The organism is Acinetobacter sp. WCHA55 (assembly GCF_002165305.2).
Taxonomy (GTDB): domain Bacteria; phylum Pseudomonadota; class Gammaproteobacteria; order Pseudomonadales; family Moraxellaceae; genus Acinetobacter.
The window spans coordinates 2,537,549-2,595,219 of the sequence record NZ_CP032286.1 but is presented as its reverse complement, the minus strand read 5'-3'; the positions used below and the strand labels follow the sequence as shown (position 1 = coordinate 2,595,219).

Sequence of the window (57,671 nt, the reverse complement as noted above, 5' to 3'; positions counted from 1 at the left end):
TGCGACAAAAAGATTTGTTTGCACTGTGGCAAGTCTTGGATCGTGGCAATTTGGCCCGTGCACATATTGGCTTCCTGACCGACATGATTTGCTGTCCGGGTGGCGACTTTTGCTCTTTGGCAAATGCCAAATCTATTCCAGTGTATGAAGCGATTGCTCGCCGTTTTGATGATTTGGATGCTTTATATCATTTAGGTAAAGTTGATTTAAATATTTCAGGCTGTATGAATGCATGTGGGCATCACCATGTTGGCAATATTGGTATTTTGGGTGTCGATAAAAAAGGCACTGAATATTACCAAATTAGCTTAGGGGGTAACTCAGATCATGATGCATCCATTGGTGATATTTTAGGCCCTTCATTTCCCGCAGAAGCTATTCCAGATGTGCTCGAAGAAATTTTAAATACTTATTTGGATTTGCGTTTGGAGCAAGAATCCTTTTTGGAAACTTATAAACGTGTCTCCATTCAGCCATTTAAACAACGGGCTTATGCGGACATCGGATGATGTTGGACGTCCAAACTCAGTTGAAGACGCTAAAAACCGCGAGCTACCAAATCATGGCTATTTTGGCCGTTTGGAGCGGTGCTTATGTCTTGCAAAAGCTGTTGAATCTGCCTGTTGCGTCGGGTGTATTGGGCTTCTTTCTACTGTTGTTCTTACTCGAAATGAAGTGGTTGAAATTAGCCCACATTGAACGCGGTGCAGATTTATTACTGGCTGAACTGTTGCTATTTTTCATTCCGCCTGTGGTCGGTGTGATTCAGTATCAGGATTTATTGATCGCCAGTGGTTGGAAAATTCTACTGGTGATTTTGATCAGTACCGCTTTGGTCATGTTGGTTTCGGTATATACCGTCGCTATGTGCTTAAAGCAAGACGACTCAAAACCAGAACAGACGATGCAGGAAAATCAAGATGACTGAGTTTTGGGGTGTTTTTTACTTGGCTTGGACCGTGCTGTGCTATGTCATGGCAAAGAGGCTCTTTGTTCGAACCCAAAAAATCTATTTGTCCCCGATTATTGTTGTGCCCATCTTGAGCATCGTACTGATTCTAATATTTCAGCACCAGTTCCAAGACTATTACCACTATACCCAGTACTTGGTGGCGATGCTTGGTCCAATTACGGTGGCTTTTGCTATACCTGTTTTTCGTTATCGCCGCATGATTCAGCAACATTTTAAAGTATTGCTGTTCAGTTCTAGCCTCGCCATGTTGGTGGGTATTTTCAGCAGTTGGTTTTTGGCGAGTCTATTGGACTTTGATGACATCGTTAAAAATAGCTTGTTGGCGCGTTCCATTTCGATTCCTTTTGCTTTGGTGCTCACCGAAAAAGTGGGGGGATCCATCAGCCTGATTCCACTCTTTACTGTGATTACAGGTTTGGTTGGTATGTTGTTAGGAGATGTTCTGTTGTTATGGATGCGGTGCAAGAACAGAATTGCTTCGGGTACTGCACTGGGTAATGCTGCACATGCTATGGGTATTGCTCGGGCAAGACAGCGCCATGAATTAGAAGGCGTCATTGCCAGCCTTTCCATGATTATTTCAGGAATAATCATGGTGCTTTTTGCTCCCAGCGTGATCGTACTGACGAGATACATCCTTGGCGCTATAGCGTTTTAAATCAAGATAAGGAACCTTAGATGAATCCGATGTCACAGGCAAAGACAACGTTAAGCTCTCAAAGCTATGTTATGGCTTTTCTCTTTATTTTGCTCATGGTGGTAGCTGCTTATGGACTGAATGATCGTGAAATCATTCTGCCTGAAATGGTAGCGATGGCCGTTGGATTGTGGGTTTATCGAGATAAACAGTGGCTGAATCAGCCAGATAAAATTTTTATTTTACCGAGTCTGACTGCTGTAATCGGGTTCTGTATTAATTTGATGCCGATTTCATATCTGCTCAAACTGGTTTTGGTTCTATGTACCATGTTGCTGGTGATGCGGATGTTTAACTATATATTACCGCCCGCACTGGCCACGGGTTTCTTGCCGATTGTGACCCAAGCTTATGAACTATCGTTTTTGATTTCGATTTTTGCTACCAGTTTTATCTTAATGTTGGGTGTTGTGCTCTTTAAACTGAATCAGGGCATAGTGAGGAAAGGCAATTTTGATCGACGAAAAATAGGTGTGTATGCCAGTATTACTTTACTCGGTTTTGCACTAGCCGCTATTTTTAAGGTTGAAGCGATAGCACTGATTCCACCGATTACAGTGGTCGTGTATGAATCATTAAATATGATGATGTATTCGTTGAAAATGTGCCTTAAGCAGATTGCTGTGTTGACCCTGTCGATTTCCATTGCTGTGCTTATGCAGTTGTGGATTTACGATTGGATACTACTCACCCTAATATACATGCCTTTGATGTTTCTTTTGCTCAAGCTCTTTGATATGCGCATTCCTGCGGTATATGCCTTTCCATTTTTGGTTTTTGTGTTTCCTCAAGACAGCGTGATGGCTTTACCTGTTGCCTCCTGTCTGATGGCGAGTTTTTCACTCGGCTGTGTTTATGTCTATCGCCTCTATTTTCAAAATATAGGGGTTAAGCAATCTTATACCTAGCTTGAGAAGAATGACATGATCAAATCTGATCATGTCATATTATCTCGGGGAGGGTGATATTTGCAGTATGGGAGTGGGTTGCTTCAAATAAAATGATGGCTTCAACCCATCTGGATTTAAACCATTCAATTTTTATTCAAAGGCTTTTGGATAAATACATTGAATCAATGCATCTAAGGCTTTTTGAATACGCTCATTGATTTCAAATGAGCAATTGATCCGAATATGATGTGGGACATTGTCGGTTTGATAAAATAATGAACCGGGTGCAATGCTGATATTTTTCTCTAAGAGCTGCTCATAAATCAAATTACCATTGATCTGCTCGGGCAAGGTAATCCATAGAAAATAGCCCGATGGATAATAATGAATTTGATAATCTTCAGACAAATGTTCAGATAAATAAGTGTAATACTGATTTTTTAGACGTTTTAAGGTGTTACGTAAAGTTTTTAAGTGCTTTTCATAGTGGCGATGTGATAAATAATCGACCAAGGCATTTTGAATAAATGAGTTGACGGAAAGTGTGCTCATCAGTTGTAAATGTTGAATATGCTCCGAAAATTTACCCGCATAGACCCAACCAATTCGAAAACCCGCCCCTAACGTTTTTGAAAAAGAAGAGCAATGTAAAACCAAATTTTTCTGATCAAAGTATTTCATCGATAGTGGCTTTTTATGATCAAAATAAAGCTCTTCATAAACATCGTCTTCAATTAAATAAATATCGCGTTCATGCAGAAGCTTTGCCAGTTGGTATTTAATGTCGTCACTGACCGTAAAACCAATGGGGTTGTGACTGTTGAGCATCAGCAAACAGACTTTAATGGGATAACGCTCAATTGCATCTTTAAAAGCTTCAAGGTCAATACCGTGTTCTTCATGTTCAGGAATACTAATGACTTTCAAACCCAAATGTTCAGCCGCTTGCCAAGCACCATAAAATATTGTTTTTTGAAGTAAAATATAGTCACCCGGTTGGGTCATAGCTTGTAAAGAAAGATTTAAAGCATCCAACCCACCTGAGGTAATCACAATATCGGATGGATCTGTTGGAATTCCTTGCATACAGTAGCGCTGTGCAATCAGTTTCCGCAGTTCAAAGTTCCCGGGGGGTAAACTTGGCATCTGTTCATAACTGAGACGGTGTTTAGCACGTTGTCCCAATGTTTGCATCAGCTTGGCAGAGTAGAGCAGTTGGCTGTTGGGGAAGGCGATGCCAAAGGGAACCATTTGTTCAGATTGGATCGATTTTAAGTATCTGAAAATTTTAGAGTTGATTTCAATTTTTTCGTTGAGAATGACACTATTGGAGTTGCTGTCTGAACGTGCATCACCTGTCACAAAGTAACCAAGTTTTTCTTGGGAATAAATCAGCCCTTGCGCTTCAAGCTCTTGATAAGCATTCATCACCGTCATCAGGCTAAAACCTGATGTCTCAGCTTGTTGACGTAGTGAGGGCAGTTTATCGTTGGCTTTCCAAAAACCACTTTCAATCAAATGTTTCAGGCTGAGTGCAAGTTTTTCTGATTTATACATATGGGTTCGCTGCAATTAAAAGGCACAAGACATGCATTGAAAGTCCCGTGCCTAATTTATAAAAATGCTTGGCTGGCTTTAGTAAGCAAAACTCAGCAACAGCTTAAAGAAACCCGCAATCAGTGCGAGAGAGATAAAGCCAAAGCACCACAATAAAATAAACCATAATCGTGGGCTGAGTCGATCAACAAATTTTTTCATGTCTATCTCCTCAATTAATGATAACCCTGATCCCCTATACGTACTTTGTCACGGAACACCCAATAGGACAAGAAGGTATAGGCAATGATGATCGGAATGAGAATTGCAGCTCCAACCAAAGTGAACTTCAAACTTGACTCAGGTGCGGCGGCCTGCCAAATCGTGACCGATGGCGGAATAATATACGGCCATAAGCTGATGACGAAGCCAGTAAAAGCCAAAAAGACTAAAGCCAAAGTATAGATAAACGGTTTTAGTTCATGCTGTTTTTTGCAGGCAGATAAAATCAAGCCAACAAACAGTAAAACTAAAATTGGCACTGGACTAAAATAGTATAGATTCGGCAGAGAGAACCAGCGCTGCGCAATTTCAGGATGAGTCAGTGGCGTATATAAACTCACCGTACCGAAGATGATGAGTAAAGCAATAATCAATCTAGGCATGAGATGATACATTCGTTGCTGTATCTCTTTTTCGGTTTTCCAAATGAGCCAACCACAACCTAAAGTGGCATACATCACCACGACGCCTAGGCCTGTAAAGCATGTAAATGGCGTGAACCAGTCCCATCCGCCACCGCTGTAAATACCATTAGTGGTCTGAATACCTTGGATATAAGCTCCTAAAATCACGCCTTGGAAAAAGCTCGATAAGATAGAGCCCCAGATAAACGCGAGATCCCAGAGGTATTTGGTGCGTGTGGCTTTGAAACGGAATTCGAACGCCACACCGCGGAAAATCAAGGCCACCACCATAAAGATAATGGGTAAATACAGTGCCGATAGAACGGTTGAATAGACCAAAGGAAATGCAGCGAACAATCCAGCACCACCCAGTACCATCCATGTTTCATTGCCGTCCCAAACGGGCGCGACGGTATTCATCATCACATCACGTTCTTGTGTTCCGTTCATGAAGGGAAACAGAATGCCAATGCCTAAGTCGAAACCATCCATAATCACATAGATGAGCACACCGAGTCCGATAATACCGACCCAAACCAAAGCGAGATCAATCATGTGGTTTCTCCTTACTATTTTGAGCAGAAGGATCAGTGTTATCGATAGATTCTTCAACAGCACTGAGTGGACGTAAAGGGGTTTTAAAATGCCCCGGACCAGTATCTTGCACGGCATCTAAAGGCGTAGAAAAAGCAGGGCCTAATTTGATCAAGCGCAGCATGTAGTAAATTCCCGCGCCAAAGACGATGGTATAGACCAGAACAAAAATAATCAGGCTCAAGCCGACTTGATCTGCGGTGACTGTATGCGATAAACCGTCTTTAGTCCGAATCACGCCATACACCACCCATGGCTGGCGACCAACTTCTGTGGTGACCCAACCTGCTAGGAGCGCAATATATCCTGTAGGTCCCATAATGATGGAAAATTTATGAAACCAACTGCTTTCGTATAAAGCCCCTTTTTTACGTAGCCACAATGCTGTTAATGAGAGTAAAACCATCAACATGCCCAAGCCAACCATGACGCGAAAACTCCAAAACACAATCAGTGCATTCGGACGGTCTTCAGGCGCGAAGTCCTTTAAACCAGTGACTTGACCATCAACTGAGTGCGTCAGAATCAAACTACCCAGATTGGGAATACCAAACTCAAGATCATTTGATTCTGTTTCCATATTTGGTAAAGCAAACAGTAATAAAGGCATGCCATGATCATGATTGGTTTCCCAATGGCCTTCAATGGCTGCTAATTTTGCAGGTTGGTGTTTTAGGGTATTTAAACCGTGGTTGTCCCCAATTACAACTTGTAAGCAAGACGTGACCAGTACCATCCATAAGCCCATGGAAAAAGACTTTTTCACCAACTCATCACGACGGCCTTTCAGCAAATGCCACGCTGCGGTGCCAACCACCAAAAGGGATGAGACAAGAAAGGCCGCTGCTGCCATATGGGCAAATCGATAAGGGAAGGAAGGGTTAAACACGATTGCCCACCAGTCTGTGGGTACAATAATGCCATTTTCGATGGCAAAGCCTTGAGGTGTCTGCATCCAACTGTTGGAGGATAAAATCCAGAACATAGAAATACAGGTACCAATGGCAACCATTAAAGTAGCAAAAAAGTGGGCTTTGGGACTGACACGTCCCCAACCAAATAGCATAATGCCCAAGAAACCCGCCTCTAAAAAGAAGGCACTCATGACTTCATAAGTGAGCAATGGCCCTGTGACGCTACCTGCAATACGTGAAAATTCACTCCAGTTGGTCCCAAACTGGTAGGCCATGACAATGCCAGAAACAACCCCCATAGCAAATGCCACAGCAAAAATTTTAATCCAGTACTTAAACAAGTCTTTATAAATTGGATTTTGAGTGCGCAACCACTTCCATTCCAGCATGGCAAGAAAGCAGGCTAAACCAATAGAGGTTGCAGGAAAAATAATATGAAAGGAAACAGTAAAGGCAAATTGAATTCTTGCCAACTCAAGTGCGGTTAATCCGAGGCTCATTGCATCCTCCATGGCTGGCAGGAATATCGACTACTCGATACCCAGTTGCTGTCTAGATCGGAATGATAAAAAAGCATAGATCGTTTCATTTAAAACTACCTACTTAAAATACTGATGATGATCTTGCATCAGGATGTCTAGAAGATGTAGGTACAAAAATTGGAGAGAAAAAATATAACAAAATAGAAAAGCTCGCTAAGGCTGTTATATTTTTTGAACTGTTTTTATGATCTATTCATTCTTATTGCTTAATAAAAATATACAGAAAGTTTGGATGCTGCGTGAGTTAAAAAATGTTATTCACATTCCGTATAACACATTTTTGAAATAGCGCAGTTTGAATAAAATTTTTAATGAAGGAACTTCATGAGGAAGCAGAGCTTCAGTAGTAAAAGCGGAGGTCTAGATACAAGCAATCTAATAGAGTATGTGTGAATGCTTACATCTTCAAAATAATGATATTACGTTATCTGGTGTGATTTAAAAGTAGTTGAATACTTAATATAACTCTAAGAAAGGGAGTCATTGGACTCCCTCAAATATTAGAGGGTTTAACGCACAAGGAAGGTCGCTGCTTCATCAATTAAATCAGCAACAGCTTTGGGTTGAGATGCAAGTGAAGCATGGCTGGCATCTAAAGAAATGACCTTTTGAGCATTTAAACGAGAGGACATATGTGCTTGATTTTCAGGGTGAATCATGCGGTCTTCGGTTGAAATTTGGTACCAAGATGGTTTGGTCTTCCATGCTGGGTTGGAAATAGTATCACCAAAAGTACTCGCAACAGGGGCTTTCTGGGTGATGCCCATGACCATTCCTTCATCATTTGTTAAGTCCTGACAGAAGCTTTCATGGTATTTATCGGCTTTCACCCAAAGGTATCCATCACTGTCGGGTTCTAAGTTGGGTGCTCCTACAGGTAAATGTTGCTGAGTAATGCTAGCTGGGCTTTCACCAGCATCGGGTGCAAAAGCTGCAATATAGACTAGACCCACAACATTTGGTTGATTCCCTACTTCAGTAATGACCGCCCCACCATAGGAGTGGCCAACTAAAAGGGCATTTCCTTGCACTTGTGCAACCATTTTACGAGTTCGTTCGACATCATCAGCTAAAGAGGTAAGTGGCAGTTCAACGGCACGTAGGTCTTCGTAACCTCGGTGAAATAGGTCGGTAATGACTTTTGCCCAATGGGCAGCTCCGCCCCAAAATCCATGTACTAAAATAATTGTAGGCTTCTTATTCATATTCTCATCCCTAGGGTCAAAATATTATCTTATCGTCAAAAATATGGTCGTGCTAGGTTGGGCATGTATACGTAGATAAACGTAGAGTTAAGCTATTGAGATTTCATCAGTAAAAAAAGGCCATTAATCTTATTTGGCGTTTGAGTGGAATTCTTACGGTTTTATGTTGTCCAATGAGTCTTATTTTACTTGGAATTTCGTATGTTTATTTTAGGTATTTATTTTATCACATCATCATTTTGTGGTGTATTCAAGCATCAAAAAATCAAAGCTGAAGTTCCAGAATGTTATCAGAGGAGTCGGTTGTACCGAAAGGTTCAATTAGGGGGAGTTGATCATTTATCAATAGCTAATCTAAGATTTAAGATGAAGCTTTTTTAGTTCTAAAAAATTGAATTTGGCGATGAACCATTACAGCTTATTCTCAAAGAGACATGGGGGACAGGTCTAAAAGCTGATTGGCAGTGACATTTATATGAGTTGAAGCCACTGACCTCATGGGTATTTACAGTTCAAGTTGACGTGAAGAAGCACTTAAGAACTGTGTTGTCTTGGGGCAACCTGTTGAGGCTTATCATAAAAATGTGGTGATTCAAGTTCTCCATTAAGATTTTATTTTTATCTAAGTGGTTATTTATTATCATTAAAAAAACCGATGGCTCTCGCTTGATAGCCATCGGTTTAATTTGGTGTGATATTAGATCAACATCACATTATTTAAAAATCAAAGGTTATTGCTCAAGTCAGCTTGAGTACTCATCGACTTATCTTGAGCATGCTTTCCCCAGTTAAACTTCTGCGCGCAGATGCCTAATCCAACAATAAACAAGGCAAGTAAACTGGTATAAGTCACTTCTTTGAAATAGGTTCCCTCCACAAGCATGGTAATGAGCGCCCCAATGATAAAGAAAATGGCAAGATAAGTGAGCCAAGGGAATAACCACATTTTAAAGTCAATGACTTGGCCTTCAGCTTCTAACTTCTTACGCATACGTAATTGTGAGAAGGCAATGGTCAGATAGACATACAACGCCGCTGTACCTGTTGCTAACATGAAGATGTCATAGACATTCATACTTTCAGTTGCAGTAAGGTACGTTGCCAGTAGAGCAAATAATGACGACACCAGAACGCCCATCCACGGACTACCATTACGGTTGATTGAACCGAAGCTTTTCGGTGCATCGCCACGTTTTGACAGTGAAAATAACATCCGTGAACAGGTATAAAGTGCTGAGTTAAAGCAGCTACATACTGAGGTTAGGACCACGAAGTTTACAATGTGTTTTGCTTCTGGAATGCCAAGTGCTGACAAAGTCACACTATAGGTTCCCCAAGTTGGATCTTTTAACAGCGGATTGTTATGTGGAATTAGGCAGACGGTAATAAACATTGAACCGACATAGAACAACATAATTCGCCACACCACAGAGTTAGATGCTTTACGAATTTCACGGGCTGGATTTTCTGATTCTGCCGCCGCAACCGTAACAATTTCAGCACCGATATAGGCAAACATAACCCCGAGTAGGGCGGTGATGACCGCAGAGAAACCATTTGGCATGAAGCCGTCCGCAGTTAAATGCGTGATTCCTGATGCACTTGCTTGACCCCAAGGCCATAAATGCATGATGGCTAAGCTACCAATCACTAAGAAAATCACAATCGCAATTACTTTGATGAGTGCAAACCAAAATTCAAATTCACCATAGTTTTTGACATTTTGTAAGTTGACCAAAACTAAGGACACAATTACGACCAGCATGTAACCCCAGATTGGGATAAAGGGAAACCAACTGTTGAGAATTTTACCTGCGACATAGGCCTCCCAACCCATCAGCAAAGCCCAAGAACACCAATACAGCCAGCCAATGGTAAAACCAGCCCAACGCCCAATGGCACGATCAGCATAGGTTGAAAACGAACCACTATCTGGATTGAGAACGGCCATTTCACCCAGCATACGCATAATTAACAGAATGAGTAATCCACCAAACGCATAGGCCAAAACTGCAGCAGGGCCTGCCGAATAGATAACATTTCCCGAACCGATGAACAGTGAACCACCAATGACACCCGCAATTGAGATCATGGTGAGATGACGTGACTTAAGTCCATTTTTTAAGCCCTGAGATGCATCCGGCACAGCGCTTTGTTTAGGTGCTTCCATATAATTTTCCTTAATCTTAAGGAGGTAGTTTCAAAATGGGCAAAGCCTTTTTCAGACTACTCATCCTTTAAAACTGTAACCGAATGATCAGAGGCTTTATCATTATTAAGGCAAAAATGAATAAATCTGATATTTCTGCCAAAGCGTGAAAAATCACACTTTGGCTACAAAACGGTTACATGTTGTTTATGTATGCACCTAATCTCTCTTTTTTGTTCTCAGTAAACGAGAGCCATTTTTTAGCATTTGGAAGGAGCCAATTACAGCTAAAACGTGAAAAGCTGGGGAGCCAATGTTTACTCTCATCTCAATAATTTATAGAATGAAGCAGCAAAACTCAGCTTTGTAACTGCGGCTTTAGTCGCAAGTCGAAAGGTTGTAGGAAAACGTAAGTATCTAATTTATAATAATAATCAACTCAGCGTACGAACTCCTACATTTCGTAGACACTTGAGTAACACACCAAATGCCACCAATATTTCTTGTTCACGGACACAGGCAAAGCCCAATAGTAGTCCTTTCTGCCGTGTTGAATAATGCTTGGTATAGTATTGTGACAGCGCTCGAACTTTTACGCCTTGATCAAGTGCATTGCTAGCAATCAACACATCATCCATGTTGCTCGGCAGCTTCAAAATCAAATGTAAACCAGCAGCGGTATTGTATTCATGCAGGAAGTCTGCCCCAAGATGACGTGTAATCAGATCGATTAAAAAGGCGTGACGCTTGCTATAGAGTAAACGCATACGACGAATATGTGCTTCATAATGGCCTTCACGGATAAACTCTGCCAAGACTTTTTGATCCAGTAAATGCCCACCTCGATATAGTTCCGATGCCACAATACGCAGTGGTGAAAACAGCTTTTTAGGAACCACCAAATAGCCAATGCGCAACGCAGGGTAGATGGTTTTACTGAAGGTTCCCATATAAATGACAGGTGCATCTGGTTCTAAGCCTTGCAAAGACGGGAAAGGTTGACCCGAAAAGCGGAATTCACTGTCATAGTCATCTTCTACAATCCAGCTTTTATGCTGTCGCGCGATGGCAATCAATTGTTTACGACGCTCTAAACTTAAGTGAGAGCCTAAAGGGTACTGATGTGAAGGCGTCACAAAAATCAGTTTAGGTGGGGTTTTCGGGGCTAGGTCAGGAATAATCCCTTCTTGATCTACAGGCAAGGAGCGTAGGTTTACGCCATTAATGCGTAAAATATTACGTGCCCCCCAATAAGCAGGATCTTCAATCCAGACTTCATCGCCTGGGTCACTTAAGGTCCGTGAAACCAAATCGATCGCCTGATGTGTCCCTTCGGTAATAATGATTTGGTCTGCATCGCATTGCACCGAACGTGCAATTTTGAGGTATTCCGCCAGTTCTTGGCGCAGCTCTAAACAACCGCCTGCGTTGCTATAAATAAGATTATTAATTTCAGGTTCACGGCTGAGGCGGGTCTGAATACGGCTAAAAATATGGTGCGGAAACTCTGTGACATCGGGGGCACCAGGCACAAAAGCGCCCCATTGGTAAGGCGATGCCGCTGAATAGCCGATGAGATAGGAACCGCGCTGGGACAAATTATAATTCTGCTGGGGCTTTTTTTCTTGAGTTTGGTTATTGGTATTTTCAGCTTTGACCAAAAAGGATTCAGGCAGTTTTTCAGCTACCCAAGTGCCTTGGCCTGTACGTGCTTCAACATAGCCTTGTGCTTGTAATTGTTCATATGCACTAAGTACGGTATTGCGTGAGACTTTAATTTCTTTGGCTAAGTCACGCGATGCAGGTAGGCGAGTTTTGGGTGCGAGTACACTGTCAATAATGGCGTTGCGTAAGCAGCGGAACAACCGTAATTGTAGGGTTCCGTCAATATCTTGCTGTAATCGTTGCAGTAAATAATCTCCAAGCAAGCTACGCAATTGGCTCTCTCCTACAATATTAAAATGGTTTTTCGTGAGCGATTACCATAAATGCAAAATTATCTCGTCAGGCAGCCGTTGTAAAGCATTTCGCTTATAGACCTTGGGAGCAAATGCCCGCGACTAAGGGGCTGGAAATATACACAAGTCGCATCCAAAGCAAAAGTTTTTTTAGATGATATATACAATCGCGGACAACGGCTTGAAAATACAATTAGAAAAAGCCTAAGGCCGAACATAAATGGGTTCTGGCTTGGCACAGTCATCTGCTGAGTTTTGGGTTTCTTTAACTTTTTGGGTGATTCGGTTGAATACTGTAATGGCCCTCTTTAATAAGTATGCCTTTTTCTAATTGATATTTTTTAAGTTATTTATTTTTATAAAATAAATATTTTAGCTAGAAAATAATGATAAACGGATAGGGTAAATTGGCCCCATCTGTCTGATGAAAAGTGGCTCTCGTCTAGTGCCAATAAAAGCGCAAAATGCAATAAACCCCACGTCCTTTGTATATCAGCAAAAAGCATGATTGGGACGCTGAAATTTTATAAATGTATGAATCAAGAATGAGGATATAAAATGGACAGTAAACACTCTGCACTGAACGCACGTAAACTAAAAGCGACTCCTCGTGGTGTTGGTGTCATGTGTCAATGGTATGCGGAGAAAGCAGAAAATTCCACGATTTGGGATGCTGAAGGGAATCAATATACTGACTTCGCGGGTGGTATTGCGGTATTGAACACAGGTCACCGTCATCCTAAAATTATTGCTGCTGTTACTGAACAATTGACTAAATTCACCCATACAGCGTACCAAGTTGTACCGTATGAAAGCTATGTTTCTTTAGCTGAACGTATTAATGCACGTGCGCCAATTGCAGGTGAAGCGAAAACAACTTTCTTCTCGACTGGTGCTGAAGCTGTAGAAAATGCAGTGAAAATTGCACGTTCTTACACAGGTCGTCACGGTATTGTGACTTTTGGTAATGGTTTCCATGGCCGTTCATTTATGACGATGGCAATGACGGGTAAAACTGCACCGTACAAACGTGACTTTGGTGTGATGCCTTCAGGTGTTTTCCATGCGCGCTACCCAGTAGAGTCAAAAGGCATTACTGTAGATGTTGCAATTGAAAGCATTGAAGACATTTTCGCAGAAGATATTGCGGCACATGATGTAGCAGCTATTGTGCTTGAACCTGTTCAAGGTGAAGGCGGTTTCAACGTTGTTCCTGCTGAATTCTTAAAGCGTTTACGTGCTTTGTGTGACCAACATGGTATTTTGATTATTGCAGATGAAGTACAGACAGGCTTTGCCCGTACTGGTAAGTTGTTTGCCATGGATCATTATGAAACCAAAGCCGATTTAATCACGATGGCGAAAAGTCTTGGTGGTGGTTTCCCAATCTCTGGCGTGGTTGGTCGTGCTGAAGTGATGGATGCACCAAACCCAGGTGGTCTAGGTGGTACTTATGCAGGTAACCCAGTGGCTGTGGCTTCTGCACATGCGGTACTGGACGTGATTGAAGAAGAAGGTCTTTGTGAACGTGCAAATGTATTGGGCGCAGAGTTAGTTGAAGTTCTAAACGAACTCAAACAATCTTCTTCTATTGTTCAAGATATTCGTGCTTTAGGCTCAATGGTTGCTGTTGAATTGGAAACGGCGGATCAAGCGAAAGCGATTCAAAACTATGCAATGCAAAATGGCTTGCTTATTTTGACCTGTGGTCGTTATGGTAATGTGATCCGTTTCTTATATCCTTTAACGATTCCTGCAGAACAATTCCGTGCTGGCTTAAACATTTTAAAACAAGGTTTTGCACTTTCTGCAGCAGCATAATTGAAGAGTAATGACTATGCTTCAAGCGCAATATAAAGATTTATTACAGCATCCAGATATTCGTTTTGATATGCCAGAAAATGGTGGTTACATCGAAGTCAAAGATGCCGCAACACATGACACTTTGGCATGGGTGAAATCCCATGACCGCGCGTCAGTTGAGCAGGTGATTGCTCGCTCTCAAAAGGCACAAACAGCATGGAAAGCGCAAACAGCTCTACAACGTGCTGATGTGCTTTGGGCTTGGTTTGATTTGATGCAGGAAAATAAAGAGTCATTGGCTCAGATTTTGACTGCTGAACAAGGTAAACCTTTGGCTGAAGCACGTGGTGAAATTGGCTATGCTGCTTCATTTATTCGTTGGTTTGCAGAACAAGCACGTCGTATCGATGGTGATGTTTTAACACCGACTTTGCCGAACCAACGCTTGTTGGTAATCAAACAGGCGATTGGGGTTACGGCAGCAATTACGCCGTGGAACTTCCCTGCAGCAATGATCACACGTAAGGCCGCACCTGCCATTGCAGCAGGGTGCTCGATGATTGTGAAACCTGCTGAGCAAACGCCTTTAACGGCTTATGCTTTGGAAGTATTAGCGCTACGTGCAGGTTTGCCACAAGATGTGTTATTACACATCAGTGGTGATTCAAGCGAAGTGGGTAAAACATTGTGTGAAAGCGACACTGTGAAGAAGTTGAGCTTCACAGGTTCAACTCAAGTTGGTCGTATTTTGATGCAACAATGTGCGCCAACCATCAAAAAACTGTCTTTAGAGTTGGGCGGTAATGCACCTGTGTTGGTGTTTGACGATGCTAATCTTGAGCAAGCAGTACAAGGCATTATGGCCAGCAAGTTCCGTAATAGTGGACAGACCTGTGTATGTGCCAACCGTATTTATGTACAAGACGGTATTTACGATGCGTTGGTTGAAAAGTTGACAGTTGCTGTTGCGAATTTAAAAGTGGGCGATGGCCGAGTTGAGACTTCAACTCAAGGCCCGCTGATTGATGAAGCCGCGATTGAAAAAGTACAGTCGCATATTGCCGATGCAATCAGTAAAGGGGCACAGGTTAAAACCGGTGGTCAACGTTCAAGCTTAGGTGGTACTTTCTTTGAGCCGACACTTTTAACGGAAGTGACGCAAGAGATGAAAGTGGCGAAAGAAGAAACCTTTGGTCCATTGGCACCGCTGTTCCGTTTTAGAACGGAAGAAGAAGCGGTGCAAATGGCCAATGACACTGAGTTTGGTCTGGCAACCTACCTATTTACCCAAAACACAGCACGTCAGTGGCGTGTTGGTGAGGCGCTTGAGTACGGTATGGTGGGCATCAACACGGGTGCGATTTCAAATGAAGTGGCTCCCTTTGGTGGTGTGAAACAGTCTGGCTTAGGTCGTGAAGGTTCTAAATTTGGTATCGACGAATATCTCGAAATGAAATATTTGTGTGTGGACTTATCTGTATAAGTCAGTCCAGTAACCATCAGTTAAAGAAATCAGTCTTGCCCATTCAAGGCTGATTTTTTTATGGGCGTATAAGGGGAGAGTTGATTTATTTTAAAATATTGTAAGGTCTAATATTGGTCTGACCATGAAAATTATAGTTATGAGGGTTGATGGGCTTTGTTGCATAAAGCCCTTAAAGATAGAGCTTTCCTAAGTTGCTCAAATTTAAGTGACAACTTGGGTATGAGGTCGGCCTAATTCTGTAAATCTATTTAAAATGGCTATACGAGCATGTACCTCGTTGACTTGGCTTTGAAAGTTCCTAGCACTGAGTTTATCGCCTAATAATTTGATGCAGTGCATCTTGGTTTCAACCAGACTTCGCTGATGGTAGCCCGACCATTTTTTCCATAGTGTCCTGCCTAAACGTTTAACAGTGCGAAGTAATTCATTTCGCTCTAGCGAATGAACTTTTTTATCTTTCCAAGGCTTGGCATTTTTTCTAGGTGGAATCACTGCATGTGCTTGCCGATCTGCAATGACCTGTCGGCATTGCTTGGTGTCATAAGCGCCATCGGTATATACGGAGTCAATCTGCTCATCCAATGGAATCTGATTGAGTAAATCCCCAAGCACCTGTGAATCACTTACATTGTTGGTCGTGAGCTGAACGGCTCGTATTTGCAGGGTTCTAGCATCTATACCAATATGAAGTTTACACCATTGGCGACGATATTCAGACTGATGCTTTTTACGTTTCCATTCACCTTCGCCCAAAAACTTTAAGCCAGTAGAGTCTACGAGTAGATGAAGCCCATCACTGTTTTTCTGATAACTAATTGCAATATCAATATGCTTTTGTCTTCTACAAAGCGTACTGTAATCTGGTGCTGTCCAATCTAATCCACAAAGTTTAATTAAGCTTTGAACAAAGCCAGTGACCATGCGTAAAGTAAGTCTAAATAGAGATTTGATCATCAAACAGCATTGAATCGCTATGTCGGAGTAGGTTTGACTTCGACCTTGTTTGCCTTGAGGTTCTGCATACCATTGTGTTTTTGGATCGAACCAAATGGCAATATTCCCACGATTAATGAGAGCTCGGTTATATGCGGGCCAATTGGTTGTGCGGTAGATTTTGTGTGTAGGCTTCTTCATTTGGAAATTATATTGCTGAAGAAGCCCTTAAGAACAGCTTTGTGCAACAAAGCCACCCATTAATAACAAAGCCACCAAAAGAGCTGTTTTATATGATAATTTCATTACAAATCCTTGTTTCAACTCAGCAATTTACGTGGTCTCACTTTATCGGCTTTACACTTTATATGTAGAAAGCAAAATGCTGGTTTCAGTGTTGTAAATGCCTGAAATATTTCGAATTCGCTCTAATATTCGGTCAAAATTCTCTAAGCTGTCAGACTTCAATTCGACCAACAGATCCCACTTACCATTGGTGCTATGCAAGGTATGCACGGCAGGGTCGATTCTAAGCTCTTTGACCACAGCACTGGTCTTGGTGCCTTCGACCATAATATTCATCCAAGCACGGATACTATTTTTCTCAGTCCCCGGTTTAATCCGCACCGTATAGCCTGTAATCACACCACTGGTTTCCAAATATTCAATACGCTTTTGTACCGTATTTCGAGAGATACGAAGCTTGTTGGCAATCTCGGTAATCGATATACGGGCATTGTCTTGCAGTAAGCCGAGGATTTGACTGTCCGTATCATTCATTTTGATTTTTCCTGTTATCAATTTGATGAAATTTATTTCATTTTAATCAAAATTACAACTTTTTTGGCGCAATTTGATTTTTCATACTATGCATATTGAGCAGTATTCACATGAACGTTACATCGAGCTGAGGCGATGTGTTCTGCGGGTGATGTCTCATATCTATTTAATGGATTTGATTCACCAAATTTTCAAAGGGAAACATCATGTCTTTGTCATATGAAATGGACAATAGTGGCGCTTGGCAGACCTATCTTGCACAGATTAACCGTGTTGCGCCATATCTGGAAGACGACTTAATTCCATTCATCGATACTTTAAAGCGTCCTAAGCGCGCTTTGATTGTTGATGTACCAATCGTGATGGACGATGGTTCGATCCAGCACTTTGAAGGCTATCGTGTACAGCACAATTTGTCGCGTGGACCGGGTAAAGGTGGTATTCGTTATCATCCAGACGTAGAACTCAATGAAGTCATGGCACTCTCAGCGTGGATGACGATTAAAACTGCGGTATTAAACTTACCGTATGGCGGTGCCAAAGGTGGTGTTCGTGTAGACCCTCGCAAATTGTCTCCACGTGAACTTGAACGCCTGACTCGCCGTTTTACCAGCGAAATTAGCCTAGTGATTGGCCCACAAGTCGATATTCCAGCGCCAGATGTAGGCACCAATCCAGACATCATGGGTTGGATGATGGATACCTATTCAAGCATTAAAGGTCATACCGTAACAGGTGTGGTGACAGGCAAGCCTGTGCACTTGGGTGGTTCTTTAGGTCGTGTGCGTGCAACTGGTCGTGGTGTATTTGTGACTGGTTTAGAAGTTGCTAAGAAAATCAATCTCGCACTTGAAGGCAGCCGTGTAGCGATCCAAGGTTTTGGTAACGTGGGTAGCGAAGCGGGTTACTTATTCCATAAAGCAAATGCGAAAGTGGTGTGTGTACAAGACCATACAGGCACGATCTTTAATGCTGAAGGCATGGACGTTAAGCAGTTACAAGACTACGTTGCGATTCATAAAGGTGTAGCTGGCTTCCCAGATGCGACTTTAATTGAAGACGAAGCGTTCTGGTCAGTAGACATGGATATTTTAATTCCTGCGGCTTTAGAAGGTCAGATTACGCCTGAACGTGCGCAAAAATTGACTGCAAAATTAGTCTTGGAAGGTGCGAACGGTCCAACGTATCCAGAGGCAGAAGACATTCTTTTAGAACGTAAAATCACGATTGTACCTGACGTACTGTGTAACGCAGGCGGTGTAACCGTGAGTTACTTCGAATGGGTTCAAGACATGGCAAGCTACTTCTGGACAGAAGAAGAAATTAATCAACGTTTAGACAAACTCATGATGTCAGCAGTTGAAGACGTTTGGTTCACTGCAAGCGAAAAGCAGTGCAGCCTACGTACAGCAGCATACATCTTGGCGTGTAAACGTATCTTAAAAGCACGTAAAGAACGAGGAATTTTCCCAGGTTAAGGGGAAGTTTCGTGCCCTTCGGGGCACACCACATTATTAGAAAGAACAACATCAGATTTATTAAGGACGAACAAACCATGAACCAGAATAGTCAACCAAATCGCCAAGATTTTAATCAGTACATGGTGCCAGTTTTTGCACCCGCTCAGTTTATTCCTGTGCGTGGCGAAGGTTCTCGTTTATGGGATCAGCAAGGTAAGGAATATATCGATTTTGCAGGGGGAATTGCGGTCAATGCGCTTGGACATGCTCACCCTGTGGCAGTTAAAGCGTTGGTCGAACAAGGTCAAAAACTCTGGCATATTGGCAATGGTTATACCAATGAACCAGTACTTGCGCTTGCAAAACAATTAGTTGAAAACACCTTTGCAGATAAAGTGTTCTTCTGTAACTCTGGTGCAGAAGCCAATGAAGCGGCTTTAAAACTTGCGCGAAAAGTAGGCCTACTTTCAGGCTCTGCACGTAAAAATAAAATTATTGCATTTAAAAATGCTTTCCACGGTCGTACTTTGTTTACGGTTACGGCAGGTGGCCAACCGAAATATTCACAAGATTTTGCACCACTTCCAGAAGGTATTCACCACTTACCATTCAATGACTTAGACGCAGTACGTGAAGCGATTGATGCAGACACTTGTGCCGTGATTGTTGAGCCGATTCAAGGTGAGGGTGGTGTAATTACGGCAAGCCCTGAATTTTTAAAAGGCTTACGTGAACTGTGTGATCAACATGGTGCGGTACTCATTTTTGACGAGGTGCAAACAGGTGTCGGTCGTACGGGTGCTTTATATGCATATATGAACACGGATGTGACCCCAGACATTTTAACTACGGCTAAAGCACTCGGTGGTGGTTTTCCAATTGGTGCGATGATCACGACTGACAAATATGCCAACATGTTTGCGGTGGGTGACCACGGCACAACCTATGGTGGTAACCCATTGGCGTCTGCAGTAGCCAACGCTGTCTTTGGTTTGATCAATACCCCAGAAGTGTTGAATGGTGTAAGTACACGTGCGCAAATTTTTACAGATAGTTTAAACCAATTAAATGCACGCTATGGCCTATTTGAAGAAGTTCGTGGTCAAGGTTTATTAATTGGCTGTGTACTGAAAGCTGAATATGCAGGCAAAGCCAAAGATATCGTGACTTTAGCGGGCGAAGAAGGATTATTGGCACTGGTTGCAGGTCCAAATGTCGTTCGCTTCACACCATCGTTAATTATCCCGTCTGAAGACATCGAAACAGGTTTGGAACGCTTTGAACGTGCGCTCATGCGTTTTGTTGGCGCTTGATAGGCAACGGGTATGATGATTGTTAGACATGCAGAGCATCGAGATTTAGATGATATCTACATTCTGGCGGGGAAGTCGGGCGTTGGCCTGACCTCCTTACCCCAAAATAAAGAGATTTTATCAGCTCGTATTGCACGCACACAAAAGACCTTAGTGGGGCAAGCTGCACCAAGTGAACAAGGGTATTTATTTGTTTTAGAAGATACTCAGTTACAACGTGTGGTGGGTGTAAGTGCAATTGAAGTTTCAGTGGGTTTGACTGAACCTTTTTATAACTATCATGTAGGCAAACAAGTCCATGCCTCACAAACGCTGAATGTTTATAAAACTTTAAATACGCTGTTTTTAAGCAATGACCATACAGGTTGTAGTGAACTTTGCACGCTGTTTTTAGACCCGGAGTATCGCAAAGATCAAAATGGAAAACTGCTGTCGAAGATCCGTTTTCTGTTTATCGCAGCTTTCAAACAGGCTTTTCAAAATAAGCTGATTGCAGAAATGCGTGGTTATTCCGATGAAAATGGTCGTTCGCCATTTTGGGATGCCTTAGGCCATCATTTTTTTAATATGGATTTCTCGACTGCGGATTACCTCAGTGGCATAGGGCAAAAAGTCTTTATTGCGGAGTTGATGCCTCGTTTTCCTGTGTATATCGATTTACTGCCGATGGCCGCGCAACAAGTGATTGCACAGGTGCATCCACAGACGGTTCCTGCCTCTCGTGTGTTGGAGTCGGAAGGGCTGTGTTACCAAGGTTATGTCGATATTTTTGATGCAGGCCCGACGCTTGAAGCGGAAGTCAGTAGTTTGCGTGCAGTCAAAGAAAGTCACACTTGTGCAGTGAAAATCGTCGATAGCGTTCCAGATGATGCAGGGCGTTATTTGGTGGCAAATGATCGCTATCAGGACTATCGCGCGATTTTAATTCAGCATGCGGCTGACACAGACAGTTTAAGTTTAACGGTAGAACAAGCGCATGCCCTTGGTGTGCAAGCAGGGCAAAGCATTCGTATGTTGCCTTTAGATAAGATGGAGCAAAAATAATGTCACAAGGGAATTTATATATAAACGGGACATGGTCTCCAGCGCAAGGTACAGCATGGGACAAACTCGATCCTGTTACACAAGAAAAAATTTGGCACGGTGCTGAAGCGACAACTGAGCAAGTTGAACAGGCTTGTCAGTCTGCACGTGCTGCCTTTGCTGCTTGGGCACGTCGTCCTTTAGCTGAGCGTCTTGAAATTATTCAACGATTTGCCAGCTTGTTAGAACAAAACAAACAACAGCTTGCAACGATTATTAGCCGTGAAACCAGTAAGCCGATTTGGGAAACGTTGACTGAGGTTCAGTCAATGATTGGTAAGGTAGCGATTTCAGTGCGTGCTTATCACGAACGTACAGGTGAAAGTCTGACGGAAATGCCAGATGGTGCAGCGTCTTTACGTCACCGTCCGCATGGTGTGTTGGCTGTATTTGGCCCGTATAACTTCCCCGGTCACTTACCGAATGGCCACATCGTCCCTGCGCTCATTGCAGGCAACACTTTGGTCTTTAAACCAAGTGAGTTGACGCCGTGGACTGCGGAAGAAACGGTCAAATTATGGCAAGAAGCGGGTTTACCTGCGGGTGTGTTGAACTTGGTACAAGGTGGTCGTAGCACAGGCGAGGCACTTGCGCAGTCGCATGAAATAGATGGTTTGTTGTTCACAGGCAGTGCCAATACGGGTTACCACCTGCATAAACAATTGGCTGGTGTTCCAGAAAAAATTCTCGCTTTAGAAATGGGCGGTAATAACGCATTAATTATCGACGAGATTACCGACATTGATGCGGTGGTGAATTTAACCGTCCAATCTGCCTTTATTTCTGCAGGTCAGCGCTGTACCTGTGCACGCCGTTTAATCATTAAAAATGGCGCTGTAGGCGATGCCTTCATTCAACGTTTGGTTGAAGTCAGCCGTAACTTGGTGGTGGGTCAGTGGGATGCTCAGCCACAACCGTTTATGGGTGGTGTCATCTCATTGCAAGCTGCAAAGCAGATTTTACAAGCACAACAACGCTTGATCGATTTAGGAGCGCAAGTTCTGCTCCCTGTGACTCAAGCGGATGCCAACAGCAGCTTGTTAAGTCCAGGCCTTTTAGACGTGACTCATGTGAGTGATGTACCCGATGAAGAATATTTTGGTCCATTGAGCTGTATCTATCGTTATGACCATTTCGATGAGGCTTTGGCACTAGCAAATGGCACTCGTTTTGGACTGTCGGTGGGGCTAGTTTCACCTGACCGTGCGCTGTTTGATCGTTTATTGATTGAAGCACGTGCAGGCATTGTGAACTGGAACAAACCATTAACAGGCGCGTCAAGTGCGGCACCCTTTGGTGGTGTAGGTGCATCAGGAAACCATCGTGCCAGTGCTTTCTATGCCGCGGATTACTGCGCATGGCCAATGGCATCACTGGAAAGTCAGCAGGTAAGCCTACCTGAAAAATTATCGCCAGGCATTGTGCTTTAAGTCGACAAAAAGGGAGTTTAGAAATGTCAGGCTATGAAATTAATTTTGATGGTTTAGTCGGTCCAACACACCACTATGCAGGATTGTCATTCGGAAACGAGGCATCTACCAAAAACCAAAATAATCTTTCCAACCCGAAGTTGGCTGCCAAGCAAGGTCTGTTAAAGATGAAAGCTTTGGCTGACATGGGTTTAAAGCAGGGTGTATTTGCACCGCAAGAACGCCCACATGTCCCGACTTTACGCAAATTGGGTTTTCGCGGTGATGATCACAGCGTGATTGAACAAGCGATGCGAACTTCGCCTGCATTGTTATCCGCGTTGAGTTCAGCATCCTGTATGTGGACCGCCAATGCGGCAACGGTTTCACCGTCGGCGGATAGTGCTGATGGTCGTGTGCATTTTACTGCGGCGAATTTAAACAACAAATTCCACCGTTCGATTGAACATGAAACAACCTCGCGTGTTATGGTAGCGATGTTTAACGATGAACGTCACTTTGCCCATCACGAGGCACTGCCACCTGTGGCATTGTTTGGTGATGAAGGTGCGGCGAATCATAACCGTTTAGGCGGTGCTTATGATCAAGCCAGCGTGCAAGTGTTTGTCTATGGTCAGCAGTTCCTTGGCGGTGGTATTGGCCCGAAACGCTATCCTGCGCGTCAATCTCTTGAGGCGAGTGAAGCCGTGGCACGTTTGCACCAGCTCAAAGCAGAACAAACGGTATTTATACAGCAGCATCCCGATGTGATTGACCAAGGTGTCTTCCACAACGACGTGATTGCAGTGAGTAACCAGAACGTCTTGTTCCACCATCAGCATGCATTTTTGAATCAGTCTGAAGCATTGTCAGAAATTCGCGAAAAAATGGCGCGCTTGGGTCAAGAATTCGTGTCCATTGAAGTGCCAGATCAGCGTGTTTCTGTGAAAGATGCGGTCAATACCTATTTGTTCAATAGCCAATTACTCACCCGTGCCGATGGCGGGATGAGCATTGTGGTGCCTGAAGAATCGCGTCAAAACCCAGCAGTATGGGGTTACTTAAACGACATGATCCAAATGGGTACGCCGATTGATGACATCAAGGTATTTGACCTGCGTGAAAGTATGCGCAATGGCGGTGGTCCTGCATGTTTACGTTTACGTGTGGCGGTGAATGAAGCAGAGCTTAACGTGATCAATCCAAACCTGTTTATGAATGATGCCTTGTTTACCCGTTTAAATACGTGGGTGGATCAGTACTATCGTGACCAATTGGCGCAGCAAGATTTGGCTGACCCGCAATTGCTGATTGAAAGCCGTACTGCGTTAGATGAACTGACGCAAATTTTGAACTTAGGTTCGGTGTATCACTTCCAACGTTAAGCAATCGTGCAGGGAAAGCAGATGATAGATTTTCTAGGTGATGTTTTAGCACAACGTGTCCCGACAGTTATGCATGGCGTACAGCATGATTATCATTGGGAATGGTTAGCTGAAGGTGTTTTATCTTTTACGCCGAAACAGTCTTATGAAAAAGCAGTCGTGCTTTCCGCAGGTGTGCATGGCAATGAAACTGCGCCAATCGAGTTGTTGGCGCAGCTGAGTCAAGATTTGTTTGCAGGGACATTAGAGCTCAAGGTTAAGTTATTACTGATTTTAGGTAACCCTCTCGCGATTCGCACAGGGCAACGCTATGTTGAAAATGATATGAACCGCATGTTCTGCGGGGCCTATCAACAATTTACCGACACAGTTGAAGCGCAGCGGGTGGCGGTCTTAGAACAGATCGTCACCGCTTTTTTTAATGATAGTCCAGCTCAAGTACGACGCTATCATTACGATTTGCATACCGCGATTCGCCCATCTTTGTTGCCGACTTTTGCCTTATTTCCTTATCAAACCCATGACTATGATGCTGCGATGTTAGACAGCCTAAACGCTGCGGAATTGGATGCTTTGGTGTATCACAATGCTGTAGGTCGTACTTTTACACACTTTAGCAGCTCTCAGTTTCAAGCGGCCAGTTCGACGCTAGAACTTGGTCATGCTAAACCCTTTGGACAAAATGATCTGGCAGCTTTCGCCGCAATTAATCATGTGCTTCGCGCCGTGGTGAGTAAACAAGTCTTACCTATCCGTCAAAAACAAGCCATTCAAACTTTTCGAGTCGTTGATTCGATCATTAAAACTGAAGATGACTTCCAGCTTAATTTGGCAGATTCTGCGCCTAATTTTTCCGTGTTCGAAACCGATGCCGTGATTGCTCTGCAACAGGGCAAACCATATGTGACTGCACCTGAGCAGGTTCGAATTTTATTTCCGAATACTCAAGTGAAAAAGGGATTAAGAGCAGGACTGATCTTAACTGAGGTTCATCCTTGATGATTTCAGTCAATTTATTAAATGTGATGATGGTGGTTTATCGAACTTAAGTCGTTAAATTAATTTTCAATGGAATTGAATATATGGATATTGAGAAAAATATTAATTCAATATTTTCATCTGTCGATTATAAGTGTACTTATAATCGATGGGTGGTTTTGCATTTTGTTTTTATTAAGTTGTTGTTTTTTTATATTAAATAATTAAATTAGGCATGGGTTTTGCAGCCTGTGTGAGTATTATTTTGTCGCCATAAAGAGATGAATAGTGTGGCGCTGAATAATAAAAATTAATGTTATTGAAAAATAATATGTAGCTTAATTTTGGACTGAGATGAAATAAGGAATTATCTAAATCTGAGTCCCATATTTACACCCATTGGGTTGTAAATTGGAGTGAAAACATGATGAATGGAAAACAAACCCATCAACAAAAAGAGCCTTTAGACGGTGATTTACTGGGTGGACATCATTACGCGTCAGTTGAGGAAGAACAACTGCAACGTTCACTGACCAATCGTCATATTCAGATGATTGCGATTGGTGGTGCGATTGGTACAGGTCTCTTTATGGGATCGGGTAAGACGTTGGCTGTGTCAGGCACATCCATTATTCTGACCTATTTAATTATTGGTTTCTTCTTCTTCTTCGTCATGCGTGCGATGGGGGAGTTATTGCTGTCCAATACCAACTATAAATCTTTTGCTGATTTTGCAACGGCATATTTGGGGCCATGGGCAGGGTTCTTTTTGGGTTGGTCGTACTGGCTGAGTTGGATTGTCACTGCAATTGCAGATGTGATTGTGATTGGAGGGTATGCACAGTTTTGGTATCCCGATCTCCCCGCATGGATACCCGCTTTCACCTCCATTGCCATTTTGACTTTATTGAACTTTGTTGCGGTAAAACTGTTTGGTGAAGTAGAGTTCTGGTTTGCTTTAATTAAAATTATCGCGATCATTATGTTCCTCTTGGTGGGTGTCTATCTGATAACGATTGGTTTTGTCTCTCCAGATGGTGTGAAAGCATCTTTGGCCCATGTGGTCGAGAAAGAGTCGCTATTCCCTTATGGTCTAACGGGCTTTTTGGCCGGTTTCCAAATTGCGGTATTTGCTTTTGTCGGTATTGAATTGGTGGGTACTACAGCGGCAGAAACCAAAGATCCACATCATGCTTTACCACGCGCGATTAACTCAATTCCATTGCGCATTTTATTGTTCTATATCGGTGCTTTGGTTTGTATTATCGCAGTCACGTCTTGGTCGCAGATTTCTCCAGACAAGAGCCCATTTGTTGAAATGTTTACGTTGATTGGCTTGCCTGCAGCAGCCAGTATTGTCAACTTTGTCGTGGCAACCTCTGCCATGTCTTCAGCGAACAGTGGGGTGTTTGCCACCAGTCGTATGTTGTTTGGTTTAGCGGTAGAAAAAGATGCACCGAAAAGTTTTGCCAAACTGTCGAAAAGCAAAGTGCCTGTACTGAGCTTAATGTTCTCGATGTTCTGTGTGGTGGTAGGAACGTCGATTCTATTTATTGTGCCGAATGTCATGACGGCATTTATCATCATTTCAGCCTTCACCTCGATTTTGTGTATTTTCACCTTTGCCATGATTATTTTGTCGTACTTGGCTTATCGTAAAAAAGCGCCTGAACTGCATGAACAGTCAGCATATAAAATGCCGGGTGGACGTTTTATGGCATGGTTTACCTTGTTGTTCTTAATCTTTGTGGTGGCGATTTTGGCACTCGATCATGACACTATGATTTCGTTGGCGTTCTCTCCAATTTGGTTTATTGGCTTAGGTATTGCTTATTACTATAAAACGAAAAAATATGCAGAGCGTAACTGGATTTTGACCCATGGTCGCCGCATTGAGCATGATGATATGCAAGAAAATAATTAATGAAAAGTGAGAGAGGGTATTAACCCTCTCTTTTGTTATAACGATGAAGAGGGAATTTATTTTGAAAAAAGCGACACTTTGGGCATGTATGTTGGGGGCAGGATTACTACATATACAAAGCAGCTTTGCCGCACCGTTATTGACGCCGCATCTTTCAGCGACACAAGTAGCAGCGCCACAGGCCAATGCATGGGTCGAAATTAATGTGCAGACATTCGAGCAGAATATTCAGAACTTACAACAGCAGCTACAGGACAAAAGCCAGATTTGTGCAGTCATGAAAGCCGATGCTTATGGTCACGGGATTGAACTGTTGATGCCGAGTATTATGAAGCTGAATGTACCGTGCGTGGGCATTACTAGTAATGCCGAAGCCGCGATAGTACGCAAGTCTGGTTATCAGGGACGGCTGTTAAGATTACGTGCAGCGACTGACCAAGAAATCCAAAATGCGGCTTCTTTAAACATGGAAGAGTTGTTGGGGAACTATGAGCAAGCACAACGTATGTCGCAGTGGGCAAAACAACAGGGGCTAACCCTTGCGTATCATTTGGGTATAAATGCAGGGGGGATGGACCGAAATGGTTTAGAGTTGGACAGTGCACTAGGTAGACAACAAGCGCTCCGCATGACTAGACTGCCAAATTTAAAGCTGGTGGGTATCATGACGCATTATGCTGTGGAAGATGAAAAATATGTGCGTGAACGTTTGGTGGTCTTTAACCAGCAAACAGAGTGGTTGATTAAAAAAGCCAAATTAAAGCGAGAAGCCCTGATTTTACATACTGCAAATTCTTTTGCGACCTTAACGGTTCCAGAGTCACACCTAGATATGGTACGTGCAGGCGGTGTGATTTATGGTGACAGCCTTCCAGATCGGGTCGAATATAAAAAGCTGATGACCTTTAAAACCCAAGTGGCAACAGTAAATGCCTACTTGAAAGGCACAACAGTTGGCTATGACCAAACCTATACCTTGAAGCGTGATTCACTATTGGCGAATTTGCCGCTTGGTTATTCAGATGGTTATCGACGGGCATTTAGTAACAAAGCCTATGTACTGATTCGAGGGCATAAAGTGCCTGTAGTTGGGCGAACCTCCATGAATACGACTATGGTGGATGTTACTGATTTTCCAGATATTCGTGCTAATGATGAAGTGGTTCTGTTTGGAGAGCAAGGAAGTGCAATAGTCAAGCAAAGTGATTTGGAAGAATACAATGGCGCTTTGCTGGCAGATGTTTACACCATGTGGGGTAACTCTAATCCGAAAGTTGTGGTTCAGTAGCGTTAAGACTGGACTCTGTTGTTTGATCTTTTGACAGCCTAACGGGCAAAAATCATCACTTGCTTCATGTAGCATTACAGTGATTGTTTAATTATTAAGATATTGTTTTTAATTATTAAATTACGGTTTTATTCGAGGCAGTGCATATGTGGATATGCACTGCTTTTTTAATTTCTAGTACCGATGATTTTCACTTTCGAGGTGGAGTCGAAGTGTATTGAGATTTACGAAATTGATCATAGCATCCTGTTATTTTTATGCGTTAAACACTTCATATAGGTTTTAAATTTGACGATTTTTTTGGTACACAAGTCGATAGCGAAGCGTCTCACCTTGAGTTAAGTATTGAAATAAAAACTATTTTTTTAAGCGATCTAGAACGCTTAAAAAATAAAATAAAAGCAAATAGTATTTGTAAATAATAATCTAATTGATTATGATTCGCATCCACAAAGTATCCCTATATCAATTACCTTACTGCCCTCCGTCTTTGAGGGGATGAAAAAGTAATTTGAATTAAGTGTAATGATTATCAATATCATTTGAAAGGTGGGTTTAACCGTATGAGTATGAATCAATATCAGTCGCAATTTTCGGGCGACGAAGCTAAAAGTTTGAACCTCCGACCTTGTTATTTATCATTATGTTTGGCTGTGCTCATGACCACAGGCTTGAGTTCTAACAGCTTTGCACAAGAAAATGTTTTAGTTTCAGCATCCCTTCCCAAAATTACGGTTTATGCTGAACATGAAGACCAGTCACCAGTTTCAAAGACAACGATTAATCGAGAAAACCTTGATAAAACTGGGGTAACGGATATGGCAAGTATCGTGAAGTACTTGCCTTTGGTACAAGCGCCATTTTCCGTTGCGGGCAGTGGCACATTTTTTGATGGAACGGGAACCAGTGGTTATAACATTCGCGGGATTGATGCCAACCGTATTGGATTAGATATTGATGGAGTTGATATTGCTGAAGCGACGGTCAGCTCTTATGTTCCACCCAACAGTATGAGCCAACGTGGAGCAGGTCGTGATTATATTGAACCTGAAATGTTCACCTCGGTAGATATTGTTTCGGGAACAACAGATGCATCTACTGACGGAATTGGTGGGCGCGTTTCATTTAAAAACAAATCGCCAGAAGATTATTTGGTTGATGGGAAAACCATTGCAGGTACTGCCAAAGCAGGCTATAGCTCTGCGGATGAAGCATGGTTAAGTTCGGTAACAGGAGCGGTGGGTAATGATGAGGTGAAAGCTTTAGTGGCTTATGCTCACCGTGATGGACATGAAACAAAACCTAACTCTAAAACCAAAGCGTTCCCAACAGATTGGAAGTCGGATGCTGTATTGGGACGAGTGCTGTGGAGATTATCTGATCAGCATCAGTTTAATTTGACTGGGGACTTTTACCGAAAAACTGCCGATACCTCAGGCATCAGTGCCAGTTTATTTAGCAACTATAAAAGTGATGCTACCCAACAGCAGGATATTGACCGTACCCAATTTAGCTTAGAACACATTTACAAACCTGAACACTTTGCCTTGTTTGATCAGTTAAAAAGTAAAATTTGGCATCAAGAGTCAAATAATGAAACTGATACATCATTCATGAACAGTGCGACAGTCGCACGTGACTTTTCAACGACATATAAAGAAAAAAATACGGGCATTAAGTTTGATGCGTCGAAGAACTTAGAGCAGCAGACTTTAAAATATGGTCTCGCGGTCGACCAAAAAAATTATTCCAGTACCAAAGTCGATTTACGCAATGGTGCAACACTACCAACACTCTACCAAGATGGTTATTTGCTGGATTCTGAGTTAAAGCGTTATGCTGCTTATTTCTCAGATGAAATTCGTTTGGGGCTCTTTGGGCGTGATTTAACTTTAACACCATCAGTTCGTTTTGAACGACAGGAGTATAGCCCAGATTCTTCGAGCTATAGTGATGTCCAAGCGCGTGATTTTAGTTATGTTTCACCAGGTTTTTCGGCCAGTTATCAATTCACTCCTGAAAACTATAGCTATTTTAAATACACCCGCGGTACACGTATCCCATCACCTACTGAAATGGGTGGCATCTACCAAACCACCGCAGGTAATCCAAGTTATATCGTGATAGGTAACTCGAACCTTGATGAAGAAACCAGTGATGCATTTGAAATTGGACTGAGAAATACTTCAATTGATGGCATTAAGTTTGATATCACAGGCTTTTATACCAAATACAGTGATTTCATCGATTACTACAACTATGGCACCACACCACAATATCCCTATGGTTACTATCGTGCAGAAAATTTAGCCAATGCCGAAATTTGGGGTGGTGAGCTGTCTACACGTATTGATTTGGGACAATTTATTCCACACTCGGATGGATTTAGTCTCGCTTTAGTGGCAGGTAAAACCAAAGGCACCGCGAAAAATAAAGATGGTCTGAAAAGTGGAGTGAACTCGGTACAACCTGAAAAGGGTAGCCTCACCTTTGCTTATGACCACCCGGGTAAAGTCTTTGGTTTAGGCTTAACGGCAACTGCGGTCGGGGACAAAATTGCGTCTCAAGATGTGAGTACCTACCAAGATGATGTGGAGTATCAACGTGTTGCAGGTTATGCCGTGTTTGATCTCTCAGCTTATTGGAATATGAATAAGTTCACTAAGTTGAATGTGGCGGTGAATAATATCTTTGACAAGACTTATTGGGACTATGCCGCAGTGAGCACCATTACAGGAACCAACCAAGCCAGTCTGATTGATCGTGCTGCAGAACCGGGCCGTAATATTGTCGCAAGTATCGAGTTTAAATACTAATTTTAGCTAGATAGAGTTTAACTATTCCAGCAATTTCACCCAGAGGAAATGATGATGAACATGATGACAAAATTGATCACAGGTTTGACCATATTTACGGCTTCGATAAGTGTTTTGGCAGCAGCGCAAACTGAAAAAGTAGATAGCTATCAGCAAGCTTATACAATCTATTCACTTTACCATGCCGATAAGGAGCCTAAGTCTGCTTTGGTAAGTAAGCAATATGCTCAAGATTATGCTGCATTGTTTACTACAAATAAAAAAGTGAGTGCAGAGCAATTTGTAGCATTTGAACAAGCACGCTTACAGCCTGTACTTGAGCAACGACGTGAAATGTCTTTAAAACAGGCACATGTCCGTTACGGTATTTTAGATAAAAATAAAGATCAAAAGCTGACGTTGAAGGAGTTCCAAGCCTCTGGTGAAAAGACTTTTGATGGTTTCGATCAGAATCAGGATGGTTTGATTAACACTGAAGATGCAAATTTGGCTGGGGCAAATACAGGTACACATGATGGTTTCCGTGCCAAGTTACCTATTTCTATGCCGATGCCAAGCAATGTAGCTGAGTTTATTGTGCAATATGGGCAGAGTAAAAATTATGTGACTTTAGGCGACTATTTAACTGCGCGTGATAAACAATTTTTTGAGACGGACAGCAATCAAGATCTGATCGTGACTGAACAAGAATATGTCGATGAGTTTATGCAACGTTTTGACCGTAATTTAGCAACGGGTACGACTCAAATGCAGGAGATTGCTGGACAGCAATTCAAAGCGATTGCAAAAGGAAAAACCACTATTCAAGCAAATGACATTCAACAGTATGCGAAAAAAGTAGGACAAGCTTCAGTTCAATAAACCAACCATACCTTTAGGTCATTTATGGATGGCTTAAAGGTAAAACGGATTAGGTTGATGATGGATAACGATACATCAATGGAATATTCAACGATGAAGAAAATAAGTTTGACTTGCTTACTGAGTATCTTGGCCCTAAATAGTTGGGCACATGCGCCCTTTGTGGCGCCAAGCAGTTATGTAGTAGATGGTGCAAACACAGTAGTTTTGGCTGGATTTGCAGAGCAAGCTTTTGACTCGGAAGTTGCGATTAAAGGCTTTAATTTTAAAGTGCTTACACCGAAGGGTGAAACTCAAGAGTTAACACTGAGTCATAGTCAAGTTCTAAGTTTGGCTGATGTAAAAACGGATCAAGCAGGAACTTATACAGTTACAGGGCTCCGAACAGGTGAGCTTAAATATGCAAAAGTTGGCCAACGTTGGTTACGGGTATTAGATGCAAAAACTGAAGGTTTAGCACCACTGACTGAACGTCACTTTGTTACCCCAAATGAAGTACAAGCGAAAAGCCAACAGTTTACTGTGCAACGTTTTGATCAGTTGCTGAGTTATTTTTCTAAGCAACAGCAAAGTGAGCTCAAGCAAGCGTATACCCAACAAGGTTTAAGTTTGGTATTTTCAAGTCATCCAAATCAGATTTCATTAAAAACACCATTCACTGTAAAATTAAACTTGGAAAATAAACCTGCATCAGGTTTTCAGGTAACACTGGAAAAACAAATCACCACATTGGGTGAGGCTGAAAAAGTGACCCAGTTGCAGACCAATGGTTCAGGTGAAGTTACTTTGCCATTTTCAGCGGTCGGGCAATACCTTGTGACCATCACCTCACCTGAACAGTCTGAAAAGCTTCGACCGAATGCTCAGACCTATAGAACGATTTTAAGTTTATACGTAAACCCTTAAATTGAAGTTAAGGCTTAAGAGGACATTTACTGAAATCTGTTCGAGTCTCTCTCGGCTGAATCATAGACCTATATATGATCAGTGCTGCGTGATTTTCTTTTATGTATCAAAGAATATTACGCAGTTCGCGCGCAGTTTCTTGTAGTAAAGGCAGTATATGTTGAATCAAATACTCTTTGGTTGTACGCATGGTAGGGGAAACAATATTTAAGGCTGCAACGACTTTTAACTGTTGCCCATAAATCGGAACGGCAAGTGCATGTACGCCCAATTCGTGTTCCTCACATGAATAACACCATCCTTGCTCTCGAATTTCATGCAATAAAGCCAGAAACGTTTCATTATTGGTATGGGTGTATTTGGTGAGGCGTTGTAGCGGATACTGATTCAGCCATTCACATTGTTCCTGATCGTCGAGATAGGCCAGTAAAATTTTGCCTGCCGATGTTGCATGTGCAGGTAGACGATTGCCCAAATGTAGGCCATAAGGATTGACACGATCTGTTTGTTGATGTGCGGCGCTACGTGCAATAGTAATGGCTTCATAGCCGTCTAAAACCATCACGGAAAAAATGAGTGAGGTTTGATTGGTCAGCAGGTTCAGTAGAGGTTGAGAAATTTTGGGAAGTTGTGCTCCACCTAAATAAGCGCCTGAAAATTTGAGAATTTTAGGGGTTAAATAAAAATAATGACCATCAGACTCTAAGTAGCCTAAATATTCAAGAGTGAGTAAATGGCGTCGTGCTGCGGCACGGGTCATGCCTGTACGTTCCGCTGCCATAGTGATATTTAAACGATGTCGGTCAGTACCAAAGCTGTCGAGAATAGCCATACCTTTACTGATCCCTGCAACAAAGTCTTCATGTCGAATGGTTTTCTTATTATTGTGATTATGTATTCGATTTTCTATTCGTTCTTTTTCTTCACGCATTTCGGCATTCCTATTCATTCTTATCCTTTGTCTATTTTTACTATAGCGTGAAATCTGACTGAAAAAATCAGGTTTTGTTCGATAGTTGTTTAAAATGTTCGATCATCGAACAAAAGCTGGTCTGACCATCTAGTCTACTCTAAAGAAAAGATAAAAAATGAACGCATAAGGAAATCGAACTAAAAGACTAGGGAATGTTGTTTTAGCTGTATTGCCCGTCAGTATAAGTTAGGTTTCTGCGCCTTTTCAAATTTGCATGATGCACAATGGAGTTATCTAATGATAGATAAAAGTGCAGCGACCTTAACGGAAGCGCTCTCCCAAATCACCGACGGCTCAACCATCATGATTGGTGGTTTTGGTACAGCAGGACAACCTGCAGAACTGATTGATGGCTTAATTCAACTGGGCATTAAAGACCTGACCATTGTCAGTAACAACGCAGGCAATGGTGACTATGGTCTGGCGAAACTGTTAAAAGCCGGTGCCGTGAAAAAAGTCATCTGTTCTTTCCCACGTCAGTCAGATTCTTGGGTCTTCGATGAACTCTATCGTGCAGGCAAAATCGAATTAGAACTGGTACCTCAAGGCAATTTGGCTTGCCGTATTCAAGCCGCAGGTATGGGACTCGGTGCAGTCTTCACGCCTACAGGCTACGGCACCTTATTGGCTGAAGGTAAAGAAACCCGTCATATCGACGGTAAAGATTATGTTCTCGAATATCCAATCAAAGCCGACTTCGCTTTGATTAAAGCCCAGCAAGGCGACCGTTGGGGCAATCTGGTCTATCGTAAATCGGCACGTAACTTCGGTCCGATCATGGCGATGGCAGCCAATGTCACCATTGCACAAGTCTCTGAAGTGGTGGAACTGGGTGGTTTAGACCCTGAACACATCATCACCCCAGGCATCTTCGTTCAACATGTGGTGCAGGTACAACCTGAACCTGTTGCTGTCTAAGTAGGAGACTTTCATGAGCTATCAAAAACTCAGCCGCAACCAGATTGCTGAACGTGTGGCACAAGATATTCCCGATGGTGCTTATGTCAATTTAGGCATCGGCTTACCGACCAAGATTGCGAGTTATCTGCCAAGCGACAAAGATGTCTTCTTACACTCTGAAAATGGCTTATTGGCCTTTGGTCCACCACCAGTGGCAAGTGAAGAAGATCCTGAGCTGATCAATGCAGGTAAAGAATACGTGACCATGCTGCAAGGCGGTGCTTTTTTCCATCATGGGGATTCCTTTGCCATGATGCGTGGTGGTCACTTGGATATTGCGGTACTCGGTGCGTTCCAGATTGCCGCCAATGGTGATTTGGCCAACTGGCATACTGGTGCACCCGATGCGATTCCTGCAGTGGGTGGTGCTATGGATTTGGCCGTGGGTGCCAAGAAAGTATTTATCACCACCGACCATGTCACCAAACAAGGTGAACCGAAGATTGTGGCTGAACTGACTTATCCAGCCACAGGTTTGAAATGTGTCGATCGCATCTACACCGACCTGTGTGTGATTGATGTCACTCCTGAAGGCTTGAAAGTGATTGAGAAGGTCGAAGGTTTGAGCTTTGCTGAATTGCAGGCGATGACGGGTGCACCGCTAATAGATTCAACGAACTAAGTTTTAGATTTACTGTGACATGACGGAGTCTTACTGAGTAAAGTCGAATAGAAGAAGCTCGTAATGGTTACTTTTTTAAAAAGTAACCAAAACCCTTGTCATCAACAAAACCTGTTCACTGTGAACATTGATCAAATCAAATTGCAAAAACAGTCCTGATAAAAATTTGGGCAGGTTGTTGATGACGATAGGTACCAGCTAATGCTGGAAAAGGATTCCAAATTTTGTATTTGCTCACGTGACTGGCGACATGGATGTCGCCTTGTTACTCAGCACAACAAGGATGTTGTGTCTGAGTAACAAAGGATTTTGTCACTTTTGTCCTGTCAAAAGTGAGGCATTGCCTACGCAAATCAAAATAAATAAATCCATCATTTGTGGCAGTGATAACAACTGCTTTTAATTTGGAAATGTAAGAATGAAAAACGCATATATCATTGATGCCATCCGTACCCCATTTGGTCGTTATGCGGGTGGACTCGCGCCAGTCCGTGCTGATGACTTGGGTGCATTGCCGATTCAAGCCCTAATGCAACGTAACCCAACTGTGGATTGGTCACAGGTGGATGATGTGATCTACGGCTGTGCCAACCAAGCGGGTGAAGATAACCGTAATGTAGGCCGTATGTCGGCATTATTGGCAGGTTTACCTGTGGAAGTGCCTGCCACCACCATCAACCGTTTATGTGGTTCATCTTTAGATGCGATTGCGATTGCTGCTCGTGCCATTAAAGCTGAAGAAGCCAACCTGATTATTGCAGGTGGTGTGGAAAGTATGTCACGTGCGCCTTTTGTGATGGGTAAATCGGAAAGTGCGTATGGGCGCAGCCAGAAGATTGAAGACACCACCATGGGCTGGCGTTTTATCAATCCAAAGCTGAAAGCGATGTATGGTGTAGAAACCATGCCACAGACCGCAGAGAACGTGGCGCAACAATTTAAAATTGATCGTGCAGATCAAGACCAGTTTGCCTTGACGAGTCAAAAGCGCACAGCAACCGCGCAAGCTCAAGGCTTTTTTAAACACGAGATCATTCCGGTGAGCATTGCTCAGCGTAAGGGTGATCCGATTGTGATCGACACGGATGAACATCCACGTGCATCGACCACTTTAGAAGGTTTGGCGAAACTGAAGCCAGTCGTTACAGCAGAAGGCACCGTCACAGCGGGAAACGCGTCAGGCATCAATGACGGTGCGGCTGCTGTACTCATCGCTTCAGCAGCAGCAGTAGAACAATACCAGCTTAAACCCCGTGCCAAGATTATTGCCTCTACGGCTGTGGGGGTTGAACCCCGCATCATGGGCTTTGCACCAGCACCTGCGATTAAGAAATTACTAAAACAAGCCAATCTCACCATCGAGCAGATGGATGTGATTGAGTTGAATGAAGCCTTTGCCGCACAGGCATTGGCGGTGACCCGTGATTTGGGTTTAGCCGACGATACGACTCAAGTGAATCCGAATGGTGGTGCGATTGCGATTGGTCATCCACTGGGTGCTACAGGTGCTCGCTTAGTCACCACGGCTTTAAACCAGTTAGAGCAAACAGGTGGCACCTATGCACTGTGTTCAATGTGTATTGGGGTCGGTCAAGGCATTGCGTTGATTATTCAGCGAGTTTAATTAGATTAGCAAAGCAGATTAGGGAAAGACAAACATGAGCCAGTTATATGCCAGCCTATTTTACCAAAAAGACGTTACTGAAATTTTCAGTGATCGTGCTTTGGTTTCATACATGATTCAAGCTGAAGTGGCATTGGCACTAGCACAGGCTCAGGTGGGTGTTATTCCAGAATCAGCGGCTACCGCAATTTCAAATATTGCAGCAACGGCATTGGATCTAATTGATTTTGATGCTTTGGCTGTCGCAACAGGCTTGGCTGGCAATATTGCAATTCCATTTGTAAAGCAATTGACTGCAATTGCCAAACAAACCGATGAAGATGCTGCGCGTTATGTTCACTGGGGCGCAACCAGTCAGGACATTCTAGATACTGCATGTATTTTGCAATGCCGTGCAGCAATGAACCATGTTGAAGCCTTAATACAATACTGTTATCGCGCAGCATTGGCTCAAGCTGAACAGTATCGCGCACAAGTCATGATTGGTCGTACATGGTTGCAGCAAGGTTTGCCGATTACGTTAGGTCATAAATTAGCGCGCTGGGCATCGGCATTTCATCGTGATTTAGCACGTATTGAAGCGATGAAGTCACGTGTATTTACCGCTCAGTTGGGTGGTGCAGTCGGTTCATTGGCATCCTTACAGAACCAAGGTAATGCCGTAGTGCAAGCTTATGCAGCACTGTTACAGCTTTCAGTCCCAAGTTGCACTTGGCATGGTGAGCGTGACCGTATTGTCGAAGTGGCAAGTGTTGTCGCGATAGTGACAGGTAGCTTGGGCAAAATGGCGCGTGATTGGTCTTTGATGATGCAAACAGAAATTGCTGAAATCTTTGAACCAACGGCAAAAGGTCGCGGCGGCTCTTCGACTATGCCACATAAACGTAATCCAGTTGCAGCAGCTTCGGTTTTAGCGGCTGCGAATCGTGTACCAGTATTGATGTCGAGTTTGTACCAAAGCATGGTGCAAGAGCATGAACGCAGTTTGGGAGCTTGGCATGCGGAATGGCTTGCCGTGCCAGAAATATTCCAGCTGTGTGCAGGTGCTTTAGAACGGACTTTAGACGTTTTACAGGGCATGCAAGTCAATGCAGAGAACATGCAGCGTAACTTGGAATGCACTCAAGGCTTGATTATGGCTGAAGCGGTCATGATGGCATTGGCGCCACACATGGGGCGTTTACAGGCACATCATGTGGTAGAAGCGGCGTGTAAAACAGCAGTAGAAAAAGGTCTGCATTTAAAAGATGTGATTGTGGAGTTGGATCAAGTCCAAGCCTTTTTTAGTGCAGCTCAGATTTCAGAAATTTTTAAACCCGAATCTTATCTTGGCAACATTCAAGACCAGATTGATGCGGTGTTGCAGGAAGCAAAAGGAGAGGCAAAGTGAATATTACAATGACCAATCGTCAGGGCAAATGTTTGGCTGTGCACATTAGCGGTCAAGAAAATGCACCTGTAATTGTATTTTCAAATTCACTCGGCACAGACAAAGGCATGTGGCAACCTCAAGTTGCAGCATTTGAACAGCATTTTAAAGTAGTGACTTATGACACACGTGGTCATGGTCATAGCGATGTGATTGAGCATACTTCAGTGCAAAACCTTGCTGAAGATGTGATAGATATTTTGGATGGTTTGAATATTCAAAAAGCCCATTTTTGCGGCATTTCCATGGGGGGAATGACTGCTTTGTGGTTGGGTATTCATCATGCAGCACGTTTTCATAGCATCACCGTTGCTAATTCAGCAGCCAAAATTTGGACTGCAGAAGGTTGGAATGCTCGAGCAGATGCTGTGATTGCCAATGGTTTAGCTGATCTGGTTAAAACGACACATACCCGTTGGTTCAGTGAAAAGTTTGATTATCAACATAATGCTTTGGCACAACGCACCATCCAGTCTTTAGCAACAACGCCAGCACAGGGTTATGCGGAATCTTGCCGTGCATTGGCACATGCAGATTTAACCCAAGAAATTCAAAACATTCATATTCCAACTTTAGTGATTGCAGGTGCATTTGACCCTGTGACCACCGTTGCTGACGGCATGTTCATGCAACAACAGATTCAAAATAGTGAATTGGCGGTGATCGACGCATCGCATCTTTCCAATATTGAACAACCTGAGCAGTTTAATCAAACCCTCAGTCAATTCATTGGATCGATTCAATAGTTTAAGGATTTAAAAAGGACTTTCAGCCTAAGGAGGCAGGTATGGCGTCTCAGGAATACGCTACTCAAAAAACGAGTATAGACGCACAGGCACTGATTAATGAAGCACCGATTAGCAAGTATCAGTGGCTTATCGCAATTGTATGTTTTTTCATTGTTTTTGTTGATGGTATTGATACTGCAGCAATGGGATTTATTGCACCAGCCTTAGCACAAGACTGGGGGATTGACCGTTCGCAATTGGGTCCAGTGATGAGTGCAGCATTAGGCGGCATGATTATTGGTGCATTGGTGTCTGGTCCGACGGCTGACCGTTTTGGGCGAAAGATTGTTTTAAGTGTTTCCATGCTGATTTTTGGTGGTTTCACATTGGCTTCTGCTTATGCACCAGACCTCGATACCTTGGTGGTTTTACGCTTTTTGACAGGTATTGGTTTGGGTGCAGCAATGCCAAACGCAACGACATTGTTCTCTGAGTATTGCCCGAAACGTTCACGTTCACTGCTCGTGACTTGCATGTTCTGTGGTTACAACTTGGGTATGGCGACTGGTGGCTTTGTAAGTAGCTGGCTCATTCCGAAATTTGGTTGGCATAGCCTATTTTTATTGGGTGGCTGGTCTCCATTGTTCTTAATGTTCTTTGTGATTTTCTTCTTACCTGAATCGTATCGCTTCTTGATTGTGAAAGGTCGTGATAACGCCAAAGTACACCAAATTTTGTCACGTATTGCGCCTGAAAAAGTTCAGGATGTGACTGAGTTTCATGTGCCAGAAGAACAGATTGATGGCGCAGAGAAAAAAGGCGTATTTGGCATGTTGTTCTCGACCAAATATGTCAAAGGTACAGTTTTACTTTGGCTCACCTATTTCATGGGCTTGGTCATGATTTACCTGTTGACCAGCTGGTTACCAACCTTAATGCGTGAGACAGGGGCAACTTTAGAGCGTGCAGCATTTATTGGTGGCTTATTCCAGTTTGGTGGCGTACTCAGTGCCTTATTCATTGGCTGGGCAATGGACCGTTTCAATCCAAACCGAATTATTGCGGGTTTCTACATGGTTGCAGGTTTGTTTGCTGTGGCAGTCGGGCAGAGCTTAGCCAATCCAACTTTACTTGCAATCTTGGTGTTATGTGCAGGTATCGCGATTAATGGTGCGCAATCTTCAATGCCTGCTTTAAGTGCACGTTTCTATCCAACACAGTGCCGTGCAACGGGTGTGGCTTGGATGTCAGGGATTGGTCGTTTTGGTGCTGTATTCGGAGCTTGGATTGGAGCAGTTTTACTCGGCAATGACTGGTCATTTACCGCAATTCTAAGCTTGCTGATGATTCCTGCAACGGCAGCAGCAGTCGCTATTTTTGTTAAATCACTTGTTGCACATACCGATGCAACTTAATTGAGGTTTCTCCCATGAATGATGAACAACGCTATGAACAAGGAATCACCGTACGCACTGAAGTGTTGGGTGAAAAGCATGTCGGTCGTTCACTTGAGAACTTGAATGATTTTAATGCTGACTTTCAAAACTTTATCAGTCGTTTTGCGTGGGGCGAAGTCTGGTCCAGACCGGGCATGCCACGCCATACCCGTAGCTTAGTCACTATTGCAGTGTTATTGGCACTGGGCCGTGAAGATGAATTGCGTATGCATTTACGTGCTTGTTTTAACAATGGTGTGACCAAAGACGATTTAAAAGAGTTGATTTTACATTGTTCGCTGTATGCAGGTTTACCTGCGGCAAATGCAGCGATGCATATGGCAGAAGAGGTTTTTGCAGATTTGGGTATCGCACCCCAAAAGCTGAGTGAAAAGCAGTTAAACCAAGAACAAACCAATCAAGAGTAATGGAACGAGTTTAAGAGGGACGCCACATGTCGCAACTTATTTTAGGTGCATACGCACAACGTAATACCGATGATCATCCGCCAGCGTATACACCCGGCTATAAAACCAGTGTCTTACGCTCGCCAAAGAATGCTTTGATTTCAATTGCAGAAACTTTAACTGAAGTAACTGCACCACATTTTAGTGCCGAACAGTTTGGCCCTAAAGATAATGATTTGATCTTGAACTATGCCAAAGCAGGTTTGCCAATTGGTGAGCGCATTATTGTGCATGGTTATGTACGTGACCAGTTTGGTCGCCCAGTTAAAAATGCCTTACTTGAAGTATGGCAAGCCAATGCATCAGGTCGTTACCGTCATCCGAATGACCAGTTTATTGGTGCGATGGATCCAAACTTTGGTGGTTGTGGTCGCATGATGACCGATGCCAATGGTTACTTCGTATTCCGCACCATCAAACCAGGTCCTTACCCATGGCGTAACCGTATCAATGAATGGCGTCCAGCACATATTCACTTCTCATTGATTGCAGATGGTTGGGCACAGCGTTTAATTTCTCAATTCTATTTTGAAGGCGATACGCTGATTGATTCATGTCCAATTATTAAAACCATTCCTTCGGAAGAACAACGTCGTGCATTGATTGCTTTAGAAGACAAGAGCAATTTCATTGAAGCAGACAGCCGTTGTTACCGCTTTGACATCACGTTACGTGGTCGTCGTGCGACTTATTTCGAAAATGATTTGACTTAATTCAGGGAGAACAACATGAACAATTGGAATTTTCAGGAATTACATGAAACACCATCTCAAACAGGTGGGCCATATGTACACATTGGTTTGTTACCAAAACAAGCCAACATTGAAGTGTTTGAAAATAATTTTAATAACCAGTTGGTTAAAGAAGGCACTTTAGGCGAGCGTATTCGCCTGGAAGGTCAAGTATTTGACGGTTTAGGTTTGCCATTACGCGATGTTTTAATCGAAATTTGGCAGGCCGATGCCAATGGCGTATATCCAAGTGCTGCTGATAGTCAAGGTAAACAGGCGGATCCAAACTTTTTGGGTTGGGGACGTACTGGCGCAGACTTTGACACAGGTTTCTGGAGTTTCAACACCATTAAACCAGGTGCAGTGCCAGGACGCAAAGGTACAACTCAAGCGCCACACATTGCATTAATCATCTTTGCTCGCGGTATCAACATGGGTTTGAACACTCGTGTCTATTTTGATGATGAAGCCGAAGCCAATGCGCAAGATCCAGTGCTGAAAGGTATTGAGTGGGCGCCACGTCGTCAGACGCTTATTGCTAAGCGTGAAGAACGTGATGGTGAAGTGGTTTATCGCTTTGATATTCGCATTCAAGGCGAAGATGAAACCGTGTTTTTAGATATCTAAACTCCCCAAGGCTTGGTGCAGGACATCCTGCACGAGTCAATAGATAGAAGTTTATACGTGGGGGTTCCATGTCCCATTGCATGAATCCCACGTATGTTTGCGGCTTATGACTGAAGTCAAGCAATAGTATTGAAAATACAAGGAACTGTAATGATTACGATCAAAAAATTAGCGATTCAATTTTGTTTAAGCAGTGCTGTACTTGCAGCAATGCCATCTACATTTGCAGCCGAGGCTATGCCATTAAGCACCCAGCATTATGTGGTGAAAAACATCAACATTGGCGACTTACCTGTTAAAACTATCGTACCGATTACGGCAAAAACTGCTGAACAAGCCATTGCACAAGCCAAAGTGATTGCAGCTAATCCAGATGCAGACCTTGCTGAGTTTCGTATTGATTTACTCGAATTTTCTGCTGACACGAAGAAAGTTATCTCACTTGGTCAGCAACTCAATCAAATTTTGAAAGACAAACCGCTCATTGCAACCATTCGTACCCATAACGAAGGTGGAAAAATGACGGTATCCGATCAAGATTATGAAAAGATTTACCGTGAATATTTAAAAGCACCGTTTATGCAGTTGCTGGATATCGAGATGTTCCGTGATGCTGGCAGCGTTGCGAAGTTAACCAAATTGGCGCACGATAAACATGTATTAGTGATCATGTCGAATCACGATTTTAATAAAACGCCAGAACAACAAGAAATTGAAAACCGTTTGCTGAAACAAGACCAAATGGGTGCAGACATTCTGAAAATTGCAGTGATGCCGAAGTCTAAACAAGATGTCATGACCTTAATGAATGCCGCTTTAGCGGTGAGTCAAAAAAGTACTAAACCTTTACTGACGATGTCGATGGGGCAATTGGGCACAATCTCGCGTGTTGCAACGGCAAACATGGGTGGCAGCTTAAGTTTCGGCATGATTGGTGAGGCATCTGCACCGGGTCAAATTGATGTGACCCAACTTAAACAGTTCCTTAAAACTGTGCAGCCTACACCTTAAGACTTCAAGATATAAAAGGATTTGAACATGAAATCATCAACTTTACGTTTAACCACACTGGTATTAAGTTTGGCTGCTTCAGGTGTTGCCAGTGCAGAAACTTATATGGTTGACCGCTATCAGGACGATAGTAACAAAGGCTCTTTACGTTGGGCAATTGAGCAGTCCAATGCCAATGCTGCACAAGAAAATGAAATTCAAATTCAAGCCGTTGGCAAAGCTCCTTATGTCATTAAGCTGAACCAGCCTTTACCTCCGATTAAATCTTCGGTGAAAATTATTGGTACGCAATGGGATAAAACAGGTGAGTTTATTGCCATTGATGGTTCGAACTACATTAAAGGGGAAGGCGCGAAAGCCTGCCCAGGTGCAAATCCAGAACAGTATGGGACTAACGTACGTACCATGACTTTACCGGGTCTGGTTTTACAAGATGTAAATGGCGTGACATTAAAAGGTCTAGACATTCACCGTTTCTGTATTGGGGTCTTAATTAACCGTTCAAGTAACAACCTGATCCAACACAACCGGATCAGCAATAACTACGGTGGTTCAGGCGTAATGTTGACGGGTGATGATGGCAAAGGCAACCCAACCTCTACCACCACCAATAACAACAAAGTCTTGAACAACTTGTTTGTAGATAATGGTGATGGACTAGAACTGACGCGTGGTGCGGCATTCAACCTTGTTGCCAATAACCTATTTACCTCAACTAAAGCCAATCCAGAGCCATCTCAGGGCATTGAAATCCTTTGGGGCAATGACAATGCAGTGGTGGGCAATAAGTTTGAAAACTACTCAGATGGTCTGCAAATTAACTGGGGTAAACGTAATTACGTTGCGTACAACGAACTGACCAATAACTCAATTGGCTTTAACTTAACTGGTGATGGCAACATCTTTGACAGCAACAAAGTACACGGTAACCGTATCGGGATTGCAGTTCGTTCAGAAAAAGATGCCAATGCACGTACCACACTCACTAAAAACGCAATTTGGGACAACGGTAAAGATATTAAGCGTTGTGAAGCAGGTGGTTCATGTGTACCTGACCAGCGTTTAGGTGCGATTGTATTTGCAGTACCTGCTTTAGAACATGCGGGCTTTGTGGGTTCTCGTGGTGGTGGTGTCGTAATTGAGCCAGCGAAATTGCAAAAAACCTGTACACAGCCAAATGAGCAAGGCTGTAATGCGATGCCAAACCAAAATATCCAAGCGCCACGTTTAAGCTATAGCAAAGGACAAATTACAGCGACCGTCCAAGGGCAACCAAATCAGCGTTATCACGTTGAATTCTTTGCCAACCGTCAAGCGAACAGCCAAGAAGCAGAACAGTACTTAGGTGCTCAAGTGCTAACAACCAATGCGCAAGGTCAAGGTCAAACCACTTGGAAAGCGCTCGGTGGTGCTGCAAGCGTAACTGCTAATGTGACTGACCATTTGGGTGCAACCTCAGAGCTTAGCCCTGCCGTTAAAATGAAATAATAATAATCGCATGGATAGCTCAATCCTGTTGAGCTTTCCAATCAGAAAAGGATGTTTGGTATGCAACAACTCTTAAAACTTGGCACATTATCTTTGGCACTTGTGACTTGCCAATTGGCTACGGCTAATGAATTTTACTCGGCAGACCGTCAATGGTTATTTGGGGATTGGAACGGTGAGCGTAAGCAATTAGAAGATCAAGGTTATAAATTTACTGCATCCATTATGAGTCAGGCGGCAACCAACTTAGATGGTGGTTATAACGATGACAATACCTTTGAAAATGCAGCGCAACTGACTTTAGGTGCTAATTTTGATTTAAACAAAATTGCGGGTTGGGAAAATACCACTGCAGGTTTGATGATTACCAAACGTGATGGTAATTCTTTGACGTTAGAACGTATCAAAGATCCACGTGCCAGTACATTGGGGAACACACAAGAAATTTATGGTCGTGGAAAAATCTGGCGTCTGACTCAAGCGTGGATCAAAACAGGATTTGATGACAATAAAGTCCAGTTCAAGATTGGTCGCATGGGCATGTCGGATGACTTTAACAGCTCGCAATGCGAATTCCAGAACTTGCTGCTTTGTGGTGGTCAGCTCGGTAAATCAATCGGTTCGATTTGGTATAACTGGCCGGTCGGGGTTTGGGGCAGCAACTTAAAGTATCAATTTGCACCTGCATGGTCACTCGGCTTGGGCGTATACGAAGTCAATCCTGACAATGTGAAAACACAATCGAATAGTGATGGCTTTAACCTTGATATGGACAATGTTGAAGGAGCAACCATTCCACTCGAGTTGGCTTGGAAACCAAAATTCGCTGCATTAAATGGCTTAGCAGGGGAATACAAAGTTGGTGCTTTGTACTCGACCGCTGAAGCCAAAGATATTCGCAGTGGCGAAATGCAAGATAGTAAATACAGTTTCTGGCTGAATGCACAGCAACAATTGACCCAACAGGGTTCTGATCCTAAGCGTGGCTTATATATCAGTTTTAATGGTGTAGTGAACGATAAAGCCACAACGAACGTTGAAAGCACACAACAACTGGCACTTTGGTACAAAGGTCCATTTGATAGCCGTCCGAACGACTCGATTGGATTGGGTTTTGCCAATTACGTGGTCAATGACCGTGTAACGGATAAACAAATTGCCACCAATGAAGGGCGCGGTTATTACAGTTACGACGCTATTGCCAGTGACTACGTTCCCATCCAACGTGATGAGTTGAACGTAGAGCTGAACTACACCTATCAATGGTCACCAGCCGTCATGCTTAGACCAAACTTGCAATATATCTACCAGCCGACTGGGATAAAAGAAGTAGAGGATGCATGGGTGGCAGGTTTGAGTATGAAAGTTAATTTTTAACAGCAATGAGTTTGAAAAAGTGATTAAAATATAAGCAATAGTGCTGTTTAGTTTAAACACTTGAATCAAGGCTTTCGCAGTACAGCTGCGAAAGCAACAGAATTTATTCGTGATGATAAATGATACTCAAAGGAGAGAGGGAGTGATCATTTAAACTCACGGCACTTGGAGTAAGATGTATGTCTGAAGCTCAATCTAAGTCAGGACCCATATTTAAAATATGGTGCTTTGTCCTTGGCTTGGTCCTGTTATTAACAGGTCTCTTTTATTTAATTGGTGGCGGAAAGCTCATCAGTTTAGGTGGCTCTTGGTACTTCTTTATTGCAGGCTTAGTGACCATCGTTTCTGCGATTTTCATTTTTAGAAAAAAAGCACTTGGTGTTGGATTATTCAGTTTAGTCTTTATTGGTACAGTCATTTGGGCATTGCTGGATACTGGCTTTGAATTTTGGCCACTTCATTCTCGCTTGATGTTCCCAGCAGGATTATTTGCTGCTGTATTATTTACTCTGCCTTCTATTCGTAAACACCAGCAACAAATCGCAATGAATGCACCTGCTTATGTCGTAGGTGGATTAACTGTACTGGGTATGATTGGCGGTTTGTACGGTATGTTCATACCGCATCCTACTGTTGAAGCATCGGGTCAGGAATTACCACTTGTACCAGTGACACCAAATAAACAACAAGTGAATTGGGATCATTATGGTAGTGATGCAGGCGGGAGCCGTTTTGCTGCATTGGATCAAATTAACCGTAATAACGTATCTAAACTTAAGGAAGCTTGGCGTTTCCAAACGGGTGATATGACCACAGGTTCGGGGAATGGTGCAGAAGATCAAATGACCCCATTGCAAGTGGGCAACAAAGTATTGTTGTGTACCCCGCATAACAACATTATTGCCTTGGATGCGGACACAGGTAAGCAAATCTGGAAGGCCGAGGTTAACTCCAAAGCGGATGCGTGGGAACGTTGCCGTGGTGTTGCGTATTTCGATTCGACACAAGCCTTGGTTCAGCCCACTCTAGCGGGTGCAACAGCCGTAACTGCAGTTGCCACCAATACAGCCTGTCCACGTCGCGTCTATACCAACACACCTGATGGTCGTTTAATTGCGGTGAATGCCGATACAGGCGAACGCTGTAAAGACTTCGGTGTCGATGGTACGGTAAACTTACTTGAAGGCTTGGGCGATGGTACTAAAGCGCCACGTTTTGAAGTGACTTCAGCACCGACCATTGCAGGAACGTCGATTGTTATTGGCAGCCGTATTGCTGATAACGTGGGTGCAGACATGCCGGGTGGTGTAATTCGTGCATACGATGTCATTACAGGTCAGTTGCGTTGGGCATTCGATCCACGTAATCCTAACCCGAATTATGTACTCAAGCCGGGAGAAACCTATAAGCGTAGTTCGGCCAACTCATGGGCTGCCATGTCTTATGACCCACAAATGAATACCGTGTTCTTACCAATGGGGAGTTCTTCGGTTGACCTTTGGGGTGCCAACCGTCAGCCATTAGATCATAAATACAATACTTCGGTATTGGCATTGGATGCGACCACAGGAAAAGAAAAGTGGGTCTATCAAACGGTTCATAATGATTTATGGGACTTTGACTTACCAATGCAACCAAGTTTGGTGGATTTCCCACTGAAAGATGGTTCGACCAAACCTGCGGTGGTGATTGGTACTAAGTCTGGTCAGTTCTTTGTGCTTGACCGTGTTACAGGTAAACCGCTGACTAAAGTGGTGGAACAACCTGTTAAAGCAGCGGATATACCAAATGAACAATACAGTTTGACCCAGCCACGTTCAATTGAAATGCCACAAATTGGCAACCAGACTTTGACCGAGTCGGACATGTGGGGTGCAACACCATTCGATCAGTTGATGTGTCGTATTAACTTCAAATCGATGCGTTATGAAGGTCTATTTACTGCACCGGGAACAGATGTTTCATTAAGCTTCCCAGGTTCGTTGGGTGGCATGAACTGGGGTTCTATTGCATTCGATCCAACACATCGTTATATGTTTGTGAATGACATGCGCTTAGGGCTTTGGATTCAGTTAATCAAACAAACCCCTGAAGATTTGGCGATTCAAGTCAATGGCGGTGAGAAAGTGAATACGGGTATGGGTGCCGTGCCAATGAAAGGCACACCATACAAAGTCAACAAAAACCGTTTCTGGTCAGCATTGAGTATTCCTTGCCAAAAACCACCATTCGGCACCATGACTGCAATTGACATGAAAACTCGTCAAATTGCATGGCAGGTTCCATTGGGTACGGTTGAAGATACTGGTCCGATGGGCATCAAAATGGGCTTAAAAGCACCAATTGGTATGCCAACGATTGGCGGTCCAATGGCAACTCAAGGTGGCTTGGTGTTCTTCGCAGCGACTCAGGATTACTACTTACGCGCTTTTAACTCTTCAAATGGTCAAGAGTTATGGAAAGCACGTTTACCTGTGGGTAGTCAGGGTACGCCAATGAGCTATATGTCACCAAAAACTGGAAAACAATATGTGGTCGTTTCAGCGGGTGGCGCACGTCAATCACCAGATCATGGCGATTATGTGGTTGCGTATAGCTTAGCCGATTAAAACGTTTTATTGTATGGGAAGCCTGTCGAGATGATAGGCTTCCCATTTTTATGGTAATAACAAGCAAGGAAATATTGTGCGATTAACTTATTTGATGCCTGTGTCTTTTAAACAAGCCTTATTGACTGCGGTTATTTTACAATCTATGCATACTTATGCAGAAACGACAGAATATCAACTTCCTATTATCACTGTCCAAGCGGTACATACCGATAGCGAGTTGTTATCGACTTCTGCATCTATTCAAAAAGTCCAAGCGGCTACAGTACAAAACAATGCCAATGTGAATCTATCCGAAGTCCTACAAGGGGTTGCAGGCTTACAAATTAATAACCGTGAAAACTATGCGCAAGACTTACAGATTTCGATGCGTGGCTTTGGCGCTCGTTCGACTTTTGGCGTGCGTGGCATTCGAATGTATGTCGATGGTATTCCTGCGACCATGCCTGATGGTCAAGGGCAAAGCTCCAATATTGACCTCAATAGTTTAGATCACATCGAAGTGCTGACAGGACCGTTTTCATCCATCTATGGTAACTCATCGGGTGGCACAATTTTGACCCAGACCAAAGAGGGGCAAGGGAAAGACTCAATCCAAGTGGGACTCAATGCAGGCAGCCACCATAAGCAACAAGCCAATATCCAATTACAAGGGGGTTCCGAACAGGCCAATCAACCCGCTTATGTGATTAGTTCTTCTTATTTTGATACCGATGGTTTTCGAGACCATAGCACAGCACAGAAAGTACTGAATAATGCCAAACTGACATGGAACTTAGAGGATGGTAGTAAAATCAACTGGGTGATGAACCGTGTCGATATTGATGCCGACGACCCACAAGGTCTCAGTCGTGAGCAGTGGAAAGCCAATCCAAAACAAGTGAATGACCGTACCAATACTTATAATGTCCGTAAAGAAATCGAGCAAACCCAAACTGGGCTGACGTGGACGAAGCCGCTGAATGATCAGCAAGAGCTATATAGCATGTTCTATTTGGGCAACCGACAAGTCGTACAATATCAGTCGATTCCAAAGGGGCCACAAGCCAATGCTCGCCATGCCGGTGGTGTGATTGATTTTGACCGAGATTATTATGGTGCAGACTTCCGTTGGACAGGAAAAGAGGTGTTACCGAATACAACTTTGGTGGCTGGTGTGGCTTTAGACCGGATGGTTGAAGATCGTAAAGGCTATAACAATTATAATAATCAAGGGAAATTTGGCGTGAAAGGTGATTTACGCCGTAATGAAAATAATACCTTATGGAATTTAGATCCGTATGTGCAAGCCTCATGGCAGTTCTTACCCACGTGGCATCTTGATACAGGCTTACGCTATAGCAATGTGCATTATGAGTCGGAAGACCATTATATTGTAGCAGGGAATGGCGATGACAGTGGTTCAACGGATTATCAAAAATTATTGCCGTCTGTGGCTTTAGGCTTGGAAATTTTACCTGAACTTTATGCTTATGCCAGTTATGGCAAAGGCTTTGAAACCCCAACTTTTACCGAAATGGCTTATCCTACATTGGCCACATCGGGAATTAATTTCGATTTAAAACCTGCAAGTAGTGATACCTATGAGCTTGGGTTAAAGTCTCAAAATGCATTTGGTCTGTTTACATTGGCTGTTTTCAATACTGTCACTAAAAATGACATTGTGCCTGATGATGCGAATGGCGGACGTAGTACCTTCCGCAATGCGGAAAAAACCTTAAGAGAAGGTGCTGAACTATCATGGCAGAAGCAACTCTGGCAAGCGTTGAATATCCGCACCAGTTATAGTTATTTAGATGCAACATTTGATGCGGATATCCCAGCGACAACAACAAAACCATTGATTCAGAAGGGCACCTATATTCCAGGTATTGCCAAAAACCAAGCTTTTGCAGCGTTGGCATGGCAACCAGAGCAAGGTTTTCAAGCGGGCCTAGATGTGCGTTATATGGATAAAATTTATGTCGATGATATCAACTCCGATACGGCACCAAGTTATACCGTTGTAGCTGCAAATGTCGGCTATTTATGGGTAAACCGTGACTGGAAAATCAATACTTATGCGCGAGTCGATAACCTGTTTGACCGTAACTATGTTGGTTCAGTGATTGTGAATGACAGCAATAGCCGTTTCTTTGAACCTGCAGATGGGCGAAACTTTAGCGTTGGCATGAGTCTGACTAAAGCCTTTTAATGAGAATGGTTTGGCTAGGCAAAAAATACGGCATAGCCAAACCAGATGAATTGCGCCATACGACTGCAATATAACACTTTTGTATGGGCACTTAATCTATTTATGAATTGCTTTGATATTCCTGAATCACTTCCAGTGCAGCGCGGAATGCCTCTTGAGTTGCAGGTGCGCCACAATATGTCAAACTGTGCAGAAGGACTTCTTGAATTTCTTCAACCGTTGCACCGTTATTTAATGCTCCTCGAACGTGGCCTTTCAGCTCAGTTGGACTCTTTTGTGCCGTCAAAAATGCAATGGTAATTAACGAGCGATATTTACGCGGTAAAACACCTTCACGTTGCCATGTTGAACCCCAAGCATGTTCATTAATCCAGTCCTGTAAAGGTTGAGTGAAAGGCACAGTATTGTCTTGAGCACGTTTAACAAAAGATTCGCCCATGACTTCTGTGCGAACTTTTAAACCATTTTCATAATCTTGTTGTGACATGGAAACCTCTGAATGTGGAGTGCAAATATAGTAGCCGAGCGGCTTAGTTTTTCATCAGGTATTTAAGTTAAAAAAATGTGCGCAGGAGTCATCATTCGGTAAATTTAAGAGTATCGAGAGATAGACTTGGTAAAGGCAATGATGGTTTTTATGCTTGATTTAAAGGTTATAAAAAAGTCTCTTTCTTACTGAAAATCTTTTTGATTGAACCAATAACAAAGCAGCCGAAGCTGCTTTGAATGATTTTGTTTGTATTAAGCGGCTTTAAAGTCATTGATGATGAGTGCTAAGCCAGTCGCTTTTTGGATTTGTTCTAGGCTTACATCGCGTGCCAGTTCAACCAGTTTCACCCCTTCAGCCGTGATATCCATCACGCCTAAGTCAGTAATGATACGGCTGACGACAGCTTTACCTGTGAGTGGTAGGGTACATTGAGGCACGATTTTTGGCGTGCCATCTTTGGCACAGTGCTCCATCAGAACCACGACTTTTTGTACACCAGAAACCAAATCCATTGCACCGCCCATGCCTTTGACTTTTTTACCCGGAATCATCCAGTTTGCTAAGTCGCCCGTTTCAGAGACTTCCATTGCACCTAATATAGCAATATTGACATGTCCACCCCGAATCATGGCAAAAGATTCTGAGCTTGAGAAAAATGCAGCCCCTTTACGTGCAGTGACGGTTTGTTTTCCGGCATTAATCAAGTCTGCATCGACGGCATCACGGGTTGGAAATTCATCAATACCGAGCAAGCCATTTTCTGACTGCAACCAAACATTGATTCCTTCGGGTAGATAATTGGCCACTAATGTCGGTAAGCCGATACCTAAGTTGACATAAAAACCATCTTCGAGTTCAAGGGCAGCACGCTGCGCCATTTCATTACGTGTCCAAGCCATGATTAAGCTTCCTCTGCTTTAATGGTCAGTTGTTCGATCTGCTTTGTAGGGGTGGCATTCAGTACAACACGGTTGATGTAGATCCCCGGCAAATGGATGTCGTCAGGATCAATTTCACCAATTTCAACCACTTGTTCGACTTCAGCAATCGTGAATTTACCTGCCATGGCACAGTCAGGGTTAAAGTTACGCGCAGTTTTACGGAATACCAAGTTGCCGGCTTTATCTGCTTTGTAGGCTTTCACTAAAGCAATGTCTGCAGTGAGAGACATTTCTAAAATATGCGGACGACCATCAAAGTCACGAACTTCTTTGCCTTCTGCAATAAGAGTGCCTACACCTGTCTGGGTGAAAAATGCAGGAATACCTGCACCGCCTGAACGTAGTTTTTCTGCGAGTGTGCCTTGCGGTGTGAGCTCGACTTCAAGTTCACCATTCAGATACTGGCGCTCAAACTCTTTATTTTCCCCAACATAAGACGCAATCATTTTTTTAATTTGTTTGGTTTCTAATAATTTACCTAAACCAAAGCCATCTACACCTGCATTATTTGAAATACAGGTTAAACCTGTGACACCTGTTTCTTTTAAGGCATCAATTAATGCTTCTGGAATACCACAAAGGCCAAAACCACCCACGGCAACGGTTTGATTACTGGCAACCACATCAGCCAATGCTTCAGCTGCATTTGCGACGACTTTATTCATCTTTTATTTCCTGATCTTCCTTGCTTGTTATTTTTTTAGCATTGCACAGCTTTTTTTAGAAATTGAATCTTTCTAATGTGTAATAAAAAAAACTCATTAATCATTAATATTAAAGAAGGAAAAAGAGAGAACTAGGTGCGAAGAATACAAAATGCCTTAAATATTTAAATTATTATAAGTATTTGATTAATAACGAATAGAAGCAGAGACTCATCTTTAAGGATAAAAGTAAGGCTTTAAAAATGATGCCAAAGTGTGGTTTCAATAAATTGGGCTGAGATGTTAGACAGTTCATAATCTTTCTTATAAATAATGCCCACAGCGAGTTGTGCTTGATTGTCCTCAATTTCAACCAACACATTTCTTTCAAGATCGATGAATTTCTGAAAATGCCGTGGAATAGCACTCACGCCCATACCATAGGCAACAAAGTGTGAAAGCGAACTGATTTGGTGGCATTCGACTTTCAAATCCAACACCACTTGATGCGCTGCACAATGTTCCTCAATCACATGTCGAATAATCGAGGGGTTTTGTAAAGTCACAAAAGGGTAAGAGCAGAGTTCCAGCCATGTCACGCTTTTTTGTTTGGCTAAGGCATGGTGTTTGGGTAACAGAGCCAAAAAGTCTTCATTGAATAAGGGCTGAAAAATCAGTTGATCATTCGGTTTAGGTTCAAAACAAATGCCAATCTCAAAAATGCCTTCTTGAACTTTTTCAATAATTTTTTCATTGGTAATGTCATGGATAGAAAAACTGATGTTGGGGTGTAATTGTGAAAAATCATGCATGACTGCGGGGAGTACCGCATGGGTGGCAAAGGGCATTGAGGCAATATTTAAAGTGCCACGGTTGAGTTTAAAGCGCTGTTTGACATCTTTTTCCATATCTTCCCAGTTAGCCAGAAGCTTTTTGGCATAGGGAATCAGGGACTGACCTTCGGTGGTGATTGCTACCCGACGCGTATTGCGTTTAAACAGTTTTCCGCCGAGTTCCTCTTCTAGCGTTTTAATGCTTAAGCTGAGAGCGGATTGACTCAGACACAGTTCATTGGCTGCATTGGCATAATTAAGCGTACGTGCAAGGACTAAAAAGGCTTTTAATTGTTTGAGTGTCATGAGCTTCCCTGAGCAATGATGCAACACGATGTCGAATGAAAGTGAACGTGCTTTTCTCCAATGGTTTACATGAAAAATACAACAGACGGTCAAAACAGATCAAGTGATGAAAGTAAATGTGGTTTTGATTCGATGGGTCAAAGCAGTATAAGCCGAACAGCGTGATCATCTGTGAAAATATGTTTTAACTAAATGAAAAATATAAAAATTGGTTATTTGGTACGATTTTTAAATTTTACCTTTAACTTGATGTAATTAGTTTTATCAGCGCTGCTAGGGCATGCATATTAATCAATTTTTCTTCTTACTCAATGATTATTTTCAAACAATGTGCGGGTTTATATGCATTATAGTCTGACCCATAAGCTGAAATATTAATGCTCTGATGGATAAATATAGTACATAGATCAGAGTGCACATAGACATCTCGTCATGAGGGAATATAGACGGTCTATGAATGTGTATTTGGTCTTTTCGCATAAGCTGATTGCACTGTGACTCAACTAGATTTGACATCATTCGCTATTAATATCACAGCACATCAAGACATATTTTCTTTAAGGATGGAGTAAAAAATATGTGGGATTTGGGTGTAATTTTATTGTCTCTTGGGCTACTGATGTATACAGCCTACAGAGGTTTTTCCGTCATTCTTATGGCACCGATTTGTGCCTTGTTAGCGGTTTTACTGATTAACCCTGCTAACGTTTTGCCTTTTTATTCAGGCGTGTTTATGCCCAAAATGGTTGGGTTCATTAAAGATTATTTCTTGGTGTTTTTACTCGGTGCCATCTTCGGTAAAGTGGTTGAAATGTCAGGAATTGCCGAATCCATTGCCAAAACCATTGTCAATCTGATTGGTTCTAAAAATGCGATGTTAACCGTTGTGCTGTTGGGTGCAATTTTAACCTATAGCGGTGTCAGTCTCTTTGTAGTGGTATTTGCAGTTTATCCATTTGCAAATCAACTCTTTAGACAAGCCAATATTCCAAAGCGTTTGATTCCGGGAACCATTGCCCTTGGCGCATTCACCTTTACCATGGATGCATTGCCGGGAACTCCACAAATTCAAAACGTTATTCCAACCACATTCTTTGGTACGGACATTTATGCGGCACCGTTTCTTGGTTTGATTGGTGGGGTATTTGTTCTTGCTACAGGTTTGAGCTATTTAGAATGGCGTCGTCGTGTAGCCGCTCGAAATGGGGATGGCTATGCCACAGGTATTGAGCTGACAGAAGCTGAGCAACAACAATTGAAGCAAAACTTAGATACCACATCAAATGGTTCTACCGCACGTCAATGCTTAGCTTTTGTACCGCTTGTTTTAGTTGCTGTGACCAATAAGTATTTATCAACCGCGATTAAAGAATGGTATCCAAACGGTTTCGACTTCAATGCGATTGGACTTGCAGCCTACACGGTCGATGTTGCGAAAACTTCTGCCATTTGGGCCGTGGGCTTGGCTTTGATTGTGGGCATTATCACAGCCATTTCATTTGACTTCCGCCGTGTCTATACGGGCTTCAAAGAAGGCGTTAATACCAGTATTGGCGGGTCTTTACTTGCAGTGATGAATACTGCATCTGAATATGGTTTTGGTGCGATCATTGCGGCCTTACCGGGCTTTGCGATCATTAGTCATGCATTGGGTAATACCTTTACCAATCCGTTGGTCAATGGTGCCGTCACCACGACAGTTTTAGCAGGCGTGACGGGTTCAGCCTCTGGCGGGATGAGTATCGCTTTAAGTGCGATGGCTGATCAGTACAATGCTGCGATTCTAGCCATGGGTATTCCACCAGAAGTCATGCACCGTATTGTTGCGATGGCATCTGGGGGTATGGATACCTTACCGCATAATGGCGCCGTGATTACTTTGTTGGCAGTCACAGGTTTAACCCATAAACAATCGTATAAAGATATTTTTGCCATCACGATTATTAAAACCATCGCAGTATTTGTTGCCATTGCTGCTTTTACTTGGTTTGGTATTGTTTAAGACTTTGGAATGAAAAAAGAAGACAACGGAGTACATCATGAGTCAACTGTTAAAAGATAAAGTGGCATTTATTACTGGTTCAGCCAGTGGTATTGGACATGAAATTGCAAAGAAATTTGCCAGTGAAGGTGCCAAAGTTGTCATTTCTGATATGAATGCAGAGAAGTGTGCTGAAACGGTTACAGCTCTTCAAAATGAAGGTTTTGAGGCGTTGTCTGCGCCTTGTGATGTGACCGATGAAGAAGCCTATAAAGCTGCGATTGAACTGACTCAGAAAACCTATGGTCGTTTGGATATTCTCATCAATAATGCAGGTTTTCAGCATGTTGCAGTGATTGAAGACTTTCCAACTGCAGTCTACCAAAAGTTGATTAATGTCATGTTGGTTGGGTCGTTCATTGGTATCAAGTATGCATTTCCCATCATGAAAGCACAGCAGTTTGGTCGCGTGATTAATATGGCTTCGATTAACGGTCTGATTGGCTTTGCTGGCAAGGCTGGCTATAACAGTGCTAAGCATGGTGTGATTGGTTTGACCAAAGTTGCGGCTTTAGAGTGTGCACGCGATGGTATTACGGTGAATGCGCTGTGTCCGGGCTATGTCGATACACCGTTGGTACGTGGTCAAATTCATGACTTGGCTAAAACCCGAAATGTCAGCGAACAAAGTGCATTAGAAGATGTGATTTTGGCGATGGTGCCACAAAAACGCTTACTCAGTGTAGAAGAAATTGCGGATTATGCGATCTTCCTTGCCAGTGATAAGGCGGGTGGTGTAACAGGTCAAGCCGTGGTGATGGATGGTGGCTATACTGCGCAATAACCTAAATTTGCCCAACTAAAAATTAAAAAACCTCGGATGTTCGCATCTGAGGTTTTTTATAGTGCTCGATTTTGTAAAATACCCAACTAAAAATCATTGTGAAACGTGATAAAAACAGCTAAGTATCAAGAAAATTTAAAGTTTGTGTGCTGTTGTAATCTTAATTAAATATCTGCGGTGTATGGTTCAGCCATCTTTAGATGGGTTGATGCCATGCTCGGTTCTCTTGAAAAATTCCAATTAAAAACAATCAGCGTGGCATGTATAAGTTTCAGCGCTATATTGCTTACCGCTTGTCAAAGTACGACGATAACGCGAAATCAACAGGCCAATACAACGCAACAGTTCAAACAAGAAAAAGTCCAACAACCTCAGCGTGTGGTCTTTTTTTTGGGTGATGGTATGGGCATAACCACACTTACTGCTTCACGTATTTATGCTGTTGGTGAAGATGGTCAGTTGGCAATTGATCGACTGCCTGAGTCGGCCTTTGTTCGTACCTTTTCTGAGGATGCACAAGTCACTGACAGCGCACCTTCGATGGGCGCATATATGACTGGTGTGAAGATGAAAAACGAGGTGATCTCGATGCAGACAGGGACAATTGCAGTTGAACCTGACTCAGTAGGGAATAACCAATGCGCGACTAACCCACAAAACAAAAATAAGCAAAACACACAGACATTACTCGAATTAGCCAAAGCAAAGGGTTGGGGGACAGGCGTTGTGACCACTACGCGGATCACGCATGCCACACCAGCATCAACTTATGCTCATATTTGCCACC

At 42.9% G+C, this 57,671-nt stretch carries 48 protein-coding genes (2 of these 48 running past the window's edge); 34 read left to right on the top strand and 14 right to left on the bottom strand.

Annotated features, from left to right (window positions below; genetic code table 11):
* The 4 genes in view from CDG62_RS15295 to CDG62_RS15280 are tightly spaced (at most 20 nt apart) and all read left to right on the top strand, a layout consistent with a single transcriptional unit that may run on beyond the window.
* Nucleotides 1-509 carry the 3' end of a nitrite/sulfite reductase gene (locus tag CDG62_RS15295; RefSeq protein ID WP_087528161.1) on the top strand. Its footprint begins 1,144 nt before the window's first position, so the window shows 509 of its 1,653 coding nt (coding positions 1,145-1,653); its start codon lies beyond the left edge, outside the window; the stop codon is at nucleotides 507-509.
* Entirely contained in the window at nucleotides 509-928 is a 420-nt protein-coding gene (locus CDG62_RS15290; RefSeq protein ID WP_087528196.1) for a CidA/LrgA family protein, read from the top strand. The genes CDG62_RS15295 and CDG62_RS15290 overlap by 1 nt, the downstream gene beginning before the upstream one ends.
* On the top strand, nucleotides 921-1,631 hold the full coding sequence (locus CDG62_RS15285) for an LrgB family protein (RefSeq protein ID WP_087528160.1): 711 nt from the start codon (nucleotides 921-923) through the stop codon (nucleotides 1,629-1,631). The genes CDG62_RS15290 and CDG62_RS15285 overlap by 8 nt, the downstream gene beginning before the upstream one ends.
* Nucleotides 1,632-1,651: 20 nt before the next feature.
* Nucleotides 1,652-2,578 carry a hypothetical protein gene (locus tag CDG62_RS15280; RefSeq protein WP_087528159.1) on the top strand — a complete coding sequence of 309 codons (927 nt, stop codon included), beginning with the start codon at nucleotides 1,652-1,654 and terminating at the stop codon, nucleotides 2,576-2,578.
* A gap of 132 nt (nucleotides 2,579-2,710) precedes the next feature.
* Here CDG62_RS15280 and CDG62_RS15275 read toward each other — a convergent pair whose 3' ends face one another.
* The 7 genes from CDG62_RS15275 to CDG62_RS15240 form a co-directional block, all read right to left on the bottom strand.
* A complete protein-coding gene (locus CDG62_RS15275) occupies nucleotides 2,711-4,117 on the bottom strand; it encodes a PLP-dependent aminotransferase family protein (protein WP_087528158.1) in 1,407 nt (468 codons plus the stop codon).
* A gap of 78 nt (nucleotides 4,118-4,195) precedes the next feature.
* Complete coding sequence (locus CDG62_RS15270; protein WP_004694789.1) at nucleotides 4,196-4,318, bottom strand: hypothetical protein; 123 nt, start codon at nucleotides 4,316-4,318, stop codon at nucleotides 4,196-4,198.
* A 14-nt stretch (nucleotides 4,319-4,332) separates the two neighbouring features.
* On the bottom strand, nucleotides 4,333-5,337 hold the full coding sequence (gene cydB / locus CDG62_RS15265) for a cytochrome d ubiquinol oxidase subunit II (protein WP_087528157.1): 1,005 nt from the start codon (nucleotides 5,335-5,337) through the stop codon (nucleotides 4,333-4,335).
* Nucleotides 5,330-6,790 (bottom strand): cytochrome ubiquinol oxidase subunit I, encoded by a 1,461-nt coding sequence (locus CDG62_RS15260; protein ID WP_087528156.1) that lies wholly within the window; start codon nucleotides 6,788-6,790, stop codon nucleotides 5,330-5,332. Before CDG62_RS15260 ends, cydB begins: the two co-directional genes overlap by 8 nt.
* A 551-nt stretch (nucleotides 6,791-7,341) precedes the next feature.
* Nucleotides 7,342-8,037, bottom strand: coding sequence for an alpha/beta hydrolase (locus CDG62_RS15255; RefSeq protein WP_087528155.1), 696 nt, complete (start codon nucleotides 8,035-8,037; stop codon nucleotides 7,342-7,344).
* A gap of 724 nt (nucleotides 8,038-8,761) precedes the next feature.
* Entirely contained in the window at nucleotides 8,762-10,207 is a 1,446-nt protein-coding gene (locus CDG62_RS15245) for an amino acid permease (RefSeq protein WP_087528153.1), read from the bottom strand.
* Between the two features lie 413 nt (nucleotides 10,208-10,620).
* Nucleotides 10,621-12,123: a PLP-dependent aminotransferase family protein gene (locus CDG62_RS15240; protein WP_087528152.1), complete on the bottom strand. Its 1,503-nt coding sequence runs from the start codon at nucleotides 12,121-12,123 to the stop codon at nucleotides 10,621-10,623.
* Between the two features lie 579 nt (nucleotides 12,124-12,702).
* On the opposite strand from CDG62_RS15240, the gene gabT reads away from it, so the two are divergent.
* Both gabT and CDG62_RS15230 read left to right on the top strand, forming a co-directional pair.
* Nucleotides 12,703-13,965, top strand: coding sequence for a 4-aminobutyrate--2-oxoglutarate transaminase (gene gabT / locus CDG62_RS15235; protein ID WP_087528151.1), 1,263 nt, complete (start codon nucleotides 12,703-12,705; stop codon nucleotides 13,963-13,965).
* Between the two features lie 16 nt (nucleotides 13,966-13,981).
* On the top strand, nucleotides 13,982-15,430 hold the full coding sequence (locus CDG62_RS15230) for an NAD-dependent succinate-semialdehyde dehydrogenase (protein ID WP_087528150.1): 1,449 nt from the start codon (nucleotides 13,982-13,984) through the stop codon (nucleotides 15,428-15,430).
* A 204-nt stretch (nucleotides 15,431-15,634) separates the two neighbouring features.
* On the opposite strand, the gene CDG62_RS15225 is transcribed toward CDG62_RS15230, so the two are convergent.
* Both CDG62_RS15225 and CDG62_RS15220 read right to left on the bottom strand, forming a co-directional pair.
* Complete coding sequence (locus CDG62_RS15225) at nucleotides 15,635-16,567, bottom strand: IS5 family transposase (protein ID WP_087528927.1); 933 nt, start codon at nucleotides 16,565-16,567, stop codon at nucleotides 15,635-15,637.
* Between the two features lie 156 nt (nucleotides 16,568-16,723).
* A complete protein-coding gene (locus CDG62_RS15220; protein WP_004981435.1) occupies nucleotides 16,724-17,146 on the bottom strand; it encodes an Lrp/AsnC family transcriptional regulator in 423 nt (140 codons plus the stop codon).
* Between the two features lie 203 nt (nucleotides 17,147-17,349).
* On the opposite strand from CDG62_RS15220, the gene CDG62_RS15215 reads away from it, so the two are divergent.
* The 11 genes from CDG62_RS15215 to CDG62_RS15165 all read left to right on the top strand — a co-directional run bounded on the left by CDG62_RS15215 (nucleotide 17,350) and on the right by CDG62_RS15165 (nucleotide 32,569).
* Nucleotides 17,350-18,624 carry a Glu/Leu/Phe/Val family dehydrogenase gene (locus tag CDG62_RS15215; protein WP_171405759.1) on the top strand — a complete coding sequence of 425 codons (1,275 nt, stop codon included), beginning with the start codon at nucleotides 17,350-17,352 and terminating at the stop codon, nucleotides 18,622-18,624.
* Between the two features lie 77 nt (nucleotides 18,625-18,701).
* Nucleotides 18,702-19,919 carry an aspartate aminotransferase family protein gene (locus CDG62_RS15210; RefSeq protein ID WP_087527900.1) on the top strand — a complete coding sequence of 406 codons (1,218 nt, stop codon included), beginning with the start codon at nucleotides 18,702-18,704 and terminating at the stop codon, nucleotides 19,917-19,919.
* A 12-nt stretch (nucleotides 19,920-19,931) separates the two neighbouring features.
* Nucleotides 19,932-20,963, top strand: coding sequence for an arginine N-succinyltransferase (gene astA, locus CDG62_RS15205; protein ID WP_087527901.1), 1,032 nt, complete (start codon nucleotides 19,932-19,934; stop codon nucleotides 20,961-20,963).
* Entirely contained in the window at nucleotides 20,963-22,432 is a 1,470-nt protein-coding gene (gene astD / locus CDG62_RS15200) for a succinylglutamate-semialdehyde dehydrogenase (RefSeq protein ID WP_087527902.1), read from the top strand. The genes astA and astD overlap by 1 nt, the downstream gene beginning before the upstream one ends.
* A gap of 23 nt (nucleotides 22,433-22,455) precedes the next feature.
* Complete coding sequence (astB, locus tag CDG62_RS15195; protein ID WP_087527903.1) at nucleotides 22,456-23,796, top strand: N-succinylarginine dihydrolase; 1,341 nt, start codon at nucleotides 22,456-22,458, stop codon at nucleotides 23,794-23,796.
* Between the two features lie 21 nt (nucleotides 23,797-23,817).
* The gene (gene astE / locus CDG62_RS15190; RefSeq protein WP_087527904.1) at nucleotides 23,818-24,795 is read left to right on the top strand and encodes a succinylglutamate desuccinylase; all 978 of its coding nucleotides are present in this window, start codon (nucleotides 23,818-23,820) and stop codon (nucleotides 24,793-24,795) included.
* A 403-nt stretch (nucleotides 24,796-25,198) separates the two neighbouring features.
* Nucleotides 25,199-26,698, top strand: coding sequence for an amino acid permease (locus tag CDG62_RS15185; RefSeq protein WP_087527905.1), 1,500 nt, complete (start codon nucleotides 25,199-25,201; stop codon nucleotides 26,696-26,698).
* An 88-nt stretch (nucleotides 26,699-26,786) separates the two neighbouring features.
* Entirely contained in the window at nucleotides 26,787-27,986 is a 1,200-nt protein-coding gene (alr, locus tag CDG62_RS15180; protein WP_228254451.1) for an alanine racemase, read from the top strand.
* A 569-nt stretch (nucleotides 27,987-28,555) separates the two neighbouring features.
* Nucleotides 28,556-30,802 carry a TonB-dependent hemoglobin/transferrin/lactoferrin family receptor gene (locus tag CDG62_RS15175; RefSeq protein ID WP_416232145.1) on the top strand — a complete coding sequence of 749 codons (2,247 nt, stop codon included), beginning with the start codon at nucleotides 28,556-28,558 and terminating at the stop codon, nucleotides 30,800-30,802.
* A 54-nt stretch (nucleotides 30,803-30,856) separates the two neighbouring features.
* Nucleotides 30,857-31,663, top strand: a complete 807-nt coding sequence (locus tag CDG62_RS15170; RefSeq protein ID WP_087527908.1) for a hypothetical protein — start codon at nucleotides 30,857-30,859, stop codon at nucleotides 31,661-31,663.
* Between the two features lie 93 nt (nucleotides 31,664-31,756).
* Complete coding sequence (locus tag CDG62_RS15165) at nucleotides 31,757-32,569, top strand: DUF4198 domain-containing protein (RefSeq protein WP_162904040.1); 813 nt, start codon at nucleotides 31,757-31,759, stop codon at nucleotides 32,567-32,569.
* A gap of 106 nt (nucleotides 32,570-32,675) precedes the next feature.
* Here CDG62_RS15165 and pcaU read toward each other — a convergent pair whose 3' ends face one another.
* Nucleotides 32,676-33,500, bottom strand: a complete 825-nt coding sequence (gene pcaU, locus CDG62_RS15160; RefSeq protein ID WP_087527910.1) for an IclR family transcriptional regulator PcaU — start codon at nucleotides 33,498-33,500, stop codon at nucleotides 32,676-32,678.
* 279 nt (nucleotides 33,501-33,779) lie between these two features.
* On the opposite strand from pcaU, the gene CDG62_RS15155 reads away from it, so the two are divergent.
* The 14 genes from CDG62_RS15155 to CDG62_RS15090 all read left to right on the top strand — a co-directional run bounded on the left by CDG62_RS15155 (nucleotide 33,780) and on the right by CDG62_RS15090 (nucleotide 50,845).
* Nucleotides 33,780-34,460 carry a 3-oxoacid CoA-transferase subunit A gene (locus CDG62_RS15155; RefSeq protein ID WP_087527911.1) on the top strand — a complete coding sequence of 227 codons (681 nt, stop codon included), beginning with the start codon at nucleotides 33,780-33,782 and terminating at the stop codon, nucleotides 34,458-34,460.
* A gap of 13 nt (nucleotides 34,461-34,473) precedes the next feature.
* The gene (locus CDG62_RS15150; RefSeq protein WP_087527912.1) at nucleotides 34,474-35,124 is read left to right on the top strand and encodes a 3-oxoacid CoA-transferase subunit B; all 651 of its coding nucleotides are present in this window, start codon (nucleotides 34,474-34,476) and stop codon (nucleotides 35,122-35,124) included.
* A 418-nt stretch (nucleotides 35,125-35,542) separates the two neighbouring features.
* Nucleotides 35,543-36,748, top strand: coding sequence for a 3-oxoadipyl-CoA thiolase (gene pcaF / locus CDG62_RS15145; protein WP_087527913.1), 1,206 nt, complete (start codon nucleotides 35,543-35,545; stop codon nucleotides 36,746-36,748).
* Nucleotides 36,749-36,782: 34 nt separating this feature from the next.
* Nucleotides 36,783-38,138 carry a 3-carboxy-cis,cis-muconate cycloisomerase gene (gene pcaB, locus CDG62_RS15140; protein WP_087527914.1) on the top strand — a complete coding sequence of 452 codons (1,356 nt, stop codon included), beginning with the start codon at nucleotides 36,783-36,785 and terminating at the stop codon, nucleotides 38,136-38,138.
* 8 nt (nucleotides 38,139-38,146) lie between these two features.
* Nucleotides 38,147-38,923, top strand: a complete 777-nt coding sequence (pcaD, locus tag CDG62_RS15135; RefSeq protein ID WP_416232144.1) for a 3-oxoadipate enol-lactonase — start codon at nucleotides 38,147-38,149, stop codon at nucleotides 38,921-38,923.
* A gap of 41 nt (nucleotides 38,924-38,964) precedes the next feature.
* Nucleotides 38,965-40,320 carry an MFS transporter gene (locus tag CDG62_RS15130; RefSeq protein WP_087527916.1) on the top strand — a complete coding sequence of 452 codons (1,356 nt, stop codon included), beginning with the start codon at nucleotides 38,965-38,967 and terminating at the stop codon, nucleotides 40,318-40,320.
* 14 nt (nucleotides 40,321-40,334) lie between these two features.
* Complete coding sequence (pcaC, locus tag CDG62_RS15125) at nucleotides 40,335-40,769, top strand: 4-carboxymuconolactone decarboxylase (RefSeq protein ID WP_087527917.1); 435 nt, start codon at nucleotides 40,335-40,337, stop codon at nucleotides 40,767-40,769.
* A gap of 26 nt (nucleotides 40,770-40,795) precedes the next feature.
* Nucleotides 40,796-41,521, top strand: a complete 726-nt coding sequence (pcaH, locus tag CDG62_RS15120; protein ID WP_087527918.1) for a protocatechuate 3,4-dioxygenase subunit beta — start codon at nucleotides 40,796-40,798, stop codon at nucleotides 41,519-41,521.
* A 15-nt stretch (nucleotides 41,522-41,536) separates the two neighbouring features.
* Entirely contained in the window at nucleotides 41,537-42,166 is a 630-nt protein-coding gene (gene pcaG, locus CDG62_RS15115; RefSeq protein ID WP_087527919.1) for a protocatechuate 3,4-dioxygenase subunit alpha, read from the top strand.
* A 150-nt stretch (nucleotides 42,167-42,316) separates the two neighbouring features.
* Entirely contained in the window at nucleotides 42,317-43,177 is an 861-nt protein-coding gene (gene aroD / locus CDG62_RS15110; protein ID WP_087527920.1) for a type I 3-dehydroquinate dehydratase, read from the top strand.
* A gap of 27 nt (nucleotides 43,178-43,204) precedes the next feature.
* Nucleotides 43,205-44,665: a right-handed parallel beta-helix repeat-containing protein gene (locus tag CDG62_RS15105; RefSeq protein WP_087527921.1), complete on the top strand. Its 1,461-nt coding sequence runs from the start codon at nucleotides 43,205-43,207 to the stop codon at nucleotides 44,663-44,665.
* A 60-nt stretch (nucleotides 44,666-44,725) separates the two neighbouring features.
* The gene (locus CDG62_RS15100) at nucleotides 44,726-46,042 is read left to right on the top strand and encodes a carbohydrate porin (RefSeq protein ID WP_087527922.1); all 1,317 of its coding nucleotides are present in this window, start codon (nucleotides 44,726-44,728) and stop codon (nucleotides 46,040-46,042) included.
* A 179-nt stretch (nucleotides 46,043-46,221) separates the two neighbouring features.
* Complete coding sequence (locus CDG62_RS15095; protein ID WP_087527923.1) at nucleotides 46,222-48,651, top strand: glucose/quinate/shikimate family membrane-bound PQQ-dependent dehydrogenase; 2,430 nt, start codon at nucleotides 46,222-46,224, stop codon at nucleotides 48,649-48,651.
* Between the two features lie 94 nt (nucleotides 48,652-48,745).
* Nucleotides 48,746-50,845, top strand: coding sequence for a TonB-dependent receptor (locus CDG62_RS15090; protein WP_087527924.1), 2,100 nt, complete (start codon nucleotides 48,746-48,748; stop codon nucleotides 50,843-50,845).
* Nucleotides 50,846-50,945: 100 nt separating this feature from the next.
* Here the strand turns inward: CDG62_RS15090 and CDG62_RS15085 are convergent, their stop codons facing one another.
* The 4 genes from CDG62_RS15085 to CDG62_RS15070 form a co-directional block, all read right to left on the bottom strand.
* On the bottom strand, nucleotides 50,946-51,332 hold the full coding sequence (locus tag CDG62_RS15085) for a carboxymuconolactone decarboxylase family protein (RefSeq protein ID WP_087527925.1): 387 nt from the start codon (nucleotides 51,330-51,332) through the stop codon (nucleotides 50,946-50,948).
* A gap of 254 nt (nucleotides 51,333-51,586) precedes the next feature.
* Nucleotides 51,587-52,234, bottom strand: coding sequence for a CoA transferase subunit B (locus CDG62_RS15080; protein WP_087527926.1), 648 nt, complete (start codon nucleotides 52,232-52,234; stop codon nucleotides 51,587-51,589).
* Nucleotides 52,235-52,236: 2 nt separating this feature from the next.
* Nucleotides 52,237-52,941, bottom strand: a complete 705-nt coding sequence (locus CDG62_RS15075; RefSeq protein ID WP_087527927.1) for a CoA transferase subunit A — start codon at nucleotides 52,939-52,941, stop codon at nucleotides 52,237-52,239.
* 236 nt (nucleotides 52,942-53,177) lie between these two features.
* Complete coding sequence (locus CDG62_RS15070; RefSeq protein WP_087527928.1) at nucleotides 53,178-54,059, bottom strand: LysR family transcriptional regulator; 882 nt, start codon at nucleotides 54,057-54,059, stop codon at nucleotides 53,178-53,180.
* A gap of 577 nt (nucleotides 54,060-54,636) precedes the next feature.
* Here CDG62_RS15070 and CDG62_RS15065 point away from each other — a divergent pair.
* The 3 genes from CDG62_RS15065 to CDG62_RS15055 all read left to right on the top strand — a co-directional run.
* On the top strand, nucleotides 54,637-56,061 hold the full coding sequence (locus CDG62_RS15065; RefSeq protein WP_087527929.1) for a GntP family permease: 1,425 nt from the start codon (nucleotides 54,637-54,639) through the stop codon (nucleotides 56,059-56,061).
* A 37-nt stretch (nucleotides 56,062-56,098) separates the two neighbouring features.
* A complete protein-coding gene (locus tag CDG62_RS15060) occupies nucleotides 56,099-56,884 on the top strand; it encodes a 3-hydroxybutyrate dehydrogenase (RefSeq protein WP_087527930.1) in 786 nt (261 codons plus the stop codon).
* A 213-nt stretch (nucleotides 56,885-57,097) separates the two neighbouring features.
* Nucleotides 57,098-57,671, top strand: the 5' portion of a protein-coding gene (locus CDG62_RS15055; RefSeq protein ID WP_087527931.1) for an alkaline phosphatase. It continues 1,043 nt past the right edge of the window; only the first 574 of its 1,617 coding nucleotides appear in the window; it begins with the start codon at nucleotides 57,098-57,100; its stop codon lies beyond the right edge, outside the window.

Bases quoted from the DNA above. Each gene is read 5' to 3' on its own strand.
- CDG62_RS15290 (WP_087528196.1), top strand. From the start codon at position 509: ATGTTGGACGTCCAAACTCAGTTGAAGACGCTAAAAACCGCGAGCTAC.
- CDG62_RS15285 (WP_087528160.1), top strand. From the start codon at position 921: ATGACTGAGTTTTGGGGTGTTTTTTACTTGGCTTGGACCGTGCTGTGC.
- CDG62_RS15280 (WP_087528159.1), top strand. From the start codon at position 1,652: ATGAATCCGATGTCACAGGCAAAGACAACGTTAAGCTCTCAAAGCTAT.
- CDG62_RS15275 (WP_087528158.1), bottom strand. From the start codon at position 4,117: ATGTATAAATCAGAAAAACTTGCACTCAGCCTGAAACATTTGATTGAA.
- CDG62_RS15270 (WP_004694789.1), bottom strand. From the start codon at position 4,318: ATGAAAAAATTTGTTGATCGACTCAGCCCACGATTATGGTTTATTTTA.
- cydB (WP_087528157.1), bottom strand. From the start codon at position 5,337: ATGATTGATCTCGCTTTGGTTTGGGTCGGTATTATCGGACTCGGTGTG.
- CDG62_RS15260 (WP_087528156.1), bottom strand. From the start codon at position 6,790: ATGAGCCTCGGATTAACCGCACTTGAGTTGGCAAGAATTCAATTTGCC.
- CDG62_RS15255 (WP_087528155.1), bottom strand. From the start codon at position 8,037: ATGAATAAGAAGCCTACAATTATTTTAGTACATGGATTTTGGGGCGGA.
- CDG62_RS15245 (WP_087528153.1), bottom strand. From the start codon at position 10,207: ATGGAAGCACCTAAACAAAGCGCTGTGCCGGATGCATCTCAGGGCTTA.
- gabT (WP_087528151.1), top strand. From the start codon at position 12,703: ATGGACAGTAAACACTCTGCACTGAACGCACGTAAACTAAAAGCGACT.
- CDG62_RS15230 (WP_087528150.1), top strand. From the start codon at position 13,982: ATGCTTCAAGCGCAATATAAAGATTTATTACAGCATCCAGATATTCGT.
- CDG62_RS15225 (WP_087528927.1), bottom strand. From the start codon at position 16,567: ATGAAGAAGCCTACACACAAAATCTACCGCACAACCAATTGGCCCGCA.
- CDG62_RS15220 (WP_004981435.1), bottom strand. From the start codon at position 17,146: ATGAATGATACGGACAGTCAAATCCTCGGCTTACTGCAAGACAATGCC.
- CDG62_RS15210 (WP_087527900.1), top strand. From the start codon at position 18,702: ATGAACCAGAATAGTCAACCAAATCGCCAAGATTTTAATCAGTACATG.
- astA (WP_087527901.1), top strand. From the start codon at position 19,932: ATGATGATTGTTAGACATGCAGAGCATCGAGATTTAGATGATATCTAC.
- astD (WP_087527902.1), top strand. From the start codon at position 20,963: ATGTCACAAGGGAATTTATATATAAACGGGACATGGTCTCCAGCGCAA.
- astB (WP_087527903.1), top strand. From the start codon at position 22,456: ATGTCAGGCTATGAAATTAATTTTGATGGTTTAGTCGGTCCAACACAC.
- astE (WP_087527904.1), top strand. From the start codon at position 23,818: ATGATAGATTTTCTAGGTGATGTTTTAGCACAACGTGTCCCGACAGTT.
- CDG62_RS15185 (WP_087527905.1), top strand. From the start codon at position 25,199: ATGATGAATGGAAAACAAACCCATCAACAAAAAGAGCCTTTAGACGGT.
- alr (WP_228254451.1), top strand. From the start codon at position 26,787: ATGTTGGGGGCAGGATTACTACATATACAAAGCAGCTTTGCCGCACCG.
- CDG62_RS15175 (WP_416232145.1), top strand. From the start codon at position 28,556: ATGAATCAATATCAGTCGCAATTTTCGGGCGACGAAGCTAAAAGTTTG.
- CDG62_RS15170 (WP_087527908.1), top strand. From the start codon at position 30,857: ATGAACATGATGACAAAATTGATCACAGGTTTGACCATATTTACGGCT.
- CDG62_RS15165 (WP_162904040.1), top strand. From the start codon at position 31,757: ATGAAGAAAATAAGTTTGACTTGCTTACTGAGTATCTTGGCCCTAAAT.
- pcaU (WP_087527910.1), bottom strand. From the start codon at position 33,500: ATGCGTGAAGAAAAAGAACGAATAGAAAATCGAATACATAATCACAAT.
- CDG62_RS15155 (WP_087527911.1), top strand. From the start codon at position 33,780: ATGATAGATAAAAGTGCAGCGACCTTAACGGAAGCGCTCTCCCAAATC.
- CDG62_RS15150 (WP_087527912.1), top strand. From the start codon at position 34,474: ATGAGCTATCAAAAACTCAGCCGCAACCAGATTGCTGAACGTGTGGCA.
- pcaF (WP_087527913.1), top strand. From the start codon at position 35,543: ATGAAAAACGCATATATCATTGATGCCATCCGTACCCCATTTGGTCGT.
- pcaB (WP_087527914.1), top strand. From the start codon at position 36,783: ATGAGCCAGTTATATGCCAGCCTATTTTACCAAAAAGACGTTACTGAA.
- pcaD (WP_416232144.1), top strand. From the start codon at position 38,147: ATGACCAATCGTCAGGGCAAATGTTTGGCTGTGCACATTAGCGGTCAA.
- CDG62_RS15130 (WP_087527916.1), top strand. From the start codon at position 38,965: ATGGCGTCTCAGGAATACGCTACTCAAAAAACGAGTATAGACGCACAG.
- pcaC (WP_087527917.1), top strand. From the start codon at position 40,335: ATGAATGATGAACAACGCTATGAACAAGGAATCACCGTACGCACTGAA.
- pcaH (WP_087527918.1), top strand. From the start codon at position 40,796: ATGTCGCAACTTATTTTAGGTGCATACGCACAACGTAATACCGATGAT.
- pcaG (WP_087527919.1), top strand. From the start codon at position 41,537: ATGAACAATTGGAATTTTCAGGAATTACATGAAACACCATCTCAAACA.
- aroD (WP_087527920.1), top strand. From the start codon at position 42,317: ATGATTACGATCAAAAAATTAGCGATTCAATTTTGTTTAAGCAGTGCT.
- CDG62_RS15105 (WP_087527921.1), top strand. From the start codon at position 43,205: ATGAAATCATCAACTTTACGTTTAACCACACTGGTATTAAGTTTGGCT.
- CDG62_RS15100 (WP_087527922.1), top strand. From the start codon at position 44,726: ATGCAACAACTCTTAAAACTTGGCACATTATCTTTGGCACTTGTGACT.
- CDG62_RS15095 (WP_087527923.1), top strand. From the start codon at position 46,222: ATGTCTGAAGCTCAATCTAAGTCAGGACCCATATTTAAAATATGGTGC.
- CDG62_RS15090 (WP_087527924.1), top strand. From the start codon at position 48,746: ATGCCTGTGTCTTTTAAACAAGCCTTATTGACTGCGGTTATTTTACAA.
- CDG62_RS15085 (WP_087527925.1), bottom strand. From the start codon at position 51,332: ATGTCACAACAAGATTATGAAAATGGTTTAAAAGTTCGCACAGAAGTC.
- CDG62_RS15080 (WP_087527926.1), bottom strand. From the start codon at position 52,234: ATGGCTTGGACACGTAATGAAATGGCGCAGCGTGCTGCCCTTGAACTC.
- CDG62_RS15075 (WP_087527927.1), bottom strand. From the start codon at position 52,941: ATGAATAAAGTCGTCGCAAATGCAGCTGAAGCATTGGCTGATGTGGTT.
- CDG62_RS15070 (WP_087527928.1), bottom strand. From the start codon at position 54,059: ATGACACTCAAACAATTAAAAGCCTTTTTAGTCCTTGCACGTACGCTT.
- CDG62_RS15065 (WP_087527929.1), top strand. From the start codon at position 54,637: ATGTGGGATTTGGGTGTAATTTTATTGTCTCTTGGGCTACTGATGTAT.
- CDG62_RS15060 (WP_087527930.1), top strand. From the start codon at position 56,099: ATGAGTCAACTGTTAAAAGATAAAGTGGCATTTATTACTGGTTCAGCC.